Annotated in this window: 49 protein-coding genes, 4 tRNA genes, 2 rRNA genes and 4 pseudogenes (1 of these 59 running past the window's edge); 24 read left to right on the plus strand and 35 right to left on the minus strand. The window is 34.4% G+C overall.

All coding sequences use genetic code 11. The features are described 5' to 3' along the window. The 3 genes and pseudogenes from ACP5GV_RS03105 to ACP5GV_RS03115 all read left to right on the plus strand — a co-directional run. A pseudogene (locus ACP5GV_RS03105) lies at positions 1 to 805 on the plus strand (RAD55 family ATPase); the annotation flags it as partial. A gap of 669 nt (positions 806 to 1,474) precedes the next feature. Next, positions 1,475 to 2,974 (plus strand): 16S ribosomal RNA (locus ACP5GV_RS03110). A 207-nt stretch (positions 2,975 to 3,181) separates the two neighbouring features. Beyond that, positions 3,182 to 6,252 (plus strand): 23S ribosomal RNA (locus tag ACP5GV_RS03115). The 16S and 23S rRNA genes sit together here, the layout of an rRNA operon. A gap of 140 nt (positions 6,253 to 6,392) precedes the next feature. On the opposite strand, the gene ACP5GV_RS03120 is transcribed toward ACP5GV_RS03115, so the two are convergent. Then, positions 6,393 to 7,691, minus strand: a complete 1,299-nt coding sequence (locus tag ACP5GV_RS03120) for a TrpB-like pyridoxal phosphate-dependent enzyme (RefSeq protein ID WP_428068696.1) — start codon at positions 7,689 to 7,691, stop codon at positions 6,393 to 6,395. A gap of 100 nt (positions 7,692 to 7,791) precedes the next feature. Between ACP5GV_RS03120 and ACP5GV_RS03125 the strand changes: the two genes are divergently transcribed. From ACP5GV_RS03125 to ACP5GV_RS03135, 3 genes are all read left to right on the plus strand, one after another. Then, on the plus strand, positions 7,792 to 9,018 hold the full coding sequence (locus ACP5GV_RS03125; protein WP_428102201.1) for a M20 family metallopeptidase: 1,227 nt from the start codon (positions 7,792 to 7,794) through the stop codon (positions 9,016 to 9,018). Between the two features lie 72 nt (positions 9,019 to 9,090). Beyond that, entirely contained in the window at positions 9,091 to 9,678 is a 588-nt protein-coding gene (locus tag ACP5GV_RS03130; protein WP_292319755.1) for a peroxiredoxin, read from the plus strand. A 50-nt stretch (positions 9,679 to 9,728) separates the two neighbouring features. Beyond that, on the plus strand, positions 9,729 to 10,658 hold the full coding sequence (locus tag ACP5GV_RS03135) for an Mrp/NBP35 family ATP-binding protein (protein ID WP_428102204.1): 930 nt from the start codon (positions 9,729 to 9,731) through the stop codon (positions 10,656 to 10,658). 9 nt (positions 10,659 to 10,667) lie between these two features. Here ACP5GV_RS03135 and ACP5GV_RS03140 read toward each other — a convergent pair whose 3' ends face one another. From ACP5GV_RS03140 to ACP5GV_RS03155, 4 genes are all read right to left on the minus strand, one after another. Then, positions 10,668 to 10,922 carry a 50S ribosomal protein L23 gene (locus ACP5GV_RS03140; protein WP_428102206.1) on the minus strand — a complete coding sequence of 85 codons (255 nt, stop codon included), beginning with the start codon at positions 10,920 to 10,922 and terminating at the stop codon, positions 10,668 to 10,670. Between the two features lie 2 nt (positions 10,923 to 10,924). Continuing rightward, positions 10,925 to 11,746: a 50S ribosomal protein L4 gene (rpl4p, locus tag ACP5GV_RS03145; protein ID WP_428068690.1), complete on the minus strand. Its 822-nt coding sequence runs from the start codon at positions 11,744 to 11,746 to the stop codon at positions 10,925 to 10,927. Between the two features lie 2 nt (positions 11,747 to 11,748). Further along, complete coding sequence (locus tag ACP5GV_RS03150; protein WP_428068688.1) at positions 11,749 to 12,786, minus strand: 50S ribosomal protein L3; 1,038 nt, start codon at positions 12,784 to 12,786, stop codon at positions 11,749 to 11,751. A 107-nt stretch (positions 12,787 to 12,893) separates the two neighbouring features. Next, entirely contained in the window at positions 12,894 to 14,336 is a 1,443-nt protein-coding gene (locus tag ACP5GV_RS03155) for an RtcB family protein (RefSeq protein ID WP_428102209.1), read from the minus strand. A gap of 138 nt (positions 14,337 to 14,474) precedes the next feature. Between ACP5GV_RS03155 and ACP5GV_RS03160 the strand changes: the two genes are divergently transcribed. The 3 genes from ACP5GV_RS03160 to ACP5GV_RS03170 all read left to right on the plus strand — a co-directional run bounded on the left by ACP5GV_RS03160 (position 14,475) and on the right by ACP5GV_RS03170 (position 16,242). Next, positions 14,475 to 14,548: transfer RNA gene (locus tag ACP5GV_RS03160), tRNA-His, on the plus strand. A gap of 93 nt (positions 14,549 to 14,641) precedes the next feature. Further along, positions 14,642 to 15,034: a hypothetical protein gene (locus ACP5GV_RS03165; protein ID WP_292319760.1), complete on the plus strand. Its 393-nt coding sequence runs from the start codon at positions 14,642 to 14,644 to the stop codon at positions 15,032 to 15,034. A gap of 95 nt (positions 15,035 to 15,129) precedes the next feature. Beyond that, positions 15,130 to 16,242, plus strand: coding sequence for a saccharopine dehydrogenase family protein (locus ACP5GV_RS03170; RefSeq protein ID WP_428090179.1), 1,113 nt, complete (start codon positions 15,130 to 15,132; stop codon positions 16,240 to 16,242). On the opposite strand, the gene ACP5GV_RS03175 is transcribed toward ACP5GV_RS03170, so the two are convergent. The 8 genes from ACP5GV_RS03175 to ACP5GV_RS03210 all read right to left on the minus strand — a co-directional run bounded on the left by ACP5GV_RS03175 (position 16,235) and on the right by ACP5GV_RS03210 (position 24,468). Beyond that, positions 16,235 to 18,409, minus strand: coding sequence for a DEAD/DEAH box helicase (locus ACP5GV_RS03175; RefSeq protein ID WP_428102211.1), 2,175 nt, complete (start codon positions 18,407 to 18,409; stop codon positions 16,235 to 16,237). The genes ACP5GV_RS03170 and ACP5GV_RS03175 overlap by 8 nt on opposite strands. Positions 18,410 to 18,513: 104 nt before the next feature. Next, a complete protein-coding gene (gene mcm, locus ACP5GV_RS03180) occupies positions 18,514 to 20,607 on the minus strand; it encodes a minichromosome maintenance protein MCM (protein WP_292319766.1) in 2,094 nt (697 codons plus the stop codon). Continuing rightward, positions 20,600 to 21,166, minus strand: a complete 567-nt coding sequence (locus ACP5GV_RS03185) for a GINS complex subunit Sld5 (RefSeq protein WP_428068677.1) — start codon at positions 21,164 to 21,166, stop codon at positions 20,600 to 20,602. Before ACP5GV_RS03185 ends, mcm begins: the two co-directional genes overlap by 8 nt. 57 nt (positions 21,167 to 21,223) lie before the next feature. Further along, entirely contained in the window at positions 21,224 to 21,664 is a 441-nt protein-coding gene (gene moaC, locus ACP5GV_RS03190) for a cyclic pyranopterin monophosphate synthase MoaC (protein WP_428068675.1), read from the minus strand. A 32-nt stretch (positions 21,665 to 21,696) separates the two neighbouring features. After that, entirely contained in the window at positions 21,697 to 21,960 is a 264-nt protein-coding gene (locus ACP5GV_RS03195; protein ID WP_292319769.1) for an ArsR family transcriptional regulator, read from the minus strand. A 9-nt stretch (positions 21,961 to 21,969) separates the two neighbouring features. Beyond that, positions 21,970 to 23,205 (minus strand): Cdc6/Cdc18 family protein, encoded by a 1,236-nt coding sequence (locus ACP5GV_RS03200; protein ID WP_428068673.1) that lies wholly within the window; start codon positions 23,203 to 23,205, stop codon positions 21,970 to 21,972. A 115-nt stretch (positions 23,206 to 23,320) separates the two neighbouring features. Next, positions 23,321 to 23,836, minus strand: a complete 516-nt coding sequence (locus tag ACP5GV_RS03205) for a hypothetical protein (RefSeq protein WP_428102213.1) — start codon at positions 23,834 to 23,836, stop codon at positions 23,321 to 23,323. Continuing rightward, positions 23,797 to 24,468, minus strand: coding sequence for an endonuclease III domain-containing protein (locus ACP5GV_RS03210; RefSeq protein ID WP_428068669.1), 672 nt, complete (start codon positions 24,466 to 24,468; stop codon positions 23,797 to 23,799). Before ACP5GV_RS03210 ends, ACP5GV_RS03205 begins: the two co-directional genes overlap by 40 nt. A 160-nt stretch (positions 24,469 to 24,628) precedes the next feature. On the opposite strand from ACP5GV_RS03210, the gene ACP5GV_RS03215 reads away from it, so the two are divergent. Continuing rightward, a complete protein-coding gene (locus ACP5GV_RS03215) occupies positions 24,629 to 25,180 on the plus strand; it encodes an archaemetzincin family Zn-dependent metalloprotease (protein WP_428102215.1) in 552 nt (183 codons plus the stop codon). On the opposite strand, the gene ACP5GV_RS03220 is transcribed toward ACP5GV_RS03215, so the two are convergent. The 5 genes from ACP5GV_RS03220 to ACP5GV_RS03240 form a co-directional block, all read right to left on the minus strand. Beyond that, positions 25,170 to 25,655 carry an Lrp/AsnC family transcriptional regulator gene (locus tag ACP5GV_RS03220; RefSeq protein WP_292319779.1) on the minus strand — a complete coding sequence of 162 codons (486 nt, stop codon included), beginning with the start codon at positions 25,653 to 25,655 and terminating at the stop codon, positions 25,170 to 25,172. The two genes, ACP5GV_RS03215 and ACP5GV_RS03220, sit on opposite strands and share 11 nt — an antisense overlap. Positions 25,656 to 25,659: 4 nt before the next feature. Further along, a complete protein-coding gene (locus ACP5GV_RS03225; RefSeq protein ID WP_428068666.1) occupies positions 25,660 to 26,715 on the minus strand; it encodes an NAD(P)-binding protein in 1,056 nt (351 codons plus the stop codon). Positions 26,716 to 26,794: 79 nt separating this feature from the next. Beyond that, on the minus strand, positions 26,795 to 27,484 hold the full coding sequence (locus ACP5GV_RS03230) for a dolichol kinase (protein ID WP_428102217.1): 690 nt from the start codon (positions 27,482 to 27,484) through the stop codon (positions 26,795 to 26,797). A 50-nt stretch (positions 27,485 to 27,534) separates the two neighbouring features. Continuing rightward, complete coding sequence (locus tag ACP5GV_RS03235) at positions 27,535 to 28,470, minus strand: prenyltransferase (protein ID WP_428102219.1); 936 nt, start codon at positions 28,468 to 28,470, stop codon at positions 27,535 to 27,537. A 23-nt stretch (positions 28,471 to 28,493) separates the two neighbouring features. After that, positions 28,494 to 29,663 (minus strand): MFS transporter, encoded by a 1,170-nt coding sequence (locus ACP5GV_RS03240; protein WP_428102221.1) that lies wholly within the window; start codon positions 29,661 to 29,663, stop codon positions 28,494 to 28,496. Between the two features lie 345 nt (positions 29,664 to 30,008). Between ACP5GV_RS03240 and tnpA the strand changes: the two are divergent. Beyond that, a pseudogene (tnpA, locus tag ACP5GV_RS03245) lies at positions 30,009 to 30,301 on the plus strand (IS200/IS605 family transposase). A gap of 93 nt (positions 30,302 to 30,394) precedes the next feature. Here tnpA and ACP5GV_RS03250 read toward each other — a convergent pair. After that, a pseudogene (locus ACP5GV_RS03250) lies at positions 30,395 to 30,583 on the minus strand (RNA-guided endonuclease TnpB family protein); the annotation flags it as partial. Positions 30,584 to 30,904: 321 nt separating this feature from the next. Further along, positions 30,905 to 33,592, minus strand: coding sequence for an aconitate hydratase AcnA (gene acnA / locus ACP5GV_RS03255; protein ID WP_428102259.1), 2,688 nt, complete (start codon positions 33,590 to 33,592; stop codon positions 30,905 to 30,907). Between the two features lie 132 nt (positions 33,593 to 33,724). Here acnA and ACP5GV_RS03260 point away from each other — a divergent pair, with 132 nt between their 5' ends. Then, entirely contained in the window at positions 33,725 to 34,702 is a 978-nt protein-coding gene (locus ACP5GV_RS03260) for a replication factor C small subunit (RefSeq protein ID WP_292319790.1), read from the plus strand. A 2-nt stretch (positions 34,703 to 34,704) separates the two neighbouring features. Beyond that, positions 34,705 to 36,123 carry a replication factor C large subunit gene (locus tag ACP5GV_RS03265; RefSeq protein ID WP_428102223.1) on the plus strand — a complete coding sequence of 473 codons (1,419 nt, stop codon included), beginning with the start codon at positions 34,705 to 34,707 and terminating at the stop codon, positions 36,121 to 36,123. 313 nt (positions 36,124 to 36,436) lie between these two features. On the opposite strand, the gene ACP5GV_RS03270 is transcribed toward ACP5GV_RS03265, so the two are convergent. Continuing rightward, positions 36,437 to 38,353: an APC family permease gene (locus ACP5GV_RS03270; protein ID WP_428102225.1), complete on the minus strand. Its 1,917-nt coding sequence runs from the start codon at positions 38,351 to 38,353 to the stop codon at positions 36,437 to 36,439. 248 nt (positions 38,354 to 38,601) lie between these two features. Next, a tRNA-Gly gene (locus tag ACP5GV_RS03275) sits at positions 38,602 to 38,677 on the minus strand. Between the two features lie 289 nt (positions 38,678 to 38,966). On the opposite strand from ACP5GV_RS03275, the gene ACP5GV_RS03280 reads away from it, so the two are divergent. Next, positions 38,967 to 39,398 carry an archease gene (locus tag ACP5GV_RS03280; protein WP_428068654.1) on the plus strand — a complete coding sequence of 144 codons (432 nt, stop codon included), beginning with the start codon at positions 38,967 to 38,969 and terminating at the stop codon, positions 39,396 to 39,398. Positions 39,399 to 39,605: 207 nt separating this feature from the next. Here ACP5GV_RS03280 and ACP5GV_RS03285 read toward each other — a convergent pair whose 3' ends face one another. From ACP5GV_RS03285 to ACP5GV_RS03295, 3 genes are all read right to left on the minus strand, one after another. Beyond that, positions 39,606 to 39,932 (minus strand): CoA transferase, encoded by a 327-nt coding sequence (locus ACP5GV_RS03285; RefSeq protein WP_428102227.1) that lies wholly within the window; start codon positions 39,930 to 39,932, stop codon positions 39,606 to 39,608. A gap of 342 nt (positions 39,933 to 40,274) precedes the next feature. After that, positions 40,275 to 40,348 (minus strand) — tRNA-Pro (locus ACP5GV_RS03290). A 122-nt stretch (positions 40,349 to 40,470) separates the two neighbouring features. Then, positions 40,471 to 40,555, minus strand: a tRNA-Ser gene (locus ACP5GV_RS03295). Positions 40,556 to 40,672: 117 nt separating this feature from the next. Between ACP5GV_RS03295 and ACP5GV_RS03300 the strand changes: the two genes are divergently transcribed. Further along, the gene (locus tag ACP5GV_RS03300) at positions 40,673 to 41,809 is read left to right on the plus strand and encodes an NAD(P)-binding protein (RefSeq protein WP_428102229.1); all 1,137 of its coding nucleotides are present in this window, start codon (positions 40,673 to 40,675) and stop codon (positions 41,807 to 41,809) included. Here ACP5GV_RS03300 and ACP5GV_RS03305 read toward each other — a convergent pair. Both ACP5GV_RS03305 and ACP5GV_RS03310 read right to left on the minus strand, forming a co-directional pair. Beyond that, positions 41,801 to 42,871: a DHH family phosphoesterase gene (locus ACP5GV_RS03305; protein ID WP_428102231.1), complete on the minus strand. Its 1,071-nt coding sequence runs from the start codon at positions 42,869 to 42,871 to the stop codon at positions 41,801 to 41,803. The genes ACP5GV_RS03300 and ACP5GV_RS03305 overlap by 9 nt on opposite strands. Further along, positions 42,871 to 43,119, minus strand: a complete 249-nt coding sequence (locus ACP5GV_RS03310) for a hypothetical protein (RefSeq protein ID WP_428068642.1) — start codon at positions 43,117 to 43,119, stop codon at positions 42,871 to 42,873. The genes ACP5GV_RS03305 and ACP5GV_RS03310 overlap by 1 nt, the downstream gene beginning before the upstream one ends. Positions 43,120 to 43,249: 130 nt before the next feature. Here ACP5GV_RS03310 and ACP5GV_RS03315 point away from each other — a divergent pair, with 130 nt between their 5' ends. Both ACP5GV_RS03315 and ACP5GV_RS03320 read left to right on the plus strand, forming a co-directional pair. After that, entirely contained in the window at positions 43,250 to 44,164 is a 915-nt protein-coding gene (locus ACP5GV_RS03315; protein WP_428102234.1) for a branched-chain amino acid ABC transporter permease, read from the plus strand. After that, the gene (locus ACP5GV_RS03320; RefSeq protein WP_428102236.1) at positions 44,154 to 45,080 is read left to right on the plus strand and encodes a branched-chain amino acid ABC transporter permease; all 927 of its coding nucleotides are present in this window, start codon (positions 44,154 to 44,156) and stop codon (positions 45,078 to 45,080) included. Before ACP5GV_RS03315 ends, ACP5GV_RS03320 begins: the two co-directional genes overlap by 11 nt. A 3-nt stretch (positions 45,081 to 45,083) precedes the next feature. Here ACP5GV_RS03320 and ACP5GV_RS03325 read toward each other — a convergent pair whose 3' ends face one another. Further along, the gene (locus ACP5GV_RS03325; protein WP_428068636.1) at positions 45,084 to 45,782 is read right to left on the minus strand and encodes an ABC transporter ATP-binding protein; all 699 of its coding nucleotides are present in this window, start codon (positions 45,780 to 45,782) and stop codon (positions 45,084 to 45,086) included. Then, entirely contained in the window at positions 45,769 to 46,491 is a 723-nt protein-coding gene (locus ACP5GV_RS03330) for an ABC transporter ATP-binding protein (RefSeq protein ID WP_428090658.1), read from the minus strand. Before ACP5GV_RS03330 ends, ACP5GV_RS03325 begins: the two co-directional genes overlap by 14 nt. Before the next feature lie 179 nt (positions 46,492 to 46,670). On the opposite strand from ACP5GV_RS03330, the gene ACP5GV_RS03335 reads away from it, so the two are divergent. Genes ACP5GV_RS03335 through pyk form a run of 3 tightly spaced genes read left to right on the plus strand, consistent with a single transcriptional unit; the run spans position 46,671 to position 49,983 of the window. Then, complete coding sequence (locus ACP5GV_RS03335; RefSeq protein WP_428102238.1) at positions 46,671 to 47,990, plus strand: ABC transporter substrate-binding protein; 1,320 nt, start codon at positions 46,671 to 46,673, stop codon at positions 47,988 to 47,990. Between the two features lie 38 nt (positions 47,991 to 48,028). Beyond that, positions 48,029 to 48,601: a nucleotidyltransferase gene (locus tag ACP5GV_RS03340; RefSeq protein WP_428102240.1), complete on the plus strand. Its 573-nt coding sequence runs from the start codon at positions 48,029 to 48,031 to the stop codon at positions 48,599 to 48,601. A gap of 5 nt (positions 48,602 to 48,606) precedes the next feature. Continuing rightward, positions 48,607 to 49,983 carry a pyruvate kinase gene (gene pyk, locus ACP5GV_RS03345; RefSeq protein WP_428102243.1) on the plus strand — a complete coding sequence of 459 codons (1,377 nt, stop codon included), beginning with the start codon at positions 48,607 to 48,609 and terminating at the stop codon, positions 49,981 to 49,983. On the opposite strand, the gene ACP5GV_RS03350 is transcribed toward pyk, so the two are convergent. The 4 genes from ACP5GV_RS03350 to ACP5GV_RS03365 form a co-directional block, all read right to left on the minus strand. After that, positions 49,978 to 50,655 (minus strand): phosphoribosyltransferase, encoded by a 678-nt coding sequence (locus ACP5GV_RS03350; protein ID WP_428068626.1) that lies wholly within the window; start codon positions 50,653 to 50,655, stop codon positions 49,978 to 49,980. The genes pyk and ACP5GV_RS03350 overlap by 6 nt on opposite strands. 79 nt (positions 50,656 to 50,734) lie before the next feature. Continuing rightward, positions 50,735 to 51,100, minus strand: coding sequence for a peptidyl-tRNA hydrolase Pth2 (gene pth2 / locus ACP5GV_RS03355; RefSeq protein WP_292320075.1), 366 nt, complete (start codon positions 51,098 to 51,100; stop codon positions 50,735 to 50,737). Between the two features lie 9 nt (positions 51,101 to 51,109). Then, entirely contained in the window at positions 51,110 to 51,955 is an 846-nt protein-coding gene (locus ACP5GV_RS03360; protein ID WP_428090602.1) for a hypothetical protein, read from the minus strand. After that, positions 51,942 to 52,769, minus strand: coding sequence for an S-methyl-5'-thioadenosine phosphorylase (locus ACP5GV_RS03365; protein ID WP_428102245.1), 828 nt, complete (start codon positions 52,767 to 52,769; stop codon positions 51,942 to 51,944). Before ACP5GV_RS03365 ends, ACP5GV_RS03360 begins: the two co-directional genes overlap by 14 nt. A 73-nt stretch (positions 52,770 to 52,842) precedes the next feature. Between ACP5GV_RS03365 and ACP5GV_RS03370 the strand changes: the two genes are divergently transcribed. Continuing rightward, positions 52,843 to 53,322, plus strand: a complete 480-nt coding sequence (locus ACP5GV_RS03370) for a MogA/MoaB family molybdenum cofactor biosynthesis protein (protein WP_428068621.1) — start codon at positions 52,843 to 52,845, stop codon at positions 53,320 to 53,322. Between the two features lie 143 nt (positions 53,323 to 53,465). Further along, positions 53,466 to 54,650: pseudogene (locus tag ACP5GV_RS03375) on the plus strand (MFS transporter). Between the two features lie 2 nt (positions 54,651 to 54,652). Here the strand turns inward: ACP5GV_RS03375 and speD are convergent. Beyond that, positions 54,653 to 55,099: an adenosylmethionine decarboxylase gene (gene speD, locus ACP5GV_RS03380; RefSeq protein ID WP_428102247.1), complete on the minus strand. Its 447-nt coding sequence runs from the start codon at positions 55,097 to 55,099 to the stop codon at positions 54,653 to 54,655. 238 nt (positions 55,100 to 55,337) lie between these two features. Between speD and trxA the strand changes: the two genes are divergently transcribed. Together trxA and ACP5GV_RS03390 are read left to right on the plus strand one after the other, a co-directional pair. Beyond that, a complete protein-coding gene (trxA, locus tag ACP5GV_RS03385) occupies positions 55,338 to 55,760 on the plus strand; it encodes a thioredoxin (protein ID WP_292320064.1) in 423 nt (140 codons plus the stop codon). Further along, entirely contained in the window at positions 55,736 to 56,383 is a 648-nt protein-coding gene (locus ACP5GV_RS03390) for a hypothetical protein (RefSeq protein WP_428102250.1), read from the plus strand. Before trxA ends, ACP5GV_RS03390 begins: the two co-directional genes overlap by 25 nt. Before the next feature lie 44 nt (positions 56,384 to 56,427). On the opposite strand, the gene ACP5GV_RS03395 is transcribed toward ACP5GV_RS03390, so the two are convergent. Then, positions 56,428 to 57,671: the 3' portion of an FAD-dependent oxidoreductase gene (locus ACP5GV_RS03395; RefSeq protein ID WP_428102252.1), read on the minus strand. The gene runs 85 nt beyond the window's last position; the window shows 1,244 of its 1,329 coding nt (coding positions 86–1,329); its start codon lies off the right edge, out of view; it ends in the stop codon at positions 56,428 to 56,430.

Consider the following 57,671-nt stretch of genomic DNA (forward strand, 5'->3'; position numbering starts at 1 on the left):
GAAATTGATAAGGCTTATGGAAATAAGAAAAATGAGGGGGAATGAAATAAGCGTAGGAGAGGTACCATTTATAATAGTCCCTAACGATACGATAGTCATAAATAAGCCTGAGAGTATTGAGGGTATGCCATCAGCCACAAATCCGGAAAGCGTTATAAAATTAAAATTCAAATATAGCGATTATAAAATAGATTTCCCTAAAGGATCTCAAACACTATTTGTTGTTCACCCAAGCATAGACCCCTTAATAATATCAAGCGCTTTAGGCACCAATATAATCCTTTCTGAAAAATTCAAAGTCATTTATAGATCATATTTACATGGAGAAAAAACAATAAAAGACAGATTCGAAATATGTGCCAAAAATTTATTTTCAAATAGCAAAGAAATTATGAACCTCATAAATACAGTTGCTATAAACCCTACAAAGTATTCTGTAGATCAACTTTATTATTTGGTAAACAGATTAGAGGAACAAGTCAAAGCAGATATAGTAGTTGTTGAAGGTCTAGAGACGCTTTATGACTTAACTAGTAGGGAATCTTTTATTAACTCACAATACAACAATATGATAAAAAGAATGGTTAATGGAATAACAAGCTTTTATTTTACAAGAGGTACAAAAGAAAATTTATTGGAAATACCTTTAATAAACTTCTATGATAACGTAATAAACATTGAGCCTGTAATTACTTCAGAAGGCAGATTTGTTAAAATAGAACCATTAAGAATTGTTATGAAGGCAGCACCCTTTTTTGAGATATTAGTTAATGCCGATTATATGGAAAAATGCACTAACATGTGATTTTTTACAATAAAAACTAATAAAATTGTTTAAATACTATAATTATGAAAGTTTCTAACTTATCTATTTTTAATTATTATCTAAATCGTGCATTAAAATAGCTAAAACTCAAAGATCTTCTGATAGAATAATATAACTGTTCACAGAAAACTATTTATTGGCTCATTCTTGTTTATGACAATTTTATCGCTAAACAATATTTTATAACGATTATATGAACTTCTCAAAAATAGTCTTTTCGCAATAAAATAACAACAAAGTATTTTAAAACTATTGCTTAAAGAACTTCAAAAAATTGAAAATATTATCAGCTTAATAGTTTTAGATTTATACAATATAATTAGCCCGCAGCCTATAGCCCGGCGGCGCTGTACTAACAGGGAAGTGCTTCCCGGGATGAAGATACAGCCTCAGGCTGCGGGTGCATTTCATTAAAGAAGTTATATAGGATTATTTAATAATACCACAGCGTAAGTGTTAAATACCCTGCAAACACTAATAGAATACTCGCGACTCAGCAGAAACTGAGCCGGTGAGCAATTAAAGATGGGGGTCTAAGCAAACCCTAAGAAAGGTATCTTAGGGCCGCTTTGATCCGACTGGGGCTTTGGTCAACAGGGGCCACGAAGAGCTAAGGTGCTCTACCGCCTACGGTCCCTTGCGACCGTAACTCCGGTTGATCCTGCCGGACCTGACTGCTATTGGGGTAAGGCTAAGCCATGGGAGCCGAACGCCCTATCACTATAGGGCGTGACGCACGGCTGAGTAACACGTAGCTAACCTACCCTCGGGACTGGGATAACTCCGGGAAACTGGAGCTAAACCCGGATAGGTGAGGAGTCCTGGAATGGTTCCTCACTTAAAGAGATCTTAGGGGGTTACTGCCTAAGGTCTGCCCGAGGATGGGGCTACGGCCCATCATGGTAGTTGGCGGGGTAATGGCCCGCCAAGCCTACGACGGGTAGGGGCCCTGGGAGGGGGAGCCCCCAGATGGACCCTGAGACAAGGGTCCAGGCCCTACGGGGCGCACCAGGCGCGAAACCTCTGCAATGCGGGAAACCGTGACAGGGTTACCCCAAGTGCTCCCGTTAAGGGAGCTTTTCCTCGCTGTAAGGGGGCGAGGGAATAAGCGGGGGGCAAGACTGGTGTCAGCCGCCGCGGTAATACCAGCCCCGCGAGTGGTCAGGACGATTACTGGGCCTAAAGCGCCCGTAGCCGGTCTAGCAAGTCCTCTCTGAAAGCTCCGGGCCTAACCCGGAGAGTGGAGAGGATACTGCTAGGCTAGGGGGCGGGAAAGGCCGGGGGTACTCCTAGGGTAGGGGCGAAATCCGATAATCCTAGGAGGACCACCAGTGGCGAAGGCGCCCGGCTGGAACGCGCCCGACGGTGAGGGGCGAAAGCTGGGGGAGCGAACCGGATTAGATACCCGGGTAGTCCCAGCTGTAAACGATGCAGGCTAGGTGTTAGATGGGCGTTAGTGCCCATCTAGTGCCGCAGGGAAGCCGTTAAGCCTGCCGCCTGGGGAGTACGGCCGCAAGGCTGAAACTTAAAGGAATTGGCGGGGGGGCACACAAGGGGTGGAGCCTGCGGCTCAATTGGAGTCAACGCCGGGAACCTCCACCGGGAGCGACAGCAGGATGACGGCCAGGCTAACGACCTTGCCCGACACGCTGAGGGGAGGTGCACGGCCGTCGCCAGCTCGTGCTGTGAAGTGTCCTGTTAAGTCAGGCAACGAGCGAGACCCCCGCCCTTAGTTGCTATCCCATAGGAGACTATGGGGGCACACTAAGGGGACTGCCGCCGCTAAGGCGGAGGAAGGAGGGGGCCACGGCAGGTCAGCATGCCCCTAAACTCCCGGGCTGCACGCGGGCTACAATGACGGGGACAGCGGGTTCCGACCCCGAAAGGGGAAGGCAATCCCTGAAACCCCGCCGTAGTTGGGATTGAGGGCTGCAACTCGCCCTCATGAACCTGGAATCCCTAGTAACCGCGCGTCATCATCGCGCGGTGAATACGTCCCTGCCCCTTGTACACACTGCCCGTCGCTCCATCCGAGAGAGGGGAAGGTGAGGCCCCTTCCTCCAGGGAAGAGGTCGAACCTTCCCCTCTCGAGGAGGGAGAAGTCGTAACAAGGTAGCCGTAGGGGAACCTGCGGCTGGATCACCTCCTTTGCGGCGGGAAGCACCTTAGCACGTGAAAGTTCCTGTTGGTCAAAGCTCTATGCCGTATGCAACTCACAAGGATAATCTTGTGAGTGAAGGGCGTTAGGAAGTTACATTAAACTTCCGGTGAGCGCCACCCTGTAGACACCTGGCTGGTTGGATGTCCAAATCTACATCCAGCCTGCCCAGGGGTACCAACTAGTTACCAACCCTAGGCCCTGCGGCGACTACGCCGCCTGGCGGATGGCTTGGCTCCGGTGCCGAAGAAGGGCGCGGCAAGCTGCGATATTCCTGGGGGAGGCGCAAGCAGCCTTAGAACCCAGGGATCCCGAATGGGACTTCCTGCATGGAGTTAACAGCTCCATGCGTCCCGTAAGGGACGGGAACTCCCCGAACGGAAACATCTTAGTAGGGGAAGGAAGAGAAATCAATCGAGATCCCCTTAGTAGGGGCGACCGAAAGGGGGAGAGCCCAAACCAATTCCCTATGGGACGACCATAGGGAGATGAGGTGTCACTGCCTCCATAGCTGGGTTTAAAGCCCAACAGGCCTAGGCATGATAGCCGAATGACCTGAAAAGGTCAGCCGTAGAGGGTTATAGCCCCGTAGGTTAAATCATGCTGGCCTGCGCTATGGAGGAGAGTACTACGGCTCGGTTTTGCCGTAGGAAGGTGGGGGGCACCAACCTCCAAGGCTAAACACAACCGGAGACCGATAGCGTAATTAGTACCGTGAGGGAAAGCTGAAAAGAACCCCTTGTCGGGGGGTTAAAAGAGCCTGAAACCAGGCGGTTACAAAGGGTATGGCCCTAAAGGGAAGAAGGGTCCGAAGGAAACCTGGGCGACCAGGAAGTACGAGGATTCCAGACCGGGGTCATACCTTCCGTCTTGAAACACGGGCCGGGGAGTTTACGGTCGTGGCAAGCCTAAAGGGGTTAACCCTGAAGGCGGAGGGAAACCGACATGCCCGCAACCAGCTTTGCTGGCGAGGGGCGAGGTCTTAACGGGCCTGTAGTCACGGCCGTAAAACCCGAAACCGAGCGATCTAGGCGGTGGCAGGGCGAAGCCGGAGGAAACTCCGGTGGAGGCCCGAAAGGGTTCTGACGTGCAAATCGTTCCCATGACCTCCGCCTAGGGGTAAAAGGCCAATCTAGCTCGGTGATAGCTGGTTCCTGCCGAAGTGTGTCGCAGCACAGCCCCGCTGGAGGCAAGCTGTGGGGTAGAGCTACGGATTGGGTGAGCAGAGGACGAAAGTCCTCGCAGCCCAGTCAAACTCCGAACCTGCAGCTACCGAAGAAGGCGGGAGTGGGGTTCCTCGGCATAAGGCTGAGGGCCGAGAGGGGCTCAACCCGGACCAAGGTTAAGGCCCCTAAGTGCCGGCTAAGTGCTAAGGGAAAAGGCGTCCCTTGCCTAAGACAGCGGGGAGGTGGGCCCAACAGCAGCCATCCTCTAAGGAGTGCGTAACAGCTCACCCGCCGAGGCAGGGGGCCCTGAAGATTAGTCGGGGCTTAAGCCGGCCGCCGAGACCTTGGATTACCCTCATTTAGAGGGTATATAGTAGGCAGGCGTCGGGATGGCGCAGAAGTAGGGCCGTGAGGTCCTATGGAGCCATTCCGAGTGCTGATCCCGGCGGTAGTAGCAGCGAAGCGGGGTGGGAATCCCCGCCGCCGTAAGGGCCAGGGTTCCCCGGCAACGATCGTCGGCCGGGGGTTAGCCGGTCCTAACCGGATGCGCAACACGACATCCGGGAAAGGGAAACGGGTTAACATTCCCGTGCCGTGGAGGTACGTTTTGGGGCAACCCAAGGCCTAGCTTCCAACGTCTTAGGGTAGGTGGACTGGAGGCCTCCTTAAGGGGGCGATCCAGCTAACTTCTTAAGGCCAGGAAGTGCCGTAATGGCGAGAACTGGCTGAAGGAAGGAATGGCCTGCGTTAGTGGGTTCCACCGAGCCCCAGGACCCTTGAAAAGGAAGCTAGGAAGGATCCTCCACGACCGTACCGAGAACCGACACAGGTGCCCCTGGGTGAGGAGCCCAAGGCGTAGGGGGGTTAACCTAGGCTAGGGAACTCGGCAAACTAGCCCCATAACTTCGGGATAAGGGGTGCCTGCGATTCTTAGCTGAAACTAGGGATCGCAGGTCGCAGTAACAAGGGGGACCTGACTGTTTAACAAAAACATAGCTCCCCGCTAGCCCGAAAGGGTTTGTACGGGGGGTGAATCCTGGCCACTGGTGGTAGGTGAAACCCGGGTTCAACCGGGCGAAGCCCCACTGAAGGCCGGGGGTAACCCTGACCCTCTTAAGGTAGCCAAATGCCTTGTCGGGTAAGTTCCGACGCGCATGAACGGATCAACGAGGTCCCCGCTGTCCCGGCCTGGGGCCCCGCGAACACGCTGAGCGGGTGCATAGTCCCGCAACCTCCTGCAGGGCGAGAAGACCCCGTGGAGCTTCACCGCAGCCTGACGTTGACTCTCGAGCAGAGCCGCGTAGCGTAGGTGGGAGCCGATGAGTTACTTCCTTCGGGAAGTAACGAGGCGACAATGAAACACCACCCGTCTCTACTTGAGAGCCTAACCCGAAAGGGGACACCGTTAGGTGGGCGGTTCGGCTGGGGCGGCACGCCTGCGAAAAATTAACACAGGCGCCCAAAGGTCGGCTCAGGTGGGTCAGAAACCCGCCGTAGAGCGTAAGGGCAAAAGCCGGCCTGACTGGATCCTTGATGGCAAGGGATCCAGACGGGAAACCGTGGCCTAGCGCACGCTCGTGCCCCTCTTGGTGGGGGCCGGGCACGACGGAAAAGTTACCCCGGGGATAACAGAGTCGTCGCGGGCGAGAGCTCCTATCGACCCCGCGGTTTGCTTCATCGATGTCGGCTTTTCCCATCCTGGGAGTGCAGCAGCTTCCAAGGGTGGGGCTGCCCGCCCATTAAAGGGGAACGTGAGCTGGGTTCAGACCGTCGTGAGACAGGTCGGTCTCTACCCGCAGGAGGTGTCGGCCGTCTGAGGGGGAGGTACCCCTAGTACGAGAGGAACGGGGTGCCGCGGCCTCTAGTGTACCGGTTGTCCTGGTGGGCAACGCCGGGCAGCCACGCCGTAAGGGGTTATCGCTGAAAGCATCTAAGCGAGAACCCTGACCCGAAAAGAGACGGCCATCTGCCTTCCAGCGCAAGCTGGAGGACAGCGAGGGCTCCCGTAAAATACGGGTTTGATGGGGTGGGGGTGTAAGTCGCGAGGGCGAAAGCTCGAGCGATTCAGCCTGCCACTCCCAACAGCCCGAGGCTGCAGGTCAACCTTGGGCTGGTGCTAGTTGGCTCCTGGTTGGGCTGGATGTGGAGGACAAATCTAATCAACAGGTTAAAAACAGGGTGGCGCATATATTAAATCATATATTAAATAAAAATTATAATAAAAACTATATTGTAAAAATTATTATTTTTTATCAAAGCCCAATACATCTGCATAGTTTCCTAAATCTAGCAAACCATGACCTGAAAAGCTAATCAATACTGTTTTCTTCTCTTTATTTCTCTTAGCATTTTCAGCTATTTCACCTAAAATAGGTAGAGCGTGAGCTGTTTCTGGCGCAGGTATATATCCTTCTGTTTCTGCAAACATTTTAGCCCACTTAAAAGTCTCTTCCTGGCTATAATCTCTTGCTTCAACTATACCTTTATTCATAAGAAGACTTAACGTTGGTGCAACTGCATGATATCTCAAACCGCCGGCATATATAGGCGGAGGTATAAAGTCACTACCGATAGTATACATCTTTAATTGAGGCAATATCATTGCCGTATCTGGAAAATCATACTTATAGATACCTTTTGTCATCTTAGGAACTTCCGTTGATCCTGACGCTATATATTTTCTCCTCACTTTACCTTTTCTTAACTCTTCTCCCAAAAATGGATACGCAAGGGCTGCGTAATTTGACCCTCCACCTACAACACCTATTATATAATCGGGATCTTCACCTATTTCCTCCATTTGTAATTTAGCTTCCATACCTGCTATAGTTTTAAACATTATATCTGAGTTTACAACACTTCCAACAACATATTTTCCACCATTATCCATTGCATATTTTACTGCCTCACTAATTGCAATTCCTAAAGATCCTGGATGATTTGGATCCTTTAATAACAATTCCCTACCAAAATCTGTTAACTCTGAAGGACTTGGATTAACATTGGCTCCATACATCATCATCAAGTATTTTCTGTAGGGTTTAGCATAATAACTTGTTCTGACCATAAAAACGTATGCTTTCATTTTGAAGAGAGCAGATGCTAATGAAACTGCTGATCCCCATTGTCCCGCTCCTGTTTCTGTTGATACGAATTTAGCATTATCATTTCTTGCATAATATACATGGGCAAGTGCACTGTTAATTTTATGAGATCCAGTATATGTGTAGCTTTCCATTTTCATATAAATTTTAAGGACATTATCAAATTTTTCTTCTAATCTTTTTGCTCTTATTATTGGCGTAGGCCTACCTACTTGCAAATATCTTTCCAAAAGTTCTTCGGGTATTTTTATGAACCTCTCCTGAGAAAACTCATATTCTAAAACTTTTGTTGGCAAAACAATTTTCAATGTTTCAAATGACTTACCAGTAGCATCTTTTGGTTCAGGTAAACTTTCAGGCAAATCAGGTAATATATTGTACCAGAACTCAGGAATCCTATCTTGCGAAAGGTCATACCTCACTAAATCCTTTACCACAAAGGTTGACCACCTAAGTTTTATCATTTTATAGAAGTTTAAAAATTTTAATCAGAATCACATATATTAGCAAATAGTAAATTTTAATTGGGTGGTGAATGTGGACGAAGATTTTGTTGTAAAGGTTACCTCGGATTTAATAAAAATCAACTCTCAAAACCCACCAGGTTATACTAAGGGCGTTGTTGATTATATAAAAGATTTACTTAATGACAATGGAATTAAATTCGAAATTTATGAATTTGAAAAAAACAAGCAAAACCTGATTGCTAAAATAGGAAATGGATCACCAACACTTATATTAAATGGTCATATGGATGTCGTTCCTCCAGGAGATGAGAACAAGTGGATTTATGATCCTTTTTCGGGCAAAATAGTTGATGATAAAATTTTTGGAAGAGGAGCGACTGATATGAAAGGAGGTTTAGCTACTATACTTGTTGCTACACTACAGTTATCAGATATCATAGAAAAATCAACAGGTTCATTAATTTTTGTAGCTTCTGCTGATGAAGAAGTTGGTGGTCATGCTGGTATGCAAGGGTTAGTGAAAAATAATTTGATTAAAGGGGATGCTGCATTAATAGCTGAGCCATCAGGCTATAATAGGGTTTCTATAGGTGAAAAAGGCCTTTGCCAAACAAAGATTCTAACTAAAGGAATACCATCTCATGGAAGTATGCCACTACTTGGAGAAAATGCTATATTAAATATGTACAAAGCCATAAATATAGCAAAAGAAACTATTGATGAACTTAATTCTAAAATAATTATTCCAAATGATGTTGAATTTGCAATAAAAGAAACATCAAAGACTTATGAATCGGTTATAAAAGAAAAGAAACTAAACATTTCTGTTGAAGATATCGAAAAGCAACTCAAATCAGTGTCATTTAATCCAGGTGTTATAAAAGGAGGAAGTAAGATTAACATGGTTCCAGATTATTGTGAGTTGGAATTAGATATGAGGACTCCACCAGGCTGTAAATGCGAAAACGTAAGAAACCTATTAAAAAATAAACTTAATGGAATTGCAGAAATATATCCTATAGACACAAGCGAATCAAACTTCACCTCAACAGAAGAGAGAATTACTAAAATTGCATTAAATTCTGTAGAAAAAATTCTAAATAAAAAACCTGAACTTCATATAGAATCAGGAGCAACTGATGGAAGATACCTAAGAGCAATAGGAATACCAACTATTATATATGGTCCGGGAGAACTATTTTTAGCTCATTCATATAACGAATACGTCAAAGTTTATGATTTAAAAATGGCGTTAAAAGTAACAAAAAATATTATAACAGAATTTCTTAATATATAAAGTAGTTGAAAACAATTTTTATGTAGAAAGATTTTTATACTACTAAATTTATAATATATATTGGTGAAAGAAATGATAGATGTTGGAGTACAGGCACCTGAATTTAAATCTAGGGCTTATTTCCCTGCAGAAAATAAGGTTAAAGAAATAAAACTTAGCGATTATAAAGGAAAATGGGTTATACTAACATTCCATCCAGGAGACTTTACATTTGTGTGCGCAACAGACTTAGAGGCATTCCAGGCGCATTATGAAAAGTTTAAGGAAAACAATGCTGAAATCCTAGGTATTAGCACTGATTCAGTATATTCCCATAAAGTTTGGGTAGAAACAAGCCCGAGAGTTAGCAAAGTTAAATTCCCCTTAGTTGACGACATTAAAAAAGAAATTTCATCAGCTTATGGATTCTTGAATCCAACAAGCGGTATGACTAGAAGAGGAACAGTAATAATAAATCCAGATGGCATAGTTGAGTATGTTTCCGTATTTAATGATAGGCTTGGCAAAGATGTCCCACACATATATAATGCATTTATAAACCTAAAATATCTGTATGAACATCCACCAAAACCAGAAGAATTCGATATAATAGCAGCCAACAAGGGAGAAGGGTTCCAATCTATAAGGATAAGAATACCTGATAGCATTGGAAAACTATAACCTTTTTTATATATAAGCATATAATTCTTTTCCTTTTTATAATATTTTTGGTGTTTAGATTGAGCTTTAGAATTAAGAACGAGGAATTTAAAGAAAAATCTTCAAAGACAGCGGCTTACGATTATAAAGAACAAGCCCAAAGAATGAAAGCAATGCAAGATGAACAAAAAAAAGTAGTTGAAAAAATGAAAAAAATACCGTATAAAATTGCAATTCTCAGCAGTAAAGGTGGTGTAGGGAAATCCTTTGTCACTTCAAATCTGGCAATAGCTCTCAGCTCATTAGGTAAAAATGTAGCCATATTAGATGCTGACTTTCATGGACCAAGCATACCAAAAATGCTTGGCGTAAACCTATCAAAGGGCTTATTAGCTAAGGATGATGGTTCAATAATTCCAGCTATAAGTAAGCATGGAGTAAAAGTAATTTCAGTAGGTCTAATGCTACCTCAAGAAGATACTCCAGTTATTTGGAGAGGTTCCTTAAAGACTACTGCTATAAGACAGCTATTAGCATATACTGATTGGGAAGGAGTAGAATACCTTTTAATAGATCTTCCTCCAGGGACAGGCGACGAGCAATTAACAATTGCACAAATAATACCACATTTAACTGGATTTTTACTAGTAACTATACCAAGTGAAGTTTCAAAATATGTAGTAAAGAAAGCAGCAAATTTCGCTCAAAAGCTAAATGTACCTATTATAGGAATCGTAGAAAATATGAGCTATTTCAAATGCGATGATGGAAAAACATATTATATCTTTGGAAAGGGGGCTGCAGAAGAAATTTCTAAAGAATATAACATACCATTCTTAGGGAAAATACCAATCGATCCAAAAATAAGAGAAAGCAACGATAATGGTATAGCATTCTTTATAGATTACCCTGATTTAGAAGCATCTAAAATGTTTATGGAAATATCAAAGAAGTTTATGGATATAGTTGAAAACAAAGAAAAGAAAATTGAATCTACATAATTTAAAAAATTATAGCAATCCAAACTTTGTAGCTATATCAGTTGCTTTGTATTCTTTTGATAACCTTACCATAGCCTTCTTTTCTCCTCTAGGAGTTATAAGAGTCTTAACAGAATCTACCTTAACATTATATAAGTTTTCTATGGCTTCCCTAATTTTTTGCTTATTTGCATCTCTCGCAACAATAAAAGTTAATGTGTTGCTTTCTTCCATTAATCTTGATGCCTTTTCACTCATAACTATCTTTAAAATAATATCTTCCATATTCAATCACCTAAACTAAATCTCTTACCTAAATAATTTAATGCTTCAGTAGTTATTACAGTCAGCCTCCCTGGTACACCTCCAGGAGACAAATGCATAACACTAACAATTTCTGGCTTAACTACATCAACACCAGGCATATTTATAACAGCTCTTGCAAAAGGAGACTTATAATCTTCGACTATGAATAATATACTTTTAACTCCTTTGTAAGTTCTACCTCTCATCTTCCCCTTTCCAGCCCTTACTTTTATTCTTTCTGAAGCTCTTTCTATATCTTTATAGACACCTATTTTAGTTAGAAATTCCTTAGCATCTTTTGTTTTCTTTATCTCGTTTAAAACATCTGAACTAATTACTAGAGGTACTGTCTTAGCATCAAATTCATGCCCTCTCTCTTTAACTAAATCTAATATAGCTGTTGCAGCTAATGAGCTCATAATAGCTAACCTTTTTTCCTTTTTATTTATATCTTCATATATTTTTTCATCTAATCTTGGTGGAAATGCAGCTCTACCTTTCCTAACCATAGGTGCAAATGCAGCTCTCATTCCTCCTTTTATCCTAGGAACTCTAGCGACACCATGACCAATTCCTATGCTCCTAGCTGTAGTCCTCTTACCAGCCATAGGATCCCTAGCTTTTGGTTGAATAGATGCAGTAAATTCGCTTAAAAATGCCCTTAATATTAAATCTCTCCTTACCGGCATTCTAAAAACATCAGGTAATTCTATCTGTCCATCTTCTTCTCCTTTTATATTATATTTACTAACTGATACTTTAGGAGACAAATAAAATATCATTGAAGAATTAATTGTTGCCATAATCATACACCCTGCTTACTTGATAAACTAATATAAGTAATTTGAGGCTTCTTAATTCCCATAGTTAAATACCATACAGGAGGCCTTATTGGGTATCTTAATACTACAGGCCTCTTAACAGTTCCTGGTATTGAACCGTCTAGTATAATGTAAGAACTTTTAACGACTCCATAATTAACAAATCCTCCCGATGGAGTTATTTTAAGTCCATCATCACCTATATCTAATATTCTTTTATTATATTCAGTTCTTCTGTGGAATCCCAATTGGCCTGGCGATGGATTTTCCCACCAAGTCCCTAATCCGTGACTTCTCGCTCCTATTTTTCTGCTTCCTTTTCTGTGCTTCGTCCATCTCGGCAATTGCTTTGCTCCAGCTCTTTTAATAACGCCTTGCCATCCTTTACCTTTAGTGACAGCTAAAACGTCTACTACTTGACCTATTTGGAATACATCCTTTACTGATATCTGTTGGCCAAGTTTACTTATAGCAAAGTCCAAAGCTTTTTTGACATCATTTGAAGGAGTATTAACTTTCACTTCTATTACATCCGGTTTTTTCTTGCTTAGACCACCAGTTAGCTTTGGTTGCGAAGCTATAAGGACTCTTATTTCTTTTAGTTCACTCAAGCTTTTCTGTAACTCTTTTATAGATCCTTCAGTATCAAAGCTACCTAATGTACTTATTCTTCTTTCAAGCTCTAAATCCTCAGGTACTTTACTCCAAGCCTCAGTTAATGGATATAGACCTTTATTTGTATCTAAAGCGTATCCCCTAACAGCTAAAACATATACAGGAGGAACTTCAACAACTGTTACAGGCTTCATTACTTCTTTTCCATATGTTGGTAAACCTTGTCTATTTTCTATCATAAATACGTGTGTCATTCCTACCTTATATCCGATAAAACCTAAAAGTTTTGGCTCTTGAATTGATAATACAGGCCATGACTTAATTCTTGGTACAAATTCTTCTGCTCTTTGTCTAGGGTAGAATCCTAGGCTACCACGACGTGCTGCTGATTTCTTACGATGCCCCATCTTTAGCACCTTTTCAAGGCAGTAGGGGCGTATCTAGTTTATAAAGCTTTACTTAAAAATAAAAATGATTTTCAATTATCTCTATACATAAAAGACCATAACCGGTTTTAACCTTTTGTTACGCCTATAGGTCTCATCCTAGCAACTAACTTAGCTATTCCTACAGAGGCTGCAGTTTCAGCTACATTGTCTACATTTTTATATGCCTCGGGCATTTCTTCAATTACGGTTGAAACATTACTTGCCTTTAAGTATATACCTTTCCTATTTAAATCATCAACAACATCTTTATAGCTTTTCTCCTTCTTAGCAGATGTCCTGCTGAGTTGTCTACCTGCCCCATGAGGTGCAGTAAACCATGATTTAACACCTGTGTCAATTCCAGCTAATATGTAACTTGCTGTTCCCATACTTCCTGGTATTAATACAGGTTGCCCATATTCTCTATATTTAGCAGGAATTTCAGGACTACCTGGAGGGAATGCCCTGGTTGCTCCTTTTCTATGAACTACCACTTTTTTCTTTTTGCCATCTATTTCGTACTCCTCTATTTTTGCTATATTATGGGCCACATCATAAACTAAATTCATTTCTAAGTTTTCTGGATCTGTATGAAATACGTGAGCGAAGCTTTCTCTAGTCCAATGCATTATAATTTGTCTATTGGCCCAAGCATAATTTGCTGCAGATGCCATAGCCTTTGAATAATCCTGTGCTTCTGGAGAATTATATGGTATGCTTGCAAGTTCCCTGTCCGGAGGTATTGTATTATATCTTCTCATAGCCCTTTCCATTATTTGCAAATAATCGCTTGCAACTTGATGTCCTAATCCTCTACTCCCTGTATGTATCATTATCGTAACCTGATTTTCAAATATACCATATGCTTTTGCAAGCCTTTCATCAAAAACTTTATCGACATACTGAACTTCCAAAAAATGATTTCCACTGCCTAATGTTCCAAGTTCATTAGACCCTCTTTTTCTTGCAGAATTACTTACCTTTGTAGCGTCAGCAAGCTTCCATGCACCGTTTTCTTCTATAAATTCGATATCTTTTTCCCATCCATAACCTTTTTCAACAGCCCATTTAGCCCCATAATTTAATACTTCTGTTAGTTCGTTATTTGTCAACTTTAGTTTTCCAGTACTTCCAAGACCGCTTGGAACATTTTCATAAATTAAATTGACAAGATCTTTAATCTTCGGCATTACATCTTTTAAAGTTAAATTTGTTTTTATCAATCTAACTCCACAATTTATATCATATCCGACTCCACCAGGGCTTATTACTCCTCCTTCATCGATAGCCATAGCTGCTACTCCTCCTATCGGGAAACCATAGCCCTGATGACCATCTGGCATAACCAAACTATACTTTTGTATACCTTGGAGGCATGCAACATTCATTGATTGCTTCAATGTTTGATCTTGTTTCATTTTTTCTATTAATATATCATCAGCATAAATTACTGATGGTACTCTCATACAACCATTTCTTTCTATAATCCATGTGTTGTTTGCTATTTTTCTGGGTTCTATTTCCTGCATTCTTATCACCACTAAATATAATCTAATTAAAGCTTTAGAACATTATTTTTTATTTTTTAATATATTAATTAAATTAAAGGAAAACAATTTAATAAACCTTGTTACCACATACAATTCCTGGGCCCGATCAGATTCATGGCCCGGATAGCTCAGCTGGTTAGAGCGCTCGGCTGTGGACCGAGAAGTCCCGGGTTCGAATCCCGGTCCGGGCCCTTTAAAAGGGTAAAAATAGAGAGCTTCATAATAAATCTATTCTCAACTCCTATTGAAAAATAAGTTTAATGGCTCTGACTGACTAATTAAAAATGGGTAAAAAGATGGGTGAAACTATAAATAAAGCGATTATAAAGGTTGTAATTAGGGTAGAGGATCTTTATCTTAAAATTCCATATTCCATAGAAAACGAATCTATGGAAAACAGTTTAGAAGAATTATCTTCACTATTACAGTATGATCAGAAAAAAGATTTTATAAGAAGGCCGTATAGTGGGCTTGATTACGAAGCTAAGCTTCTTTCAGACTTGAGTAAGGCATTAAGAATAAGAATGGAGTTAAATAAAACATTAAATGTATCTGGAATAGAATATTTCAGTAAAAGATTAGAGGAGTTTTTGGAAAAAGTTAGGTATTCATTAGGCTACAATCCCCATATACCATTGAACTTAAACGAAAGATCAAGGCCAAACATTAAAATATAACCTCTTTCTATTATAAATAATTAATGCCGACCAATGAAGTTAATAAGAGGGTCGACTGATATTTGATGATTGTTGGAACTGCTGAGGGTCGGTAAATGGTTAACATAGGTGTTTTGGGAATAGGAAATGTAGGAAAAAGAGCGGCCTTTTTATTAAAGAGAGAAGGGTTTAATGTAACCCTTTTTGATTATAACGAAGATATCTTGAAAAATACTGCAAAAGAACTTAACTTAAATTATAAAAAAGTTAATGCGTTAAACAAAAATGAAGTTATGTCATCATTGTCGAATATAGATCTTGTAGTAACGTCTCTACCAGGTAGCGTCGCACATAAAGCATTAAAAAACTTAGTGGAATCAGGGAAAAACGTTGTTGATGTCTCATTTTTCCCTGAAGACCCTTCTGATATTGGAGAAATTGCTGAAAAAGAAGGATTATCTGTTTTGCTAGATGCTGGTGTTGCACCTGGGTTATCAAACATGTTAATTTCTTATGCAAAAAATGAAATAGGAGAAATTAATAGAGGGGTAATCTATGTCGGAGGTATTACTGAAAAACCAGATCCTCCATTAGGAATAATAGCAAGCTGGAATACAATGGATCTAATAGATGAATATAGAAGAAAGGCCAGATTTATTTCAAATAGAAAAATTATGGAAATTGATCCGTTAAAGAGTGAGAAAGGAAAAATATATGTAAAAGGAGTAGGAGAACTTGAATATTTTCCAACTGACGGCTTAAGATCACTATTAAAAACTTTTAATAATTTAGAGTACTTAGTAGAATATACTCTAAGATGGCCAGGCCACATTGAATTTATGGAAGGACTTAATAAACTCGGATTTTTAGATCATAAAAAAATTAAAATGAACAACGCAGAAATTTATGCAGACGAATTTTTAAGCTATATTATTGCTAATTATAAACCAAATTTAAAAGATATTGTTGTATTAGTGGTAGAAGCGTTTACTCAAAATAAAGGAATAAGGTTCACTCAAATAACTAAACCCGAAAATGAGTTTACAGCTATGTCAAGAGTAACTGGGAGCTTTCTATCTTATTCAGCGATAGAATTTATAAAAGGGAAGATAAAGAGAAGTGGTTTAATATATCCCGAAGAACTCGGAGAAGAAAATATAGGTAAAGAGATTATAGAAATGATGGCCAATGATAGTATGAATATAAACAAAGAGATTATAGTTAAATAAAGCTGTCTAGACTCTCCTCATCGTTTCTCTTATATTCTTTACTCTCATCATTTCTATTAAAGTATTCTAATATTTTTGAAACGATTGATGGTCCTATACCATTAATTTTTAATAGATCCTTAGGATTAGCAGTTGCTAAATCAGCAAGACTCTTGTAACCAGAATTATAGAGCCTTCTTGCCCTCACACGACCTATTTCAGGTATAGATATCAGTTCAAATAGCTCTGGTTTAATTCCGCTCTCGATTCTTTTTTCCATTAACTTAAATTGTGCAACTACATCATTAGGAATACCAATAACTTCTAATATTTCTCCTAAGGATCTTGCTATCCACTTAGCATTATCAATTAAAGAAGCTATATCTCCAGGACCTATATTATAATTTTCTGTTATTTTGTCTTCTGGAACCTCATTTATCCAATCCTTTAACACAAACATTGTTTTAATAACTTCAATTTCCTCGGGACCCATCCATTCTACAATATCTACAAGCTCAGGGGCGTCCTCTAATACTCTATCCATTATTTTATCTTCTTCTGATTTACTTACTATAAAGGGATTTATATCAGGCATCGATGAAATAATATATAAAATTATAGTCTCGTTAAATTTCTTTACCTTGCCCAATATTCTTTTAAGAATTGGTATGCTTTCTGGATCTATATAAGTTTTTGACGTAACATAACCTAAATTTGTAGAAAATAGCTTGTTATTATCCTCCTGTATTAAACCCCAATCAATTAACTGCTTTATAGCAGTATTTAATAAACGTGAAATAGTTTTTTCTCCTCTTTGCATATAATATAAAGTTTTTTTATGTAAGTTTATTATGCTATCTTCATCATTAGAAATGCCTGATGCTATAGCCCCTAAAACTGAATGTCTTAGTCCTCTAAGTCCAGAAAGCTTACTTTCAAGTTTTTCCAAACTTCCATTTATGTATACTTGAATTAGTTCTTCTGAACTATCAGATTTTTTAGCAACTATTATTGCCTCGCCGTAAGGATCTAGACCAGGTCTTCCTGCTCTACCTGCCAGTTGTTTATATTCAGAAACTTTTATTGGAGATCTATAGCCTCTTTCATATCTATAATATTCATCTACTATAACTCTTCTTGCAGGCAAATTTACACCTGCTGCAAGAGTAGGAGTAGCAACTATTACTGATACAGCATTATTTGCAAAAGCTTCTTCCACGATGCTTCTTTGCTCATTCGAAAGCCCTGCATGGTGATAAGATACTCCATTTAAAATAAGCTGGGCTAATTCATCTCTTAGGCTCTTTGGCCCCCCTGTTGAAATTATTTTCTTTGCATATTTTTTTGCTAAAATTTTATCATAACTGTAATATTGATGATATGATGATGCCTTTTTAGCGAGTTGCACAACCCTTTTTCTTGATTGAGCAAAAATTAGAGATTGTCCTTTATTATTAGATGCATCTATAGCTAAATCTATACTAGGCTCTTTAGATATTATATCAATTTCTTTCTTTTTATTATCAGAGAACTCAATTATTCCATCTTTATAAACTCCTTCATAAAGTGGAACTGGCCTCCATGAGGAATAAACTAAATCAGCATTTAACCACTTAGCTATTTCATCAGCATTTGGTACAGTCGCACTTAATGCAACTACTTGTAAGTCTGGACTTTTATATAATATTTTTGATATTAAAGTTTCTAAAATTGGTCCTCTTTTTTCATCATCTACATAATGAACTTCATCTATAACAATACATCCAATTTGTTTCAAAATATCTGGAGAATTTCTTATAATAGAGTCAAGCCGTTCATAAGTTGTTATTAAAACATCTGCCTTTGGAGGACCTGCTTCATAGTCTCCAATACTAAGCCTTACTTTATATCCCATTTCTTCAATTTTTTTAAATTCTTTATATTTTTGAGATGCAATACTTCTTAATGGTGCAGTATATACCGCTCTTCTGTTTTCTCCTCTGCTTAAAGAATTTATTATAGCGTCTAATGCAACAAATGTTTTTCCTGAGGCAGTTGGAGATGCAATTAATAAGCTTTTTCCGTTTTCTAAATCTTTTTCTAAAGCTAACTTTTGTGGTGGATATAAAGTCTTGTATCCCATTATCTTCATTAAATCTGTTGTTATGCTATTCGTCAAGTTCAATCCCATAATTCTTTCTCTGTTCAAAGGTTTTAACTTAATATATGTTAAGCATTAAATAAAAACTGTTTCATAATGGTTCTATATAAATATTTGATTATAATAAAAGTAATTATTAAATAGACGACATATTATGCCGGCTTAAAGCAATTATTACGAGTCTCAATAATTAAGCCTTCTTTATGAACTTTTTGTATTGCCTCTATTACTTTATCCTTTTGTATTTTTTGAGTATTAACAATCTCATCAACTAAATCATCTAATTTAGCGCATGGCTTATCTTCAGTTAAACGCTTTAGTGTATCAACAACCAAACTCATTATTCTTCTTGAGTGAAAACTCGAGCCAGTAGTAATAATACCTATGTCGATCGTGTTTGATTCTATATCAAGACCGACGCTAGTCAAAAATGATATCGTTAACCTTATTGCTTCCTCAGCATCTTCTTCTGTGATTTCGTTCTTTAAAGAAACCTTAGCATGAGCTTCTGCTAACCTAACTATCGCCTCAAGTTGCCTTGCTGTTATAGGAACAGGTGTTTGGCCTCCTTCCTGATTTCCTGCACTTAATGCACTACCCCTCAAAGTAACAAAGAATGACTCTATTAAATCCTTAGCTTCTTCAGTAAGCTTTGGTTTAACATACCTCTTTGCATATATAACATATTTCTTTAACAATTGAGGATCTATTTCTGGGGTAAATTTATCATAATCGCTATGAACATCTAATATGTGCCTCGCAAGCCTTTGATCTCTTTCTTTATTCATTTCATCCCTAACAACAAAAATTAGATCAAACCTCGATAATATTGTTGGTGGCAAGGTAACATTATCGGGGAATGGCTTATTTATATCATACATGCCCCATTTTGGATTACCTGCTGCTAAAACGCTTGCTCTGGCGTTTAATCTAGCAACAATCCCTGCTTTGGATATACTTATTGTTTGCTGTTCCATAGCTTCATGTATAGATACTCTATCCTCGGGCCTCATTTTGTCAAATTCATCAATTATTGCTAGTCCTCCATCAGCTAAAACAAGAGCGCCAGCTTCTAAATAATATTCTCCAGTCCTTGAATCTTTAACTACTGTTGCAGTTAAACCTGCCGCTGTAGATCCCTTACCACTAGTAAAAACAGCTCTTGGAGCTACCCTTGCTGCAGATTGTAATAATTGACTTTTAGCTACACCTGGATCTCCTACAAACAATAAATGTATATCACCTCTTATTCTGGTACCATCTGCAGCTTGTTTAGGTATACCGCCGAATAGTTGTAATGCTATAGCTTCTTTAAGATCCCAATGACCATAAATTGTTGTACCAATACTTGATATTATTTTTTCTCTAATCCATGGATCTTTACTCAATTCTAATATTTTTTCTTCATCCTCTCTAGTTATACTTATTTCTTCCAAGACTTTTTCTGAAACCTTAACACTATTTGCTTCAATATAAATCTCAAACAGAGGACTTAATGAAGTAACTCCTGTCTGTTGTAGTTTAACAACACCAACTATCGTTACCCTATCTCCAGGTCTTGCTATATCTACTAAATCATCAATTAATTGAACAGGAGTACTTCTAGGCATCTGCCCGCCTGGTACATCTTCAGGTTTCTCTTGAACAGTTAACTCTTGCCAATCTATATATAATGATTTTCCTTTAATTAAAGTAAATTTACCCCCAGCTTCTCCGCATACTGGACAAATTGTAGGTTTTTCTATCTTATCCTCTATGTATTCATTCTCTTCAGAAGGCCAATAAAATTCTGCATTACATCCTTCTTTTTCATGCCTAAATGTAGCTTTAATCATTTTACTCCTGATCGGATGCATCCTTGTAATTATACCTTCAACTTGTATAAGCTTTCCTGCATGGCTAGTTCTAATTTCTCTTATTTTTATTGTATCAAATAAACCATAAACTCTTATATGGAATTTTCCTTTCTTTTCTGCATAGGAAGGATCCTCGCTAGAAACCAAATCTTTTAGTGCATCACCAAACTGTATTAAAATATCGTCTGGATTATCTACGAGGGCTTCTGCTAATGTAGTATTATATCTGTATAAATCAGGATAATCAATGTTTAGACTAGACATATCCATATTCATCATTCTGTGAATCCTTTCAACATATTTGAATATTCCTGTAGAATCTCTATAATTTCTTAAAAAATCCTTAAACTTATCTCCATAGCTTATTTGTTGAGATAGTTCTTTACTCATGATCTATCAACCCCTTTGATAAAGATAAAACATAGTTTCTCCATGAATTAATTATATCTTTAATCATGACATAAACCAAAACTTCCTCTGGCGTCATACGATCTTTTAAATCGTCCCCACTGGTTTGAGACAACCTTATTATCTTCAGTAGCCTATTTTCTGAGAGCTCAATAAAGTTCTTTTCGGCTACTTCTCTATCATTAATAAGCATATGCGTTGGCGTTTGGGCTATTGCACTATCAAGATTCTTTATTAAATTGCCAATTTTAATATAGAAATCTTGAGGCAAAGAAGTTAATTGATTAGGAGCCTGATTTCTTTTCTCCCTAAAATGATAAGTGTTTATGTAATTAATATCTACCTCCTCATCTTTTATATCAGCGACTCCAATACTTTTTAAATATTCCGCTTGCCACATAGGTAAATCAATTTCATCTCCTTTTTTTGCGTTTATTGTTCCATCTGGAAATGATATTATATAGTCTTTTTTCATCATAACCCTTTTTCTTCTTACTATTGAATCATAACTTAACAATTTTAGTCTTTTTTCAAATTTCAACTCCTGTACCCAATTTTTAATAGAAACTGAAACGTATAAGGAAGTTTGAGCTAATTTTTAAATTTCCTTCTTTATTTTATTTTCTACCTTTATGTTAGTAATTAAAGTATTAGGGTACAAACCATTTGAGTCTTTTTCATACTGCTTGCACATATCCCATACAGCTAATAATCCGGCAGTAACGCCTGCTAAAGCATCCATTTCTACCCCTGTTTCTGCCTTAGTTTTTACCTTTACAACTATCTTTACTTTATCCTTGTCATATGAAAAATTGACGCTTACCCCTGTTATTGGTAAGGGGTGAGCAAGAGGGATAATTTTGGATGCATCCTTTGCAGCCATAATTGCTGCAACTGAAGCAACAGCTTCTACATCTCCTTTTTCAATTTCTCTGTTTAATATTTTTTTAATTGTCTCTTCTCTTAATTTTATTTCTCCGCTAGCTATAGCTTCTCTATATATATTTGGTTTATTAGTAACATCTACCATTTGTGCCATTTTTCCACCAATTAAGTTTATATAGGCAAACCTTAAAGGTTTTCAATTTCTTTAAAGATCTCATACAATCCACTAATTTTAGGATCTCTTAGATCTATCATATAAATTCTAAGCCTTCCATATCTTTTTTCTTCTACTATACCCATTTCTTTAAGTTCCTCCATATTCTTAACTATAACATCGTGATGTAAACCTGTTAACTTAACAAGCCTAGATATATTTACTTGACCCTCTTTCATTAAAACTTTCAATATCCTAACTTTTCCTTTACTTGCCAAAACCTTTTCTATATCCATTTTTCCTCACTAATTTGGCCTCGGACTTCCCACTCTATCTAATAATATAGATTCTATTACTTCTTTCAACCTTTCTGCAGGAATATCTAATGACAACCTCATTATAGTTGTCTTGCCTCTAATACCTTTACCTGATATTCTTGTTTCGACCAATCCCATATTGCTAAGATTTTTTATGTACTCATAAAATTGTGTGTGTTTTCTAGGTTCTTCTCCATAATTGCGAGAAAGATGGAAATATTCCTCTTCTACTTCACCGCTTGTAAGCCAACCTCCTTTAGTTATTAGTAAATCAGAAATAGATTGTAATATTAGCAATTCATGAAGGCTTAGAGACCTTATTATATCTAGAGGTATATTGGAAACAGCATCTGCACTCAAGGCATCTCTAACGTGCTTTTCTTCTATTCTACTAGAGTTTTCCGCATCAGCTATCTCTGCTGCCATTCTTAAAGTCAATATTGCTTTTCTTGCACTTCCATCCCCTCCTTTTGTATCAGTATAGCCATAATAATCAGCTATCATATTCAAAATTTCCTGATCATATGCATTTTCATAAAGTCCTTCAATAGCTCTTTGCTCAATTATCGTCTTTAACTCCTCACTATTATATGGCCTCAAATAAACTCTAAATCCTATTTGGGATTCTACTTGAGGTATTCTTTCTTTCATATAAGTTAAAACTCTAAAGTCTTGAGAAACTAAAAGAAAATTGAGTCTATTTATATTATCTTTAGGAGGTATTTCTTCATAAACCCTTAAAAGCAAGTAAAGCTCGTCATCGCTAAGCTTTGTAGACATAAGTAATGATTGAAACTCATCTAATATAATTAATGCATACGCATCTTTTATATAAAGGAAATCTGATATAGCTTTTAAAACTTCAATAGTAGCATTGCCCCTGACTGGAATATTCATTTCTAGCTCTGAAACTATCCTAGAAAGTATCTGATGAAGACTTGGAGCTCCGTAAACATTTATGTAAACAGGCTTAAAGTTCATCCCTTTATCTTCTGCTTTTCTTAATAAAACTCTGGAGACATACTTTGCTAGCGTGGTCTTTCCTATTCCAACCTTACCTATAGACCCATAGACAACAGATACATCAGTAGAGCCTAAACCTTCTCCTAGCCTAGATAAATATCTCGAAATTAGAACGTTAGCCTCATTATCCCTAACTAGTAGAGTCGATGGTATATAAGTCTCATCAAACACAGCTCTATTTGCGAATATTTTTCCTGACATATTTAACCCCTTCCATAATATTACATTTGATAGTAGTTATCACTTTCAGTAACCTCTTTAACTAATCTCACTCTCGCAAGTGAAAGTATTTTTAAGAAATCTGATATACTTTTTGCTATATTTGATAAATAGTAATGCATGATGGTCCGCATTTCCTAATAATACCGCTAGCTGATATATAATGTTCCTCTATATTCTCTAAAACAAGAGCATAATTAGACTTTTTGGTTAATTTATAGCCTTGGCTAATAACTATATTAGAAATATCTTCTTCACTTACCTTGCCTTTCAATGGCTCTCTCAGATGAACAATAAGTTTTATGAAACCTTTAGGCAAACTTAATAAAGATTTTCTTACAACTAAATCTAAATCATTGCCACATTCCTTAACAGGTATAACCCTACTAATGAATGCATGGCTATACAAAGAAAAATTCTTTACCACATCATCTATTAAACCCTGTTCGAGATATATCAAATAAACGCCCTTATATTTTGATGGAACTATTGATGCGTGAGAATCTTTTTCAAATACTGTATCGCTAATTTCTTCAAATGCCCAGGATTGTTTATTTGGCAAGGAAACAGCTATTAAACTTGGGCAGACGGACATATCTCTTTCAGAAAACACTCCTTACACCTCGGATTTTTTGATTTACAATAACTTCTACCAAATGCGATCATTAATTTATGTGCATTTCCTGAAAGTTCACTACCAAAAAAATTTATGAGGGTATTTGATATATCTTTATAAGATTTACTATCAGTTAACCCCCATCTTCTCGCGATTCTTTTAATGTGAGTATCAACTGGAAAGACATTAAAACCTCTTAAAAATAATAGAAATACATCACTCGTTTTTTCACCGATGCCCGGTATTTCCATAAGTTCCTTTTTTAATTCTAACGGATCTTTTTCCATTAAATATTGCTCTCCCTTATCTTTTACAAATTTAGCAAGCTCAATTATAGACTTAGACTTCTGCCTAGGAAGACCCGCTACTCTTATAATTTCAGATAGTTCTTCTATACTTAGGTTCACTATCTTATTAATGTCCAACTTTGTTTTAGCATAAAGGTTGTTATACGCTTTTATTGCATTTTTATCCGTAGTGTTTTGACTTAATATGATAGAAACTAAGATTGAGAATGGACTTTTATTTATACCTGAAGCAACCATCGGAGAAAAATCGCTCTCATTTATTGTTAAATGCTTAGCAAGCATATTATATACTTCCTTTCCATTAGCTTTGATCTTATTCACAATATCACCATTTCGCATAGAGAGCTCTCGTTCATTGAGCATTAGCTCTCACTCGGTTTGCTTCAGCACATCTCAATTATCTATAACTTAGAGAACTTATTTATCTTTTTTAACAAGAGCATTAATATCTAAAATTCAAATTTATTAATGGGGAAATGTTATGAAAGAGATTAAAGTTATGATTCAACCAATTGGAGAGATTAACCTAGAAGAAGATTATTTGATTGAAAACATACCTTCGCATTTTCCATTTCCCATTAAATTATATCCATATTTATGGTCATTACAGCCCCCTTTTAGAGCATATAATATAAATAGAATGCAATATAATGCTGATGAAATAAACAGATACCTATATTCAAAATATGAAGAATTATTAAAAATGCCTGAATTTTATATATTAGGCATTGCTAGTTTTGATGCATATTATGATGATTTAAATTTTGTTTTTGGATTAGCAAGCAGAGAAATAAAAGTTGCATCCATTTATACGAAAAGATTGAAAACAAATGAATTATCGAAATATAATGAAAGATTACTAAAAGAAAGCATCCATGAACTCGGTCATTTATTTGGTTTAAATCATTGTAATTCATTTAACTGTGTCATGAATTTTAGTAATAAATTATCTGACGTTGATAATAAGAGCTTCAACTTTTGTGAAAAGTGCAAATTAAGTCTTACGTCATTTTATGAAAAAATTAATGCCTAGAATTTAACCAATAATCAAGAGCTCCTATAATATTTTCTCCTGATTTAAGAGTATTTAAAGACATCAAAGTATTTACCTCCACAATACCCGGGATTTTCATTATATTTTCTATCGCTTTCGATACTTCTCTTTGAGAAGGAGCTAGCATTTTTACCAAAAATTGATAAGAACCTGTAATTTCATGCATTTCTACTATATAATCCAAGTCAACTAATTCTTTTTTTATTTGAATTATGTTTTCTGCTCTAGCCTTTATTAATAAAAAAACTGTTATTGAGAGTCCAATCTTCAATGGATCAACTTTTATTGTAAACCCTTTTATAATTTCATTTTCTTCTAACTTTTTTATTCTTAAATATATCGTGGCTTCACTTAAATTTAGCTCTTTAGCAAGTTGTCTCCATGGTTTTCTGGAATCGCTTTCTAACGATTTTATAATTACTATATCTTTTTCATCTATATTACCCTGCCTCACTGCTCTAATCACCCATATAATTCATTAGTTTAAGCGCTAAATCAGGTCTTGATGCCAATGCTTTTATAATTTTAAGCTTGCTCATACCTCCTAAAGCAACCTCTGCATGAACTTCTGCAGGCATGCTAGACAACAATTCTTTTCTCCTTTCCCTATCCATTGACTTTACTCTCTCTAAAATCTTTCTTTGTATTTTAATTGAATTGGTTATCTTTAGTTTTGATAGGTGATTTTTAATGTCATATCCATTAATCATAGCATTAGCTATTTCAAAACCTGATATTAATGATGGTCTTATTCCTTCGCCAGTTAATGGCAAGACAAAACCAGCAGCTTCACCAATTTTAGGAAATTTATAATCGAAATCTAAGTTAACACCACCTACGGCTATTTCCGCTCCCTTAATTGGAGAAATTACCTTTGATCCTCTTAGATATTCATTATTCTCTATAAACTTGTTTAATAATTTAGTTAGTTCTTCCACATTTCTATATCCTCCAACACCAACTTCTATTTCATCTCCTGCTGGAAATATCCAATAATAACCTACAATATCTGTATCAAAAAATATGATTAATTTTTTCAATCCTTCTAAGCTTTTTGAACTAACAATTGTCTGAATAGCATTTATTTTTTCTCCGCTATAAAATGCAAAACCTCCTGCTATGATAGCGCTATTTATTTCCTTTATGTTACCATTTTCTTTTATGCTATTTTTAAGTGGATTAAATCCTGAGTTTTTTATTAACTCCGATCCTGATTCTATAATTAAAGATTCTAAGAAGTTTTCTTTATCTAGAATATATCCTTCTAAGAAGTTTTCTTTATCTAAAACAATAACATCATCAACATACATAGTTACTCCATTTATAGTTTGTACTATGTATTGTTTTTGTATTTTTATAGGTAGATCCTTAACAGATGGAATGCCAAGACCGCATGGTTTCATAGCTAATCTTTTATTAGCTTCATAAACTTTTACTTTATAACCATTTTTAGATAGCATATAAGCTGCAGCAGCTCCTGCTGGTCCAGACCCAATTATACTATATTCTTGCAATCTTTTCTCCCATTAGCGATAGTCTAAGGCAAAAATATAATTCTTTTATATAGACATACATATTTAACCTTAGTAAAATTTAAATCATTAAAATTTTTGTTAATTGAGGAAAAAATATTACAGAAACCAATAAAGTAACTAAAGAAACTAAAGGTACTGTTATATTATCATCAACTTTGTTCCACCTCTCTACTAAGGTCGCCAAAACAGCTGCAATAATTCCTGCTAATCCAAACTTTAAACCAATAGCAACACTTACAATTAACATTCCAACACTTCCTTCCCAACCTTTAACTCTCTTCTTATATCTTATATTTCTTATTATACCCGTTATTCCATCGCCCCAAGACATCATTAATGCAGGTACTACACCAAGCCAAAAACTTCTATCTATGAACCAAGTTATGAAAATAACTATTCCCCACATTAAAGCAAAATGAACTTCATATTCGTTTTCGGGATCTTGAAACCAATACATTAGCTTTCCTGATCTATGTAATGAATATGTTAATATGGATATTAATAAGGCCATTATTAATGGATACAAAGGTTCTTCAAAAGTAAATGGCAACAAAAAAGCAACTAAACCTCCAGCCAAAATATGGATTACCTTTCTTGCAAAGTATTTTGCTGAATGGTCGCTCCATCCTTTTTTTAATGCGAAATTATATGTTAATTTTGCCAAATAAACTGTTACAAAAATAACCCAAATCATTAATATGATTGCCATTAATGTATCATGAACTATTTCCATGTATGTTATCAACATATATTTTCACGGTATAATATAATTTGTTTCTAGCTTAAAAACATTTTTTATTACATTATTTTCAAATATTTTGTTATAATCATAGACGCAACTACTATTATTAATATTATTAACTTAAACCAAAATGGGTGCTTCCAAAGCCTTTTTATTTCATTGCTTTTATTTTTTATTTCATTTTCGCTAATACTAAATAATGGTCTTACTATCTTTACAGTTCTATATAACAATAGTAGGGAAATTAGAGATATTAATGGAATATAGTTTAATATCGAAGAGATCACCAAAGATAAATACATAACTAGTATACCGGCTAAAATAGCATATTTAGTTTTATTCAACCCTATTTTTAATACAAGAGTTTTCTTATTTGCCTCTTTGCTGGCTTCTAGCATTAAAATGCTTGATGCTATTAAAATCAAATATGTGTCAGCTCCATTTATTACACCAACAATCAAAGGATACAAAGGCATAATAGATCCCGTTTGAACCACAAAAGATCCCCATACTACTAATGGACCCATTATAATACCAGCGATTATTTCTCCCAAACCTCTATAAACTAGCTTAAACGGAGGCTCTGTATATGCTATACCTAAAAATATCCCTATTATACCTATGATTAATACAGAAACACCAACCATTAAGGCCAAGTAAATTCCGGCAAATAATGCAAATGAAATTAAAGAATATCCAAGAACTTTTACATGCGATGGTTTTAATTTATAATCTATAATTGGATTAGCTCTATGAGCAATCCCTAACTCTCTGTAAATAATATCCGTCTTATAAACAAACTCTCTGTAATCGTGAGTTAAATTAATTCCGGCCTGAGCGAACAAAATACCTAATAATGTTATTATATAAAAAAGCCAATTTATTTTACCATTATGATACCAAGCAAGAGCTGTTCCTAGAGTTACTGAAGAAAATGCACTTATCAAAGTTAATGGTGAAAAAGATAAAAACCAAAGCTTTATTTTATTCATATTTCGCCACATCTGATATAATTTTAGACTATGTTATTTTTGATTAGCTTGGGTATTAGCAGTGAAAAAATAACCCCATATAATGGTGGAAAGGCGAGTATGAACATAACCATTCTAAAATCAAAGTAAAATCCTATTTCTAATGCCAAAATTGATGACCATATATGAAATGAAGATCCTATTAGAGCAAATTCCCATGTTCCTTTTGCTACTAATTTTTCTGGATATAAATATCTAGGTATTGAATATATGAAAGGTACGGCAAAAGCTTCCATATTTATTAATAATATAGCCAATGTTAATATCATATATTTAGGTTCGTCATACCAAATTATTAAAAACCCTATAAAACTTAATAGATAACTCAATGCAACTACCTTAACCATATTATTTAAGGACTTAGAATAATACATTATTATACCCCCGATAACTGTAAAAAGTGCACCACTATAACCAAATGTCTGCATAGCCAAAGTTATGTTATTTGGACTGTACATGGAAATATATTGAGGCAATACTATACTTAAAACCAAATTTCCTCCAGTTATTGTTGCCCATAACAAACCCATAAGCCATGTTCTTCCATACCTATAGGTAGTTCCAGGAATTTCATCTTTTAATTTATTCATAACAAATATATTTTTTCTTATCAGCAAAATATATAATATTGATGAGACTAAAGATAGTAACGAAAACAAAGTAAAGATAGTAATAGGATTCTCTTTTGTCAAAATATATGCAGAAGTGCCTATTGCTACTCCTGCAGGTATACCTGAAATTGATACTGCCGAAGCTAAATTTCTCGTTGTGATTTTATCATATAAAAAAGAATAAACATTTGAAAATACCTCCATATATATGGTTACCATCCCCTGTAAAAACCTAAAAATCATTAATTCAACAAAATTCTTAACAAAAGGCATCAATGCTATGGTTAATGATATCGATATAGTAATTCCCAATAGAGAAGTTGACAAATTTCTATAGAATTTGAGATATCTACCTATTATCTTACCTATTGGCATTCCCACAAAATAAATTATATTTCCCCATAATATCAATGATTGCACGCTAACATTTAACTTTAAACTAAAATAACCAACAAACAGTACAAATGTTGACAATGATGTGGTCATAATAGCTGCTGAAATAAAACCAGCTAATGGTAACAATATTTTATTTTGACCAGACATTGCATATACCTCCCATTATTTTAGTTAATGACATTTTTACTCCCTAACTAGTGGTTAATTTCATGTTAAAAAATATATAGCAGATATAAAAATTTGACACTTATGATGTTATGTATAGCTGATATCATCGGTACAAAATTACTTTTACAAAATGAACGACAAGCCTCGCCCCTACAAGGGGCAAGGTAAAGCTTTTAAGCTATGAACACTTTAAAGTATTATAAGACTGAGTTGGAGTACAAGTCAACAAGGCACACAAAATACCTGTGCAACTACCATTTCGTGTGGATTCCTAAGTATTGCAGAGACCTGTTGGTCTGAGAAGTTGCTGAATACGCTAAAGAGGTGCTAAAATCGATAGCTGAGAAGTTGGGATGTGAAATAATAGCCCTAGAAGTGATGCCAGACCATATTCACCTCTTCGTTAACTGCCCTCCTAGATACTCACCGTCGTACCTAGCGAACTACTTCAAGGGAAAATCAGCTAGGCTAGCTTTGAAGAAATTCCCAGAGCTGAAAAATACACCAGAAAACTCTGGGCTAGAAATTACTTCGTGTCAACCGCTGGTAATGTATCAAGTGAGACTATAAAGAAGTACATTGAAGAACAGTGGATGAAAGAGGGTGAAAAGGGCTAACGTAGTTAAACTCGTCGTAGACAAGAACACCCACGAGAAGCTCAAGGAACTAGCAGAACTAACTGCCAAATGTTGGAATGAGGGGTTTGGGCTTCATTGAATTTTCATGAATTTATATCCAATTCTCAGCCCTTGGGCTTCACCAGGGTCACGGGATAACCCGTTACCCCTCCGCCCCTTTAGCGGGATAACCCCAACCCACACCTGCGGTATTTCACGGATGTGGGGAAACCCGCACATCTTGAGGAATATGTTGAGGGACGCATTCAATTGCCTATCCAAGTTTATAACCCACCAATAAAACTTTAAAACCCCTGCTTATAACATCTTTAGTGGGAGGTAAATGGGCATGAAAAAAGAAAATATTAAAAATATTAAAGAAGAAATCAGCGAGGAAGATAAATGGTATATGGAATGGTATATGATATTAAAGGATACACCTTTCCATGGAGCGCCAGGAGGTTAGTATCATTTTCATATAAATTCTTAATAAAGTGTCTGCTTTTTTACATCAATTACAAATTTTGCCTTCCAATTGATAATAAAAAATAAAATATTATGGCAATTATAAAAAATATTTATGCTTAATGCTTATTATTAAAATTATCTTAATCCCTTATGAATTTTCCTTAAAACATAATGCAATATACCACCATTCTTATAATATTCCACTTCTATTGGTGTATCTAATCTAACCTTTGCTTTAAATTCAATGACCTTTCCATTTTCTTTCTTAGCTTTAACTGTTAATAATTTTTTAGGAACTAAACCATTTTCTATACCTATGATATCATATATTTCGCTTCCATCTAATCCTAGTTCATCGGGTCCTTCATTAGGCATGAATTCTAATGGCAATATACCCATACCAACCAAGTTGCTTCTATGAATTCTCTCATATGATTTAGCTATAACCGCCTTTACTCCTAATAGATACGGTCCTTTAGCCGCCCAATCTCTACTGCTCCCCATTCCATATTGGTTCCTTCCTATAACTATAACTGGTATTTTTTCTTGCTTATATTTAACAGAAGCATCAAATATATGCATTATCTCTTTTGTTGGCCAATATATGGTATATCCACCTTCTTTATCTTTTACTAATAAATTTTTGAATTTGGGATTATCAAATGTACATCTCATCATAACTTCGTGATTACCTCTTCTACTTCCGCATGAATTCAGTTCATTTGGTTTAACTCCTAACGATAACAAATATTGACCAGCTTTTGAATTAGGATTTATATTACCTGCTGGGCTTATATGATCAGTTGTAGTTCTATCTGGTGCGTAAACCAGCACTCTAGCATTCTTAATATCATGCAAATCTTCTACGTTTTCTTTTAGCCCTTCAAAAAATGGAGGTTTCTTTATATAAGTACTATTTTTATCCCACTCATATGTTTCACTTTCTTTTACTTCAAGTTTATTCCATGCATCAGTTCCTTCAAATATATCACTATACTTCTCTTGATATACTTTTGGATCTAGTGCTACCTCCATAGCTTTCCTTACTTCATCACTATTAGGCCATATATCTTTTAAATATACTGCCTCGCCATTAGGATCATATCCTACAGGCTCTTTATCAAAGTCTATATCAATTCTTCCAGCTAATGCATAAGCAACTACTAATGGAGGACTGGCTAGAAAAGCTCCACTTGCTAAAGGATGTACTCTACCTGAAAAGTTCCTGTTGCCGCTTAGCACAGCTGCTGCATATAGTCCTTCTTTTCTTAGAGTTTCTTCGATTTCTTTCCTTATCGGACCAGTATTTCCTATGCATACAGTACAACCATAACCAGTTATGTGGAAACCTAAAGCTTCTAAATAAGGCAATAAGTTTAACTTTGTTAGATATTCTGTAACCACCCTGCTACCAGGAGCATTGCTTGTTTTTACCCATGGCTTGACTTTAAGTCCTTTTTCAACTGCTTTTTTGGCAACTAACCCAGCAGCAATCATAACACTTGGATTGCTTGTATTTGTACAGCTAGTTATCGCAGCTATAATTAGACTACCATCTTTTAATTCAACTAAATCATTTCCTAACTTTAATGTAACAGACTTGGGCTCTCTTTTCTTTTCACTTAAATATTTGCTTATTAAACCATTCAAGACTTCTTTTGCTTCTTTTAATGGAATTCTATCTTCAGGATTTGCAGGTCCAGCAATTGATGGCTCAACTTCTCCTAAATTTATTACAACTACGTCGCTATATTTTGGTTCACTGCTAGGATCATACCATAATCCTAATAACTTAGCTGCTTCAACTACAAATTCAACGTGCTTAGGATCTCTTCCTGAGCCTAACAAATATTGAACGGTTGCATCATCTATAGGGAAATACCCCATAGTAGCGCCATATTCAGGTGCCATGTTAGCCAATGTTGCTCTATCTGGCACGCTCAGCTTTTTAATGCCTTCTCCATAAAATTCTACAAATTTTCCTACAACACCTTTCTTCCTAAGTTTTTCTGTTATATATAAAACCAAGTCTGTTGTAGTTACTCCCTCTTTTAATTCACCTATTAGTTTTACCCCTACTACTTCAGGTATGAGCATATAGTAAGGTTGACCTAATATTACTGCTTCTGCTTCTATACCACCTACCCCCCAACCTAATATGCCCAAGCCATTTATCATCGTCGTATGGCTATCTGTTCCTAAAACACTGTCTGGATACGCTGTAAGTCCTCTTTTTGATTCGCCAAGCCATATTACTTTAGCTAAATATTCTAAATTAACTTGATGTATTATACCTTTTCCTGGAGGAACAACTCTAAAATTCTTAAATGATTTTTGAGCCCACTTTAAAAGCTTATATCTTTCTGAATTTCTTTCAAACTCCTTTTCCATATTCTTTTGCAATGCTATAGAAGTTCCATAATAATCTACTTGCACACTATGATCTATAATTAAATCAACTGGAATTTGCGGATTAACTAGCTTTGGATCGTTTCCTAGATCTTTAAATGCATCTCTCATAGTTGCTAAATCAACAACGGCCGGTACCCCTGTAAAGTCTTGCATGACAACCCTAGTTGGATGTAAAGGAATCTCTTCTTTACCAGCATTTTTATCCCAGTTTAATATATTTTTCACATCCTCATCTCTTACAACAAAACCATCATAATTTCTTATTATATTTTCTATTAAAATCCTCATAGAATATGGTATTTCTTTTAATTTTCCTAATCCGAGTTCATCTATCTTATTTAAGTTTATTATGGAAGCTTTCCCTAAATATGTATCAATGCTTTCAAATAATTTGTCTATAGTTTCCTTCATTGCCATTTCTGGCACCCAATTAATTTGTAAAATATGAGTTATTAAAGCGTGATATATTAATTTTATATAACTTTTATAACAAAGAGTGTTTAATTTAAATTTCTGGAGATACATCTTATATACGGTGAAAAAATGAGTTCAGTTACAGAACTTCTATGGACAGAAAAATATAGACCAAGATCTTTAAAGGATATAATAAATCAACAAGATATAACAGCCAGGCTTATGAAATTTGTTAATGAAAAAAATATGCCCCATTTACTTTTTGCAGGCCCGCCAGGAACTGGTAAAACCACTGCAGCACATGCATTGGCTCATGATTTATATGGAGATGCCTATCAACAGTTTATGCTAGAGTTAAATGCAAGCGACGAAAGAGGTATAGATACCATAAGAGAAAAAGTAAAAGAATTTGCTAGAAGCAAAACACCACCAGATATTCCATTTAAAATTATATTATTGGATGAAGCAGATAATATGACTAGTGATGCACAACAAGCTTTAAGAAGGCTTATGGAACTATATAGCGCTTCAACAAGGTTCATTTTGGCAGCCAATTATCCATCAAAAATTATAGATGCTATACAAAGCAGATGTGCTTTTTTCAGGTTTACGTCTTTAAAAAAAGAAGATGTTGTAAATCGTCTTAAATATATAGCTGATAAAGAAAAAATTGATTACGAAGAAGAGGCATTAGATATAATATTTGAAATATCTGAAGGAGATATGAGAAAGGCTATAAATGTTTTACAGGCATCAGCTTATTTGGGCAAGGTATCTTCAGATCTTGTATTTAAAGTAGTTGGTATGGCTAGGCCAAAAGATGTTAGAGATATGATAGAAACTGCATTAAAAGGGAATTTTATTGAAGCAAGAGAATTATTAAGGAAAGTAATGATAGAATATGGTTTAAGCGGTGAAGATGTTGTAAGACAAATACATAGAGAAATAATGGGATCAGATATAAAGATAAGCGAAGAGTTAAGGGTTTTAATCGCTGATTATCTTGGAGAAGTTCATTTTAGAATTGCTGAAGGTAGTGATGAAGATATTCAGCTCAGCGCATTTTTAGCATGGCTTTCTATGATGGGTAAAAAGTTGGGTGCCTAAATTTGCAAACTGAAATGAAAATACCATGGATAATCAAATATAGACCAAAAAAAGTTGACGATGTAATAAACCAAGAAGAAGCTAAAAGTCAAATCTTAACTTGGCTGCACTCATGGCTTGAAGGTAGAAGACCTGAGAAAAAAGCTTTGCTTCTATACGGCCCTCCAGGCGTTGGGAAGACAAGTCTTGTTGAAGCAATTGTTAAAGAATATGACCTAGAATTACTTGAATTAAATGCTAGCGACTATAGAAGAACCCAAGATATTAGAAAAACTGTTGCTATCGCCTCTCAAAAAAGACCTTTATTTAAGAGAATGACATTAATTCTAATGGACGAAGTTGATGGATTAAGCCCTAGGGGCGATATAGGAGGAATTGATGAATTAATTAAAATAATTCCTAATACAATAAATCCAATTATATTAACCGCCAATGACCCTTGGAAGGATCAATTAAGACCTTTAAGAGAACTAGTTTCTATGGTAGAGTTTAAATCTCTAACCTTGAACCAAACTATATCTGTTTTACAAAACATTTGCAATAAAGAAAAAATAGAATGTGAAAGAGAGGCCTTAAAATTTATAGCAGAGAAAAGCATGGGAGATTTAAGAGGAGCAATAAATGATTTAGAGTCCGTTGCAGAAGGTTATGGAAAAGTTACGTATAATATTGTATCATTAGTTATCAAGGGTAGGGATAAAAGTATTGATCTATGGAGGACTCTTAATGGAGTCTTTTATGCAAAAGAAGCATGGCAAGCTAAAAGATCGGTTACAAATTCAGAAGAAGATTACGAAACATTAATGGCCTGGTTTAATGATAATGTTCCATTAAAATACGGAGACTATGAAGATTTATTTAGAGCATTGGACTCTTTATCAAGAGCATCACTATTTTTGAGAAGAGCAAAGTCTGGAAATTGGGATATGCTATCATATGTTTTTGATTTAATAGGTCCTGGGATTACTTTTGCAAGAAAAAATGGAGAACTATTAAAAAATAGGTTTTCTTATCCAGAGAGAATTAAAATCATGGCGCAACTCAAAGGTTTAAGAGAGAGCAGAGATAGAATAGCAGGCATCTTAGCTAAAAGATTGCATACCTCTCAGAGGTTTGTTAAATCTGATTTAATGCAATATATAATAGTGATGCTAAGATATGGCAATATAGAAAAAGCGGCTATGTTATCAAGGGCTTACGGATTTAATGAGGATGATCTAAAATACTTAACTAGTAATAGATATAAGGACATACAAAAAGAAATAGAATTGTTAAAAGAAGGAAGAAGTGTGGAAGAAAAAGAAGTAAGTAAAGTAAGAAGTGTGGAAGAAAAAGAAAAAAGGCATGTTTCTTTAGAGACATTTGGAGCTAAGTCAACAAACAAAGAAGAATCTAAGAAAAAATACAGAAAAAGCAAATAATTTAGTGAGCAAATATCAATCCTATGACTGGTATTAAAAACACGACTATCAATATTATAGCAAATATTACTAGCAAGGTCTTCTTTTTTGGTTTATTTCTTGACATTCTTAACTCCCTGCTATTTTGTATATCTTGCATATTTAAGGTTATATCGATTTTTGATTAAAACGTAAAGTTTTATATTTTGCAAACATTAAAATTATCAAGACGGTCTAAATAGCATTCTGTTTTATTAAATCAATTTTTATAAAAGTAAACTCTTAAAATTAAAATCTATAAAAGTAAAAAAATATTTAAAATATTAAAATAAAATTATTTATTATTTTCATTTTTTGTTATATCAATTCCCATGTTTTTCATTACTATTACAAGATCATCTGTCAATATACCACTAAGAGCTGAATATACAAACAATATTGCTCCAACAACAACAGCTAACAACATATCCCAAGGATATGGTACTATAGCATAACCGGGGTATGGACCTAATGAACTAACATATTCAATTATTAACCCAGCGAAAATTACTACGATAACCCATAAACCAGCCTTTATCTGTGATTTACCATAACTAGATATACCTCTATAAAGCACATATGTGAATAGCAGTGTTGTTATTAGATTAATAATTACCCATAAAACAAAGTTTAGAGACGTTTCCGCTAATACCTGACTAAATGGCGGTGGACTTGAACTACTAAGAACTGACGCTTTAACAACAACTCCATAATCCAAAAGCCAAATTGTTGTTACAGCAAGTATTACCCAATAAACAATGCCTAATAATATGCCTAATAATCTATTGCTTCCGAGTCTCTTAGGCATAGTATACATATAGAAAATAGGTATACCAGCTAAAATTAATGCATCTACTGCCCATAAAACGGAAAAAGTGCTCCAATATACTATCATAAATGCTGCAACAAAAGCTATGCCACCTAGAACCCAGGGGAAAGGTAGCTTTAATGGTCTATGCGCATTAGGTGCAGTTCTTCTAAATACAACTAGAGCTGAACCACCTATTATGTAAGTGAACACTGTAGTAGTTGAAATGAATCCGATTATTAAAACCCAAGCTGGGTACGGTATTAGGAATATTGCGCCTATCAGCCATGATGCAAGTAATGAGACCCATGGTATCTTATGCTTATTTAACCATAAAAATGCGTCTGGCAAATGCCCGTCCGTAGCCATGCCATAAAATACTCTAGTTGTGGTTCCTTCATATATCCATCCAGTACCTGACGGTGATATTATAGCATCTATAAGTAGGAATATGCCCCAACCTACAAGTATTGGTATTGCTGAAATTTTTAAAATTTGATAAAATGGACCTTTACTCAATGCTGAATAATGCAAAGCAGTCCAATTACCAGGAGTTATAGTCATATTTGAAGCTGCAGATAGTTTAACCCAGTCTATTCCACCTGTAAATGCAACCTGCAACAACACATATATTGCAACTACAATCAAAAACCCTAAAACCGTTCCTAATGGAACATCTCTTTTTGGATTTTTGGCTTCTCCTGCATATTCTAATCCTTGCCTAAAACCTAAAAAAGCAAATACTATACCGGTTGTTGGAAGTGCAAAGAATACTGGCGACGTCCCGTAAGGCAAGAATGATGGAGTTACAAAATTCTTTGGATGGAAGTAAAATGACATTAACAATATTATAGTTATTACAGGAACAAGAAGTTTCCACCATCCTACGGCAGTGTTAGTTTTACCCATTACATGAACTCCAAAATAATTTAACAAGAAGAAAAACGTTAGAAATGCAAAGGCAACTAAGACACCCAAAGCAGTAAGATAGCCTGAAGTATTAACTAATCCTGGCACATATGAAGCCATATATGTAACAACAGCTTCTGCTTCAGCTGGCGCAACAGTTATAGCACTAAGCAGATATGCCCAAGCGAGTATATATGAAGTAAGACTTCCATGAGAATATTGTGGATATCTAACTATAGCTCCTGTTTTTGGTATCATACCTGATAGTTCCGCAAACGCCAACGCGACAAAAAACATCAAAATGCCTGCAATTAACCAAGATAATATAGCCCCAGGACCTACAAGCGCACCTGCATATAAAGCTCCAAAAAGCCATCCTGAACCAATCATTGCCCCTACAACTAAATAAGCTATATCCCAAACACCTAATGCCTTTCTAAGCTGTTTGTCTGTCTCTTCTGCCCTATTAATATATTTTTCCTCTCCCAAAAACACCACCTAACTGGTAATCATTAACACTAAAAATGGTTTAAAAGCATTTTATTTAAAAAGTATATATGTGGGATTAATTAAATTTATGATATGACCTAATTTTAATTAATAAAATAATTTTATATTGATTAAATTTTTAAAATTATATTAATTTCCAATTATAAATAAATATATAGCTATATATTTTTTATAATTAATTAACATAAAAATTTGATAAAAATAATGCAGTCAACATCATTTATACGCAAATATGCGGCGGCCGGGATTCGAACCCGGGACCTCTGGCTTGGGGGGCCAGCGTCCTAATCCAGGCTAGACTACCGCCGCCCATGTTATTAAATAACATAGAGATTTAAAAATTGCTCTAAATTTATAATTAATTTATTATAAAATTAAAATATTAGACGATTTTTTAAGTTTTTAAAGTAAACTTTTTATGCTATCAACCTTCGAAATATCATTTATTTATCTTGAATCCATTTCAAATTATATTTATAAAATATAGCTATTAAAATAATTAAAACATATTATTATAGATAAACAAAAAAATATTATTTATAATAAATTATATCAATTTAATATCCCTACCTTACTTAAACCATTAATGGAGATAAAAATGGAAGCAAATTGCCCAAGGTTTGAATTCCTAGACCATACAAGCGATATATTGATAAAAGCTTTGGGTAATTCGATAGATGAGGCATTTGAACAGGCTGCACTGGGAGTTTATGAAATAATAACCAACACAAATAAAGTAAGGGCCTTAAATGAAATAAAAATAGAAGTAGAAGGATTAGATTTATATAATTTATTATACAGGTGGATAGAATCATTATTATATTACACTGATTCTGAAGGATTAGTATTTAGTAAATTTAATGTTAAAATTGATATGCGAAACAATAAGCTTGAAGCAACAGTCTATGGTGAGAAATTTGATAGCAATATTCACGAGCATAGGACGATTGTTAAGGCTATGACATATTCACAAATGGAAATTAAGCAAGAAAAAAACTGTTGGGTCTTATATTTTGTCGTAGATATTTAAATTCTTGAAGTTAATATTAATGAAAACGATAGTTTCCATAGAAATAATTGTGTAATTAATCTTTTTAAAATATTAATAAAAAACAATAACATTCTTTAAAATCTTTACGAATTTTTTATTTAATTTTTTGATAACGTTTATATTTTTATACCTCTGACATTTAAATACTATTTAAATTTAACATTGTTAGCGGACGTCACATTAAAATCAAATTTTAATAAATTTTTGCCTTATTTCCTGCGTATTTTCTCCTAATAACGGAACTGATTTATCAGATACAGGCTCTTTTCCATTTATTGTTACAGGCTCTTTTAATTGCTTAATTTTTCCAAAATTTTGATTCAATTCAAACAAAATATGCTCAGCATAAGGATCGTTAAAAACATCATCAATATCGTATACAGGCGATGATGGTATTTTTGCATTATCAAATAAAGATAACCAATAATCTCTGCTATTTCTTCTAAAAATTTCCTGCAGAATGCTCACTAATTGCTCTCTATTTTTAACTCTATCCTCATTTGTTTTAAACACATGACTACTAAATTTACCCTGTTATGGCCAACAAGTATTTCTAATGGGACAGCTGTTTATCCAGAGCCTTGCGCCCCATAAATTTTATTTTTTTATTATCTTAATTTTATTTTTTGATGTCACTTTAAATCATTACAATAAATATAGAGAACAGTATCTAAAATATACAGACCTTAAGTTAAATTTTTCTAAGTGATAAAGAGAAAAGACTTTATTAGAGCTGTTTATAGATTCCATAGTCATTCTAGCTGTGGCTTTCAATATTTTGCAAAATTAAAATGCTATAATTCTATAGAACTTAAAGAACTACCTTAGTTAACTAAACTACTGATTTAAATAAAATGGGGCCGCGGGGATTTGAACCCCGGACCACGAGGGCCCAAGCCTCGCATCCTACCAAGCTAGACGACGGCCCCTCCTCTTAAATAGGCACCTAGATATAAACTAATAAGTTTTATGGATAAAAACTTAATTATCTTATAAAGTATATCAAAAAGACTTTAATAATTTAACCTAACTTGGTATGTTAATTTAAAAACGCCGGGGGTGGGATTTGAACCCACGCGTCCTTTTGGGACAACGGGTCTCGAGCCCGCCGCCTTAGACCGCTCGGCCACCCCGGCCCTATTTTTAATACGCAACTCGCTTTTAATATGAGTTCTGTTTCTTAAAATCTTTTAACTAATGCTTATTAGCCTATAAAACACTTTTAAAAATGAAAAATATGAAGGATGAATAGATTGAAAGTCGCTATAGTAGGCGCTGGATTTTCAGGTCTAATATTTTCTAATTATTTATTGGATGCAAACATAGACGTTGACTTATATGAAGAACATAGCAAAGTTGGGATACCCGAGCATTGTACAGGAATAATCTCTAGCTTAACCTCAAAACTTATTGGTGAAGTTTCTAAAAATAATATTATAAAAAAGTATACTAAATTAAAAATTACAAGCTTTTATGATTCTGTAGAAATATATACTAAAGATGATATAATAAAGCTTGATAGAGTTAAATTAGAAAATGATTTATTAAACCTGTTTATTAATAGAGGTGGTAATGCCTTTTTAAATAAAAAAATAAAAGAAATAAACTACAATAAAATACTAAATAAAAATTATGATGCAATATTGTTATCTGATGGCATAAATGGGTTCATACATAAAAAATATGGTCTTGGGTTTCAAGGTAGAACAATATATGGGATTAATCAGGAATTCTGCATTAATAACGATGAAGACCTTTTTGAAGTTAGATTTGATAACAAAACATCTAACAATTTTTTCTCATGGTATGTTCCTTTAAGGGATAAAATAATTATTGGAACTGGAGCAGAAAATCCTCAAATGCTAATGAATGCTCAAAATAACGCTATTAAATCTTTCAATATTAAATCAAATCCTTGCCATACATATGGAGGTTTAATAATTTCTGGCATCAAAAAGGCAAACATAAGGAATGGAAATATAATAGCTATAGGAGATACTATAGGACTAACTAAACCTTTAACAGGAGGGGGCTTATTTCCAAATTCATTAGCTGCATATTTTTCTTATAGTCTAATCAAAAAAGGATATAACATACTTGACTCTATAGAATCTTCTATAAGTTTTGTTTTAAGCATGCTTAAAAAAACTAATAACTTATCTGTGATACTTCATAAAAATCCTACGATAATTGAGGAAATTATTGAAATTTCCAAAAAATCAAATCTCTTAGAATCAATGAATCGAAAAATAGATTACGATTTCCATATTGATTTGATTAGGAATTCTTTAAAAGATAAGAATTCATATAAATTCTTATTGGGCTTTACATCAAGTTACCCAATATCCTTATTTAAATTGGGAATTGGCATATTAAAAGATTTAATATAGTTCTTGTTTAATCAAGTTCAAAATATTATTATATGCATCATTTAATTTTTCAGCTGTAATTTCTATGCCTATTACATTGTTATTTAACTGTGATTTCCCACCAACTTGATATCCTAAGGATCTTAATTTAATGGAGATTTTAGAAAAATCTATATCATTTCTTTTAGTTCTTATATAAATAGATGCATCATTGGTGCTATGAGCTAAGTAGCCAATCATAACTATTCTATCCGGATATTTTGAAGCAAGAGAGCGAGAAATTTTGCTTATCAACCTTCCATTGCCATCTATTAATGAGGCATAGAAACCCTTTGATACTTCTTCTAATTTGTTATCGGCCCTCTTAATCAAATTATCAAGTTCTTCTTCCGCTTCTTCCCTTAGCGTTGTTAGAATGGGATTACTCATTAATGCTACACATGGATCTATGCCACCATATGCTAAGGATATAGGTAAATTCTTTATTATATCTATTTTTCCCAATGCTTCAGCCCCCCATACTTGCATAGCACAATTTTTTGGTATATCATAATCTTTTTCTGGATCTAAACCTATTTCTTCCATATATTTCTTATATATTCTATTATTTTTTGCTTCCTTATCTAAATCCCCAGCAATACTTGCCGAAATAAGCAATGGATCATAGCTACCAGTTAAAAGAGCTATTACATGAGCAGCGCTTGGCCATAGGCCCTCTGGATCTCCATCTTTAGCTGGATTATAATATATTACAGCTAAAGATCTTGGTATGTCATTTGTAGTATGATGATCAATGGAAATTACTGGCCTATTAGTCTTTGAGCTAATTTCCATTAATACTTTAGAAGATAAATTAAGATCTAATACAACTACTACATCATGGTTTTCAGCTCTGCTTGTCAATATTTCAAGGTATTCTCTACTAAAAACATATCTAAAAGGAGGAGATTCAAATTCTATTCCTTGACCAATATAGCTTGCAAGAGTTGATGCAGAAATTACTCCATCAGCATCCCAATGGTGTAAAATAATAGGATTACTATGAGAAATTAGCCTCATTAAAGGTTTTTCTTCTAGTTGCATTAACTGCACCCATCCTTACATAAGTCTAAAACAAAATCAGCAATTTTTTTAGAAATTTGACTTGCATTTTCTATTTCCTGTCTAACTAACATTGTCTCCAAATTGGAAATTAACGATATATAATTTGAACTATTCTTACCTTTATTTCTGCTCGATATAACAAAGCTTTCAAGCTCCATTAAACTATATGGATCTGCCGGTACATTAAATTTAATAAATGCTTTTCTTAATGCATCATGAGCCCTCATGATTTTTCACTTTTACACTTCTCCACAGATTAAAAATTTTTTAAAAATATTAAAGTTAGAGTATTAAAAGCTTATGAGTTTATTAACATACTAATTAAAAATTTTTAAATCCTTTATTTGTATATAAAATATGATGCGCAAAGGTGTGTCCAATTTGATCGCAATTACTTTACTTCCGTACGCAATAGTAATAGGTTTACTAGTTGGAGTCTATTACGCATTTATGGCTTTAGGTCTTAATTTGGTATTTGGAGTAGTGAGGATGATAAATCTGTCTCATGGAGATATCGTAATGTTGGGATCCTATTTGGCATATTATTTATTAATATATTATAGTATAAAAGAAGGAATAAGCTTTATAATTGCGTTCCCAGTTTTTTTCTTATTAGGTGTTTTAATATATCTAGCATTTGTACCAAAACTTAAGTCTAGTAGCGACCCTGAAATGAATTCTTTTACAGCATTTTTTGGTTTATCATTAGCTATAGAAGCAATCTCATTTATGGTGTTCGGAAACTATTACCATGCAATGCCTACTAGCGCTCTATTAGGGGGGGCATTTAACTTATTCGGATTTAAAACACCAAACGTTTATTTAGCTATAACATCACTATCAGCAATAATTCTTATTATAACTTATTTTTACTTAAACAAAACAATGCTAGGAAAAGCCACAAAGGCACTTATGCAGAATCAAGAGCAAGCAATAAGCTTTGGAATAAATCCTAGATGGGTAACACTTATAACTTTTGCTTATGGATTTGGAGTTGCAGGGATGGCCGGAGTAATAGGACCATATATTCTAGGAACAATATACCCTAGTATGGGAGACTTCATTACAATATTGGCTTTCACAATAGTAATAATAGGAGCTTTAGGAAATCCATTAAGCACAATAATAGGAGGTATAGTATTTGGAATTTTTTATCAACTATTACAAGTCTACTTATCTGGGCTCAGTTTAGCTATTACATTTTTAGCTTTACTTGCAATTATAGTCATTAAGCCTGGAGGAATTCTTGGAGGCGTTCAACGTGAAGTTTGACAAAAACTATCTTGCTGCGATTATAATATCGATTATAATGATTTTGGTAGCTTTTATAGGCCCAAAAATATACTCTAACGAAGCTTTCTTTTTCAATATTATTATTTTAACTACTGTAGCTCTGGGATTAAATATAATATATGGATTAACAGGATATTTACCATTTGGATACATGGTATTCTTCGGTATGGGAGCTTATGGAGTATATATTGGAATAAGATTAGGGTTAATGCCAATTGAAGCTTTTGTTTTTGGCTTCATATTGGACTTAGTTCTTGCATTAGTATTGCTACCTTTGTTTAGATTAAAATCACATTATTTTGCTATAGCTACTCTTGCTGCTTTTGAAGGTATATATTATTTAGTTCAATCTCCTGATCTCTCTAAATTTACCAATGGTGCCTTAGGAGCCTCTTTAGTAACCATATACAATCCCAATTTAACATATATTATAGCTACAGTTTTCTTAGTATTTGTTATATTACTAACATCTTGGATTAAATCAAGCAGATTTGGATTATCTCTAAGAGCTATAAGAGACAGCGTTATATCTGCCTATTTAGATGGAGTTAATGTACCTATAACAAGAGGTGCTGCTTGGATAATAAGCGCAATGATAGCTAGCGTAGCTGGTGCTTTATATGGCTGGTATTCCTCATTTTTCTATCCTGAAACTGTTTTTGCACTAACTCTAGGTGTTTATATAATTGCTTTTGTTCTCTTCGGTGGTTTAGGAACAATAATTGGCCCTATAATAGGAACTGTAATTTTATACAGCATATATCAATATTTTAATATATCATATACATATTATGTTCAGCTATTCTTCGGAATATTGCTAATTTTGCTAATATTATTTTTACCTGGAGGTATAGCCCAAATAATTAAAAAATTCTTTAAAAAGTCAATGCCTTAATTTTTATGCAACTTGGAAGAATGTCTTTTTAACTTCATTATTGTTTGCGATTTCTGAAGTTGTACCCATTAGTTTTATTATTCCTGACTCCAACACGATTACCCTATCAGCTATCTCTATAAATGATGGGTTTTGCTCAGCTATTAACATAGTAATACCTTTTTCTTTTAATAAGCCTGCATATTTTACAATTCTGGATACCAATAATGGAGAAAGACCTGATGATGGCTCATCCAATATTAAAAGTTTAGGCCTGGCCAACAATGCCATTGCCATAGATAGCATCTTCCTTTGACCGCCAGATAATGCTTGGGCCTTTATATTAAGAAAGGCCTTCAATTCGGGAAAGCTCTTTAAAACATCTTCTAGCTCTTTATTAAAATTAGACTTTGTATTTTTTGAATAAGCTATCTCCATATTTTCTTTTACTGTAAGATCTGGAAAAATTGCCTGCTCCATAATCATTGTTATACCAGACTTTGCTCTTCTATAAGCATCAAGATCAGTTATATCTTTATTATCAAATAATATTTTTCCAGAGAATATTTTTACAAAACCTGCTATTGATTTTAACAATGTCGTTTTACCAGCGCCATTTAAGCCTAGTATTAAAACGGATTCATTATTATTTACATCAAATGTGACGTCTTTGATAATCTTTAAATCTCCGTATCCTGAATAGATATGCTCAACTTTTAGCATATCTTTCACCTAAATAGATTTTTATTACTTCTTCATTATTAACCGCTTCTTCATATGTTCCTTCAAATAATTTTTTGCCTTCATTCATAACGACTACTGTATCAGAAACAGCTTTTACCATTTTCATTAAATGCCCTATATAGATTACTCCATAACCTTTCCTTCCAAGCTCTCTTATTTTAGACGCTATTTCCTCTTGCTCCGAAATACCTAAGCCTGCACCTATTTCATCGATCATAATGTATTTAGGTTTTACAGATAATGCTCTTGCAAAATCTAAAAGTTTTTGCTGTTCTGAGTTCAATTCTTTTGCTCTTTTTTCTGCCAAATTATAAATACCAACGAATTTTAAACTTTCGATAGCATTAGAAATGGCTTCTTCTCCCTTCAATCCTGCTCCGAAATATGAACTTACCAAAACATTTTCTAAAACTGTTAAATTTGGATAAGGTCTTGGTATTTGATAAGTTCTTGATATTCCTGTTTTAATCCTTTTATGAGGTGGAAGTTTTAACAAACAATGATTATCAAGTCTAATTCTTCCACCATCTGGAGATAAAACTCCTGTAACTAGATTCACAACAGTCGTCTTTCCTGCACCATTAGGGCCTATAAGAGCTTTTACTTCACCTTTTTCTACTTCCATGCTAAAATTATCTACAGCTCTTAATTTTCCAAAAGTTTTTGTTAAAGATACTATCTCTAGCATTCTTCTTCACTTCTGAATTTTTATTGTATCTGGAAAAGTATTTAATTGTTTATGTATTTCAGTATTATAAAATAGCTTCTATGATCATGCATATTAAAGTTATTTATATTATATTATGTGAAAAAGTTTTTATACTTGGCATTATAATTAAAATTTAGTAAAGAGAGGTGTATGTTATTTTGAATAAAACTAGGTATAGGTCTGTTTCTACAGGAGTCATAGTTGCAATAGTAGTTATAATAATAGTTGTTGTTATTGCAGGTGGATTAGCATATTATTATACGACTAAGAAAACTACTTCTACTACAACAACAAGTTCAACAACTACTTCAACAGTAGCAGCTCCACCATATATTTTGATTGGTACATTATATGCTTCATCGGGAAGCTACGCAACATCATCTATGTCAGAATATAAAGGCCTACAGCTATGGGCTAAATGGATAAATCAAAGTGGTGGAATATATGTTAAACAATATGGTAAGAAAATTCCGGTTAAAATTGTAGCATATGACGATCAAAGCAACCCATCAACAGCTCAATCGCTTTATCAACAACTTGTTACAGTAAATCATGTAAATGTGTTAGTTGCAGATTTCGGTTCAGTTTTAACTGCACCTGCAGTTTCATATGCAAATGCTAGCCATATACTGCTATGGGATGTAACAGGGTCATCCTATGCATTCTTTATAAATAATCCATATATAATTTTAACATCATTACCTGTATCACCTTACTTTGTAACTTATGTAGCGCCTTTCTTGCACTCATTAAACATAACAAAAGTTGCAGTTATATATGCCTCTAATGATTTTAATGCATATCAGGACTATTTCTTAGGCACATTCTTCAAGCAATATGGAATTACAGCAGTAGTAAATGAAAGTTTTCCCACCTCTACTTCTGACTTTTCAACATATATAGCAACTATAAAGGCTGCTAATCCTCAAGCAGTTATTGAACTTGGTTATGCAACTGATGATATTCCCTTCCTAAATCAAGTTGCAGAGTCAGGCACTTATTTCCCAATGGTTTTAACCAATTTCCCAGGACAACTTTTGCCTATTTTCTTGAGCTCAGTTGGTAAAAACATGAACGGTACCTTTACATTAGCTTATCCTCCTTTGGTAAGTTACACACCAAACTATGGGCCTAACTTAACTGAATTTGAAGAATTATGGAATAGTACTTATCCAGGTACTCCGCCTAACTTCTTATCAATAGCAGGGTTTAACGCTGGATTAATCATAGGATTAGCAATACAAGATGCAGGTACATTAAACCAAACAGCAATAAAGGCTGCTGTGCTAAACGATATTAGTGGAAAAATAACTACAATAGATGGACTTTTCAATGTAACACAATTTGGCATGCAGGTAGGGGAAAACCCATTACCATCACAAGTATGGGTATATCCAAATGGCACGGCAAAAGTTGTATTATTATGGCCACCTAATGAAGCTACTGGAAGAGCAGTTTATCCTGCACCTGCTCCGTAAAATATACATTTTTTATATTCTTAAATCCTTTTTTATTTTTGGGATGGTATTTGGTTTCATTAAAAGCGTTTATTGAAGTAATAAGAAAGTTATTAGATGAAGGAATTAAGTTTACAATAATAGGAGATACTGTGATTTTATTAAATACAAAGAGCGAGGATGTTGGAGAAGATATTGATATCTTCGTGGAGTCTCCAAGTATATTAGAAAATGAAAATTTCTACGAAGAGATCGTAGAAAAAAATAATTGGTTATATGGACATACTTGGCTAAACACACCAAGAATAACAGCCATCATAAATAACGAAGAAGTCAATTTAGACCTTTATGACAATTTATATGACTTTTATATACCAGAATCTTTTATAAAAAATGCTCAAAGAATCGATATAAATGGACTAAGAATTAGAGCAATAAATATTGAACAATATCTAGTCTTAAAATCTTATTCAGGTAAAGAAGAAGATATGCTAAAACTAAAAGAAATATTAGTTATTTTAAAAAGAAACAAAATCAAAATAGATGAAAATAAAATAGTGGAAGCTGCTAGAGAATTAGGAGAAGAAAGTACAATAATAAGGAGGCTTAAAGAAATAGGATATTTGAGGTGAAAAATATGAGATTACTTAAAATAATTGCTACTGTAGGCCCGTCAAACTATGATTACAATGTAATAAGAAAAATGATTGCAACTGGAACTGATGCTTTCAGAATAAATATGAGCCATGGTGACCAAAAACAATGGGAAGATTTTATAAATTTGATTAATAAAGCATCCAATGAACTTGGCATAACAGTAACTAAAATTGCAGATTTAGAAGGACCCAGAGTAAGGTTAGGAAATTTTGATCCAATAAAAATACAGCAGGGACAAAACTTAGTATTAAAATATGAAAATTCAAAAGTTGATGGAATTCCTATAGACAATAGAGTCTTCTTTTCATCTATTGAGCAAGGAGACAAAGTACTAATAGATGATGGAAAAGTATCTGTTGAGATAGAAACAGTTGAAAAGGATTCAGCTGAAGTTAGAGTTATAGAAGGAGATGTTCTTGAGCCAAGAAAAGGTGTCGTAATTGCTGGCAAAGAATTTGATATGCCACCTATAACAGACAAAGACGTAAATGATATGAAATTTATTGCATCTAAAGATTTTGATTATGTTATGGTAAGTTTCGTAAGAAATTCTAAACATATTGATATCATACGAGAAACTCTTAAAAAACAAGGTGCTGATAATATTGGATTATTAGCAAAAATCGAAACACCAAGTGGAGTAAAAAACATTGATGAAATAAGTGAATCAGCGGATGGTATAGTTGTTGCTAGAGGAGATCTAGGAATGCATTTTCCATTAGAAGTATTACCTATGATTCAAAAAAGGATAATAGAAAGTGCAAGAAAAAAGCTAAAACCTGTTATATTAGCCACAGAAATATTTATGAGTATGGTTGAAAGACCTGTTCCATCTAGAGGGGAAATATCTGATGTTTACAAAGCGCTTGAGGAAGGAGTAGATGGATTTCTGGTAACTTCAGAGACTTCTATAGGAAAATATCCGGTTCAAGTTATAATATGGCTAAGCAGGGTTATACAAGAAGCACAGAAGCATATTATACCAAATAAGATAGATATATCGGATATATCAGAAGCAAAAATTGCTAAAGGAGTTGTTGATTTAGCAAACGATATAGGAGCTGAAATTTTATCATACGCAACAACAATAGACATGTCAAGATTAATATCTGGTTTTAGACCTTCAAAACCAATTTATACTGGAGCACCTTCAGAATCTATAGCAAAAAAACTAAACATATTCTGGGGAGTTAAGCCTATAATAGTTGGATTATCAAACAATGAAGAAGAAGGATTAAATTCAACTGAAAATTATTTGAAAAAAGAAGGCATTATAGGAACAGGAGATACAGTTATAGAAGCTGCTAGAAGCATTGACCAAAATTCATTTATAGTAAAAGTTAAGCAATTATTATAATCCATAGTAATATTTATCTTCATTCTTAACAATTATTTTTTTAGATAATAGCCTTTCAAATGCTAGGTCCCAATAATATCCCAAATCTTCGTTACTTATGCCATACCATTCTGAAAATACTTTTTTAAGTTCCTCGTAATTTAATCCATTTTTTGCTCTTACATCTTCTTTAAATATTCTTTCGATGAATTCCATAACATCTTCCAATCTTGTCCATGGATATTGGAACCAAGACCAATCCTTAACCTCAATTAAATAATAGTCTGGTTTATACTTTGCAACAGTGCTTATCCATTGAAGAGACGCAGTCCTTGCATCCTTGGGATTCCAACTCTCTTTAATAAAATCCTTTGCAAGCTTAAGGGTTTCACCGGTATCAACTATATCATCAACTATTAAGATATTTTTGTCTTCAGCATCAATTTTGAATGGATGCCTTAGTATAGCCTTCTGAGTGACTTTAGCTGCCTCAACCCAATGTTGACTTTGCACACTCAAAAGATCACTTATACCTAGAAAATCACATAATAATCTAGCAGGAACATAACCGCCTCTTGCAACAGCTACCACAATATCTGGTTTATAGCCTGAACCTTCAATAATTTTGCTTAGGTTGAAAGTCCAATCCACTATTTCAGACCAACCGACTAATTTGACTGGTACTTTAGGCAATTATTATCCCCAATAAATTTATACGTCAAACATTAAAAGTCTGTTGTTTTCTAAATTTAATAAATTATAACTGTATTTTTTAATATAATTTTAACTTACCAGTTATTTTATCTACAATTTCTTCTGGAGCTGGTCCTATGCATACAGCTGTAATAGTGCCAGGAGGAAGTTGGGTTCTGCCTGCATCGCTAATTATAGAGCAAGGTAAGCCTAATTCCAAGGCTTGTCTATAGATTTCTTCTATTTCTTCTCTTGTATTAACCCTTAATACTACCTTCATTTGACCTCCTTTTTTCCATAAATCAAGCCATTCCTTCCAATCTCTTCTATTAGATTCCAAAACTTGAAAAACAGCATCACAGCTTGCATGAGATGCTTGAGCAGCTGCCTTGCCATGGCCCATTTTTAAATCCTTCCTTAAAACTATTGATTGTTTGTAACCCAATTTTAACACCTAAATTAGTTTATTAGAGATTAAAGATATAAGTAGCATCGAATATAGTCCTGCTGTAATAGGGTCAGTGTTAAATTCTATAACCTCGTTATCTAAATAACCCATTTTTAGCATTAATATAAGGTCTTTAAAGTCTGAAGAATCCACACTTGATGTTAACAAGTATTTCCTATATTTTATCTTATTGCTTAATAACTCTATAGGTAAAATAAAAATACAGTTTTGAATAATATTATAACAATAAATTGCTCCTGCCTCTGTTGATGGAGTGTAAAACATAACAAATTCTTCATTCAAATTTTTCATTTTTTCAATAGAAGAGCCATATTTATTAATAAGCCAATCATAAGAATTTTCCAAATCATCAATTTCCCTTTTAATTCTCTCATATCTATCTCCTAAATCTTCTGGAATCCATAACAATGAAGCTATACTATTTACAATCACAGGCGTTTTTGAATCGACTAGTATTCTATTAACATTAAGATATTCAAGTCTTTCCTCTAAAGCATCTTCCATCTTTGGAGAAATAAAATTAACTTCTAAATTCATTAACCTTGAAACTTCAGCTGCATGCACAGATCTAGAATCCTTTGAATTAGATGAAAACACTATTACACTATTAAAATGCTCATAATAAGGTAAAGAATATTCAACAGATTCTGTAGGAGTTAATAATGTAGCTTTTTTACCAGAAGATAACAAGCTGATATATAAAATTTTCCCTGCAGATCTAGACATATAATCAGATATAATTAGTATATTATCATTTATCCTAGGTTTTTTCAAGGATTTTGCAACTTCTATAGCCTTTCCTAGATCCCTTTTTAAATCATTGTATTGCATGTTCTAACGCCTTACAGCAGCTACAATGATTTTCATCTGGACCTTCTTTTAATTTTGGCACAACATCGTAAAGTATTTTTCTGGCACCTTCAATATTTTGCGTCATAACTTTTTCAACTTCAGCCGCTGTAACAGGTTTTTCAGCCCATACATCATAATCTGTAACCATAGCTAATGTTGAATAACACATTTGAGCTTCACAAGCAAGGTTTATTTCTGGGACAAGCGTCATGCCTATTATATCTGCTTTAAATACTTCCTTCCAAACTCTGCTTTCAGCCCTTGTTGAGAATCTTGGACCTTCTATACATATATATGTTCCGCCTAAATGTGATCTATAATTTAAAGATTTAGATGATTCAAAAATTTTTTTACTTAGATCATCACAAAACGGATCAGCCATACTTACATGCACTGTTATAGGACCATCAAAAAATGTATATTTCCTTAACTTCGTCATATCAATATATTGATTCGGAATTACAAAATCACCTGGCTTCATATTTTCATTTAAGCTTCCGACAGCTGAAACACTAATTACATATTTTGCACCTATTGATTTTAGAGCCCATATGTTAGCTCTATAATTAACCATATGTGGTGGAAATCTATGACCTTTTCCATGTCTCGGTAAAAACGCAACACTAACACCTTTTATATATCCTATTGTTATATTATCGCTTGGCTCTCCATATGGTGTATATACTTTTACTTCTTTAGCATCCTCAATTATATCTGCTTGATATAATCCTGATCCACCAATTATTGCTACATGAGCCTTAACATCTTTTGGAATTGAAAGTTGAACCGTCATCATATATCGCCATATTATTAATACAGGAATAGGTTTTAATTTTTGTATAAATCTAGTTGATGTGGTGAGAATTATGGTAAGATTTGCTTTAATAATAACTAGTGATACCGTTTATTATGGTAAGAAAAAAGATGAAATAACGCCTATTGTTGAGAAGATAATTAGAGAAAGTGGTCATGATCTTAAATTTAAAACAATAGTTAGAAATGATGAAGAAGAAATATTAAAATCATTAAATAATGCTATAAAGTTTTCTGATATAGTACTAATGACTGGAGGAACAGGCATATCTCCCAAAGATATAACGGTCGATACTGTAAAACAATTAGCTAGAGATGTTTTACCTGGTTTTGGAGAACTTCATAGATCAAAAAGTATAAACGAAATTGGGTATAGAGCTATATTGAGTAGGGCTAATGCATTCATTGTGAACAAAAGCTTAGTGGCTATAAGCCCAGGCAATCCATCTGCAGTTAAAATATCTTTAGAAATTTTGTTGCCTATAGCAAATCATATAGTGGAACAACTTAACGGAATTCCACACAATACATAGAAAAATAAAATTTTGGCATTGAATAATTATTTTTGCAAATAATACTATTAATTTTTAATAAAAAGATGCAAACATCTGTTTTCAAAAATTCTTATTAATCCTTAATACAAATCGTAATGTGAATAAAAATGCAAAATAGATATATGAAAGACATATATTTGTTAGCTTTAGTTAGATCAATAAGGAGTTTTAGCTTTGGTTATATAGCTTTTTTATTACCTTTATATTTGAAATTTATTGGTTTTTCGACAACACTTGTCGGTTTTTACGCATTAGCAGCAACTATAAGTAGCAGTATACTTGTTTTAATTAGCGGTTATTTAGGAGATTTATATAGCAGAAAAAAGACTTTAATAATTATGTCCTTTCTTCCTGCTATAGCTTACATTATTCTAATCATTTCTCATAATATTATAATTGCCTTTTTATCTTCAATGTTCGGGCTTTCACTTAGCCCTATGGGTGGAGGAGCAGGGGGAGGACCGGTAGCTCCATTACAAACAGCTATGGTTGCAAGTAGAACCAATAAAGAAGAAAGAACAAAAATTTATTCATATTTAACTATGATAGCTATTATAATGGCAATGTCAGGAAGTTTTTATCCAGTTACATTATAAAAGCATTCCCAAAAAAATTACTATTATTATTTATTCGATATTGCTATTGCATTATCTTTGTTTTCAATAATATTATTGTTCTTTATATCCGAGAAACCAGATAAATTTAACTACAAAGCAGATTTCATGCCAAAAAAATCTGCTAAAAACATAAGCAAAGTAGCAATAGCCGGCTTATTTGGAAGTTTGGGTCTTGGTATAGTATTGCCTTTATTGCCTTTATATTTTAAACATATAGGAGCTAATGATTATGAAATATCAATAATCTATGACCTTTCATATATGGCTACTTCTATAGCTCTCTTATTATCAAATAAACTACAGCATGTTTTTGGCTACATAAAAAGCATTTTAATTTTAAGATCTGTAGGATCTTTGCCTTTGTTCTTAATACCATTAATCCATTCAATAGTTATTGATGCAGGAATCTATATTTTGAGAACAGCATTTTATCAGGCCGCTTTGCCAATAAGGCAAAATGTCAGCATGGAATTGTATTCTCCAGAAGAAAGATCTAGAGGTAGCAGCATAACAGGTATAGCTAGGAGGTTACCATACGGCGCTGCCACCACAATTGGATCAATATTATTTCAAATCGGTATGTACTTTATTGCTTTTTTCGCTGCATCCATAATTTCTTTCCTTGACCCCATTCTTTATTATTTATTCTTCAAAGAAATTGATAATAAAAACAAATTAATTCCAAATTAATCTTAACTAGTAATTGCTTCAAAACGTAATTCTTCTTTTTTCACTGGACTTGATGTAGGAAATTGTGTTCTATCAGCATAATTATATGAATAATATTCTGGCTTTAGCCTCTCTACTATCAATTTATATGCTTTCTCAGGGCTTGTATGGTTCCCACAAGTATAAACGTCTACAGTTGCATATCTGTATTCTTTCCACGTGTGAACAACTATATGGCTTTCATTAACAAGTGCCATAACTGATACTCCACCTTTAATTCCTGGTATTTTCCAGCTCATTAACTGAATTAGAGTAGCGTTTGCAGCTTTAACTGCATCAAGAACTGTTTGCCTTATTAACTCTTCATCATCAGCTATTTCAGGTTTTAATCCATATAAACTACCGTAAACGTGCTTTCCAACAATGAAGTCCACACCACTACGTGACTCTTCATTCACTTCTAAGTTCATGCCCTCCTATTTTTCTATTGTAACTTGCAAAAAAGAGCCTTATTAAGCTATTCGTGCTTTACACTAATTTATTCTATTAACAGATCTCTTAATTGTTATAATATTCTGTATTACTAAAATTTTTTGGTAAAAGACATCAAAATAATAAAACTATTAAAACTAAAAATATAAATTAATTAAAATTTATAGTAATCCTTTTAAACATTTTTATCCAACATAAAATTTAAGGCGATTAGGTATGCCAGATATAGATGATCCAGAATTAAAGGAAATATTATCAAGAAAAGCAATAGAAATAATTAAAGAGTCGTCTAAAAAAAATGAAGAAATTGTAACAGAACCTGTAGAATTGAATGACAGTAATTTTGAAGAATTCATATCAAAAAATAAAGCAGTGGTCGTTGATTTTTGGGCTCCTTGGTGTGCGCCATGCCATATACTTTCTCCTATGCTTGAAGATTTATCTACAAAGTATACTGATATTAGATTCGCAAAAGTAAATGCAGACGAGTCTCCAGTAACAGCTAGCAAATATTATATAATGAGCCTACCGACAACTATGTTATTCTTTAATGGAGAAGCTGTTGATAGAATAATAGGAGTAGTTCCTTACGAGGTTCTTGAGGAGAGAATAAAATGGTTGCAAGCAAAGTTGTATTGATTGGTATTGATGCATTAAGTTATGGAGAATTTATGAAGTGCAGGCCAAAAACTTTATTGTATTTATTAGATAATTCATTTAGAGGTGTAGTTGAAAACAATCCGCCCCAAAGTCCTATATCATCTTGGCTTTCAATACTTAGTTTAAAAAAAGTCGATTCAAACAAATTTGATAGTAATATTTCTGATTTGTCTTTAGTAAAGCTAATAAATCCAATATTAATTAATATACCTATTATGAATCCAACTTACGGAATTTTTAATATTAAATTGGATCAAAATGTTCCTTATCAAGAAGAAATAGATGGTGTCATGAATGAAATAATAGAAAACTTAAGTGAAGGACCAATAATTGCCGGAATCACAGCTTTGGAAAGAATTAATGATAGAATATGCGATATATATAATTACATAGATAGAATGCTATTAAATGTATTAAGAAACACTGAAGAATTTATTGTATTTTCACCCTATGGCATGCCAAAGAAGAATTTCTATGAACCATATGGAGTATACCTATCATCTCGGCCAAGACCCAATGAACACGATACAGTTAAACTATGGGAAATAGGCCAAATATTTGCCGACATAGTTAAAGGAAATAATAGACAAGAGGATTTCTAATTTAAAGTCTTATTTTTATCGTAAAAAATTAAATAATACCATAATTATTTGAAACCAGTCATCAATGATCTCGCAGCCAGTATTACCGGGTCCCAACTTCTTGATATTGCAGGCATATACGCATGTTCTAAATAAAATAAATCATATAAGGTGTTTGATTTCATTATAGCTAAGGCTATCATATCAATTCTGCCTAAAACCTCTTCACCACCTATTATTTGAGCCCCTATAATTTTTTGTGATACTTCATCTGCAATTAGCTTTATGATAATGTCTTTTCCTCCAGGATAATATCTAGCTCTTGTTTTAGATCTTACTATAGTTGACATTGTCTTAAAACCATTTTTTATAGCTTCACTTTCAGTTAATCCTGTTTTTGCAATAAAATAATCATTATATTTTGTTATGGCAGTTCCAACAAGACCTGGAAACTTATAATATACGCCTCCTATATGATTGCCTGCAGTAAAACCCATTTTGCCTGCAACAGGCGCAAATGGTTGCCAATCAGGTTTTCCTGTTATAATGTTTTTTGATTCAGCTACATCTCCAACTGCATATACATCTTTCATATAGGTCCTCATATATTCATCGGTCTTTATGGCTTTTGTTTCTCCAATAAAATTGTTTTTCATGACTAATTCTGTATTGGGCATTACTCCTATTGCTACTATTGTTCCATCGACTTCGTATCTGTTTTTATTGGTTATAACTATTCTTCCTCCTTCATTTATTTCTAAGGTTTCTTCATTTAGTTTCACTAATAGATCTTTAGAAACCATATTGTTAATGTAATATGCCATATCTTCATCAAGTATTTTATTTAATAAGTATGAATGCTTATGAATTAATATAACTTGTTTTTTATTTTTTGCTAATGCTTCCGCCATCTCTATTCCTAAAATACCTCCACCTATTATAGCTATTTTGTTTAATTTCATTATTTTATCTCTAACATCTCTTGCGAATGCAGGGTGATGTACATAGAAAATCCTAGATTCATTATCATAATTAATTTTTTTAGGCTTTGAACCAGTTGCTAATACCAAGTAATCATATTCATACTTGTAAACCTTACCATCGTTTACAGTATAAATTATTCTATTATCAAAATCTATATCAGTTACCTCATGGTTAATCTTTACATTCACGTTCCTTTCCTTTTCAAATTCCTCCGCTTTGTATGCTGCTAGTAAATTCTCGTCATCAAATAACCCTTCAATATAATATGGCAATCCGCATGGCGCATGACTTATTAGGTTTGTCTTCTCAAAGACTATGATATTCA

It is taken from the genome of Caldisphaera sp. (genome assembly GCF_049974385.1).
In the GTDB taxonomy this organism is placed as follows: Archaea; Thermoproteota; Thermoprotei_A; order Sulfolobales; family Acidilobaceae; genus Caldisphaera.

Bases quoted from the DNA above. Each gene is read 5' to 3' on its own strand.
- pyk (WP_428102243.1), top strand. From the start codon at position 48,607: ATGAGATTACTTAAAATAATTGCTACTGTAGGCCCGTCAAACTATGAT.
- ACP5GV_RS03365 (WP_428102245.1), bottom strand. From the start codon at position 52,769: ATGACGGTTCAACTTTCAATTCCAAAAGATGTTAAGGCTCATGTAGCA.
- ACP5GV_RS03155 (WP_428102209.1), bottom strand. From the start codon at position 14,336: ATGCAGGAAATAGAACCCAGAAAAATAGCAAACAACACATGGATTATA.
- rpl4p (WP_428068690.1), bottom strand. From the start codon at position 11,746: ATGGCAACAATTAATTCTTCAATGATATTTTATTTGTCTCCTAAAGTA.
- ACP5GV_RS03170 (WP_428090179.1), top strand. From the start codon at position 15,130: ATGGTTAACATAGGTGTTTTGGGAATAGGAAATGTAGGAAAAAGAGCG.
- ACP5GV_RS03260 (WP_292319790.1), top strand. From the start codon at position 33,725: ATGAGTTCAGTTACAGAACTTCTATGGACAGAAAAATATAGACCAAGA.
- ACP5GV_RS03325 (WP_428068636.1), bottom strand. From the start codon at position 45,782: ATGCTAAAAGTTGAGCATATCTATTCAGGATACGGAGATTTAAAGATT.
- ACP5GV_RS03165 (WP_292319760.1), top strand. From the start codon at position 14,642: ATGGGTAAAAAGATGGGTGAAACTATAAATAAAGCGATTATAAAGGTT.
- acnA (WP_428102259.1), bottom strand. From the start codon at position 33,592: ATGAAGGAAACTATAGACAAATTATTTGAAAGCATTGATACATATTTA.
- ACP5GV_RS03215 (WP_428102215.1), top strand. From the start codon at position 24,629: ATGAAAGAGATTAAAGTTATGATTCAACCAATTGGAGAGATTAACCTA.
- ACP5GV_RS03130 (WP_292319755.1), top strand. From the start codon at position 9,091: ATGATAGATGTTGGAGTACAGGCACCTGAATTTAAATCTAGGGCTTAT.
- ACP5GV_RS03390 (WP_428102250.1), top strand. From the start codon at position 55,736: ATGGTTGCAAGCAAAGTTGTATTGATTGGTATTGATGCATTAAGTTAT.
- moaC (WP_428068675.1), bottom strand. From the start codon at position 21,664: ATGGCACAAATGGTAGATGTTACTAATAAACCAAATATATATAGAGAA.
- mcm (WP_292319766.1), bottom strand. From the start codon at position 20,607: ATGAGTAAAGAACTATCTCAACAAATAAGCTATGGAGATAAGTTTAAG.
- ACP5GV_RS03330 (WP_428090658.1), bottom strand. From the start codon at position 46,491: ATGCTAGAGATAGTATCTTTAACAAAAACTTTTGGAAAATTAAGAGCT.
- ACP5GV_RS03315 (WP_428102234.1), top strand. From the start codon at position 43,250: ATGATGCGCAAAGGTGTGTCCAATTTGATCGCAATTACTTTACTTCCG.
- ACP5GV_RS03305 (WP_428102231.1), bottom strand. From the start codon at position 42,871: ATGCAACTAGAAGAAAAACCTTTAATGAGGCTAATTTCTCATAGTAAT.
- ACP5GV_RS03150 (WP_428068688.1), bottom strand. From the start codon at position 12,786: ATGGGGCATCGTAAGAAATCAGCAGCACGTCGTGGTAGCCTAGGATTC.
- ACP5GV_RS03310 (WP_428068642.1), bottom strand. From the start codon at position 43,119: ATGAGGGCTCATGATGCATTAAGAAAAGCATTTATTAAATTTAATGTA.
- ACP5GV_RS03370 (WP_428068621.1), top strand. From the start codon at position 52,843: ATGGTAAGATTTGCTTTAATAATAACTAGTGATACCGTTTATTATGGT.
- trxA (WP_292320064.1), top strand. From the start codon at position 55,338: ATGCCAGATATAGATGATCCAGAATTAAAGGAAATATTATCAAGAAAA.
- ACP5GV_RS03280 (WP_428068654.1), top strand. From the start codon at position 38,967: ATGGAAGCAAATTGCCCAAGGTTTGAATTCCTAGACCATACAAGCGAT.
- ACP5GV_RS03235 (WP_428102219.1), bottom strand. From the start codon at position 28,470: ATGAATAAAATAAAGCTTTGGTTTTTATCTTTTTCACCATTAACTTTG.
- ACP5GV_RS03200 (WP_428068673.1), bottom strand. From the start codon at position 23,205: ATGTCAGGAAAAATATTCGCAAATAGAGCTGTGTTTGATGAGACTTAT.
- speD (WP_428102247.1), bottom strand. From the start codon at position 55,099: ATGAACTTAGAAGTGAATGAAGAGTCACGTAGTGGTGTGGACTTCATT.
- ACP5GV_RS03360 (WP_428090602.1), bottom strand. From the start codon at position 51,955: ATGCAATACAATGATTTAAAAAGGGATCTAGGAAAGGCTATAGAAGTT.
- ACP5GV_RS03240 (WP_428102221.1), bottom strand. From the start codon at position 29,663: ATGTCTGGTCAAAATAAAATATTGTTACCATTAGCTGGTTTTATTTCA.
- ACP5GV_RS03140 (WP_428102206.1), bottom strand. From the start codon at position 10,922: ATGGAAGATATTATTTTAAAGATAGTTATGAGTGAAAAGGCATCAAGA.
- ACP5GV_RS03230 (WP_428102217.1), bottom strand. From the start codon at position 27,484: ATGTTGATAACATACATGGAAATAGTTCATGATACATTAATGGCAATC.
- ACP5GV_RS03195 (WP_292319769.1), bottom strand. From the start codon at position 21,960: ATGGATATAGAAAAGGTTTTGGCAAGTAAAGGAAAAGTTAGGATATTG.